45 protein-coding genes and 1 pseudogene (1 of these 46 running past the window's edge) are annotated in these 57,671 nt (G+C 40.7%); 35 read left to right on the plus strand and 11 right to left on the minus strand.

Annotated features, from left to right (window positions below):
- Nucleotides 1-477: 477 nt before the first annotated feature.
- The 9 genes and pseudogenes from ftsB (at nt 478) to rpoS (ending at nt 7,109) form a co-directional block, all read left to right on the plus strand.
- A complete protein-coding gene (gene ftsB, locus ESZ39_RS03335) occupies nt 478-783 on the plus strand; it encodes a cell division protein FtsB (protein WP_146878382.1) in 306 nt (101 codons plus the stop codon).
- On the plus strand, nt 783-1,511 hold the full coding sequence (gene ispD / locus ESZ39_RS03340) for a 2-C-methyl-D-erythritol 4-phosphate cytidylyltransferase (RefSeq protein WP_146878383.1): 729 nt from the start codon (nt 783-785) through the stop codon (nt 1,509-1,511). The genes ftsB and ispD overlap by 1 nt, the downstream gene beginning before the upstream one ends.
- Nucleotides 1,502-1,975 (plus strand): annotated as a pseudogene (ispF, locus tag ESZ39_RS17710) (2-C-methyl-D-erythritol 2,4-cyclodiphosphate synthase); the annotation flags it as partial. The gene ispD and the pseudogene ispF, both read left to right, overlap by 10 nt.
- A complete protein-coding gene (gene truD / locus ESZ39_RS03345) occupies nt 1,964-3,226 on the plus strand; it encodes a tRNA pseudouridine(13) synthase TruD (protein ID WP_146878450.1) in 1,263 nt (420 codons plus the stop codon). The pseudogene ispF and the gene truD, both read left to right, overlap by 12 nt.
- Nucleotide 3,227: 1 nt before the next feature.
- Nucleotides 3,228-3,980, plus strand: coding sequence for a 5'/3'-nucleotidase SurE (surE, locus tag ESZ39_RS03350; RefSeq protein ID WP_146878384.1), 753 nt, complete (start codon nt 3,228-3,230; stop codon nt 3,978-3,980).
- Entirely contained in the window at nt 3,977-4,654 is a 678-nt protein-coding gene (locus ESZ39_RS03355) for a protein-L-isoaspartate(D-aspartate) O-methyltransferase (protein ID WP_146878385.1), read from the plus strand. The genes surE and ESZ39_RS03355 overlap by 4 nt, the downstream gene beginning before the upstream one ends.
- A gap of 3 nt (nt 4,655-4,657) precedes the next feature.
- Complete coding sequence (locus ESZ39_RS03360; RefSeq protein ID WP_146878386.1) at nt 4,658-5,236, plus strand: YqaA family protein; 579 nt, start codon at nt 4,658-4,660, stop codon at nt 5,234-5,236.
- A 27-nt stretch (nt 5,237-5,263) separates the two neighbouring features.
- Entirely contained in the window at nt 5,264-6,097 is an 834-nt protein-coding gene (locus ESZ39_RS03365) for a peptidoglycan DD-metalloendopeptidase family protein (protein ID WP_146878387.1), read from the plus strand.
- Between the two features lie 85 nt (nt 6,098-6,182).
- The gene (gene rpoS / locus ESZ39_RS03370; protein ID WP_146878388.1) at nt 6,183-7,109 is read left to right on the plus strand and encodes an RNA polymerase sigma factor RpoS; all 927 of its coding nucleotides are present in this window, start codon (nt 6,183-6,185) and stop codon (nt 7,107-7,109) included.
- Nucleotides 7,110-8,295: 1,186 nt separating this feature from the next.
- Here rpoS and mutS read toward each other — a convergent pair.
- Nucleotides 8,296-10,863, minus strand: coding sequence for a DNA mismatch repair protein MutS (mutS, locus tag ESZ39_RS03375; protein WP_146878389.1), 2,568 nt, complete (start codon nt 10,861-10,863; stop codon nt 8,296-8,298).
- A gap of 343 nt (nt 10,864-11,206) precedes the next feature.
- On the opposite strand from mutS, the gene recA reads away from it, so the two are divergent.
- From recA to ESZ39_RS03400, 5 genes are all read left to right on the plus strand, one after another.
- Nucleotides 11,207-12,286 carry a recombinase RecA gene (gene recA, locus ESZ39_RS03380; RefSeq protein ID WP_146878390.1) on the plus strand — a complete coding sequence of 360 codons (1,080 nt, stop codon included), beginning with the start codon at nt 11,207-11,209 and terminating at the stop codon, nt 12,284-12,286.
- A gap of 689 nt (nt 12,287-12,975) precedes the next feature.
- Nucleotides 12,976-14,076 carry an XdhC family protein gene (locus ESZ39_RS03385; RefSeq protein ID WP_146878391.1) on the plus strand — a complete coding sequence of 367 codons (1,101 nt, stop codon included), beginning with the start codon at nt 12,976-12,978 and terminating at the stop codon, nt 14,074-14,076.
- Between the two features lie 117 nt (nt 14,077-14,193).
- Complete coding sequence (locus ESZ39_RS03390; protein WP_146878392.1) at nt 14,194-14,652, plus strand: GNAT family N-acetyltransferase; 459 nt, start codon at nt 14,194-14,196, stop codon at nt 14,650-14,652.
- Between the two features lie 518 nt (nt 14,653-15,170).
- A complete protein-coding gene (locus tag ESZ39_RS03395) occupies nt 15,171-15,860 on the plus strand; it encodes a pseudouridine synthase (protein ID WP_146878393.1) in 690 nt (229 codons plus the stop codon).
- Between the two features lie 378 nt (nt 15,861-16,238).
- Entirely contained in the window at nt 16,239-16,520 is a 282-nt protein-coding gene (locus tag ESZ39_RS03400; RefSeq protein ID WP_146878394.1) for a hypothetical protein, read from the plus strand.
- A 14-nt stretch (nt 16,521-16,534) separates the two neighbouring features.
- Here ESZ39_RS03400 and ESZ39_RS03405 read toward each other — a convergent pair whose 3' ends face one another.
- The 4 genes from ESZ39_RS03405 to mfd all read right to left on the minus strand — a co-directional run bounded on the left by ESZ39_RS03405 (nt 16,535) and on the right by mfd (nt 23,072).
- The gene (locus ESZ39_RS03405) at nt 16,535-17,269 is read right to left on the minus strand and encodes a substrate-binding periplasmic protein (RefSeq protein ID WP_146878395.1); all 735 of its coding nucleotides are present in this window, start codon (nt 17,267-17,269) and stop codon (nt 16,535-16,537) included.
- Between the two features lie 144 nt (nt 17,270-17,413).
- On the minus strand, nt 17,414-17,704 hold the full coding sequence (locus ESZ39_RS03410) for a DUF1244 domain-containing protein (protein ID WP_146878396.1): 291 nt from the start codon (nt 17,702-17,704) through the stop codon (nt 17,414-17,416).
- Nucleotides 17,705-17,757: 53 nt separating this feature from the next.
- Entirely contained in the window at nt 17,758-19,431 is a 1,674-nt protein-coding gene (locus tag ESZ39_RS03415; protein WP_146878397.1) for a CsiV family protein, read from the minus strand.
- Between the two features lie 131 nt (nt 19,432-19,562).
- Nucleotides 19,563-23,072 carry a transcription-repair coupling factor gene (gene mfd, locus ESZ39_RS03420; RefSeq protein WP_146878398.1) on the minus strand — a complete coding sequence of 1,170 codons (3,510 nt, stop codon included), beginning with the start codon at nt 23,070-23,072 and terminating at the stop codon, nt 19,563-19,565.
- A 359-nt stretch (nt 23,073-23,431) separates the two neighbouring features.
- Between mfd and ESZ39_RS03425 the strand changes: the two genes are divergently transcribed.
- The 3 genes from ESZ39_RS03425 to ESZ39_RS03435 all read left to right on the plus strand — a co-directional run bounded on the left by ESZ39_RS03425 (nt 23,432) and on the right by ESZ39_RS03435 (nt 25,773).
- Nucleotides 23,432-24,094, plus strand: a complete 663-nt coding sequence (locus ESZ39_RS03425; protein ID WP_146878399.1) for a DUF1456 family protein — start codon at nt 23,432-23,434, stop codon at nt 24,092-24,094.
- A gap of 79 nt (nt 24,095-24,173) precedes the next feature.
- Nucleotides 24,174-24,623, plus strand: coding sequence for a hypothetical protein (locus ESZ39_RS03430; protein ID WP_223270217.1), 450 nt, complete (start codon nt 24,174-24,176; stop codon nt 24,621-24,623).
- Nucleotides 24,624-24,786: 163 nt separating this feature from the next.
- Nucleotides 24,787-25,773, plus strand: a complete 987-nt coding sequence (locus ESZ39_RS03435; protein WP_146878400.1) for a YeiH family protein — start codon at nt 24,787-24,789, stop codon at nt 25,771-25,773.
- A 121-nt stretch (nt 25,774-25,894) separates the two neighbouring features.
- Here the strand turns inward: ESZ39_RS03435 and ESZ39_RS03440 are convergent, their stop codons facing one another.
- Complete coding sequence (locus ESZ39_RS03440) at nt 25,895-26,761, minus strand: PA4780 family RIO1-like protein kinase (protein WP_146878401.1); 867 nt, start codon at nt 26,759-26,761, stop codon at nt 25,895-25,897.
- Nucleotides 26,762-26,902: 141 nt separating this feature from the next.
- Between ESZ39_RS03440 and ESZ39_RS03445 the strand changes: the two genes are divergently transcribed.
- Nucleotides 26,903-27,838, plus strand: a complete 936-nt coding sequence (locus ESZ39_RS03445; protein ID WP_146878402.1) for a 2-hydroxyacid dehydrogenase — start codon at nt 26,903-26,905, stop codon at nt 27,836-27,838.
- Nucleotides 27,839-27,995: 157 nt separating this feature from the next.
- Here the strand turns inward: ESZ39_RS03445 and ESZ39_RS03450 are convergent, their stop codons facing one another.
- Together ESZ39_RS03450 and ESZ39_RS03455 are read right to left on the minus strand one after the other, a co-directional pair.
- Entirely contained in the window at nt 27,996-29,189 is a 1,194-nt protein-coding gene (locus ESZ39_RS03450) for a serine hydrolase domain-containing protein (protein WP_146878403.1), read from the minus strand.
- A 362-nt stretch (nt 29,190-29,551) separates the two neighbouring features.
- Nucleotides 29,552-30,367 carry a mechanosensitive ion channel family protein gene (locus ESZ39_RS03455; RefSeq protein ID WP_146878404.1) on the minus strand — a complete coding sequence of 272 codons (816 nt, stop codon included), beginning with the start codon at nt 30,365-30,367 and terminating at the stop codon, nt 29,552-29,554.
- A 304-nt stretch (nt 30,368-30,671) separates the two neighbouring features.
- On the opposite strand from ESZ39_RS03455, the gene ESZ39_RS03460 reads away from it, so the two are divergent.
- The 8 genes from ESZ39_RS03460 to ESZ39_RS03495 all read left to right on the plus strand — a co-directional run bounded on the left by ESZ39_RS03460 (nt 30,672) and on the right by ESZ39_RS03495 (nt 38,854).
- Nucleotides 30,672-31,388 (plus strand): SIMPL domain-containing protein, encoded by a 717-nt coding sequence (locus ESZ39_RS03460; RefSeq protein WP_146878405.1) that lies wholly within the window; start codon nt 30,672-30,674, stop codon nt 31,386-31,388.
- A 520-nt stretch (nt 31,389-31,908) separates the two neighbouring features.
- Nucleotides 31,909-32,253, plus strand: coding sequence for a hypothetical protein (locus ESZ39_RS03465; protein ID WP_146878406.1), 345 nt, complete (start codon nt 31,909-31,911; stop codon nt 32,251-32,253).
- A 315-nt stretch (nt 32,254-32,568) separates the two neighbouring features.
- Nucleotides 32,569-33,099 (plus strand): sigma-70 family RNA polymerase sigma factor, encoded by a 531-nt coding sequence (locus tag ESZ39_RS03470; protein ID WP_146878407.1) that lies wholly within the window; start codon nt 32,569-32,571, stop codon nt 33,097-33,099.
- Complete coding sequence (locus tag ESZ39_RS03475; RefSeq protein ID WP_146878408.1) at nt 33,096-33,794, plus strand: anti-sigma factor domain-containing protein; 699 nt, start codon at nt 33,096-33,098, stop codon at nt 33,792-33,794. The genes ESZ39_RS03470 and ESZ39_RS03475 overlap by 4 nt, the downstream gene beginning before the upstream one ends.
- A 598-nt stretch (nt 33,795-34,392) precedes the next feature.
- Entirely contained in the window at nt 34,393-35,991 is a 1,599-nt protein-coding gene (locus tag ESZ39_RS03480) for a DUF4331 domain-containing protein (protein ID WP_146878409.1), read from the plus strand.
- A gap of 11 nt (nt 35,992-36,002) precedes the next feature.
- Nucleotides 36,003-36,545 (plus strand): Ig-like domain-containing protein, encoded by a 543-nt coding sequence (locus ESZ39_RS03485; protein WP_146878410.1) that lies wholly within the window; start codon nt 36,003-36,005, stop codon nt 36,543-36,545.
- 36 nt (nt 36,546-36,581) lie between these two features.
- Nucleotides 36,582-37,676, plus strand: coding sequence for a tetratricopeptide repeat protein (locus ESZ39_RS03490; RefSeq protein WP_223270218.1), 1,095 nt, complete (start codon nt 36,582-36,584; stop codon nt 37,674-37,676).
- Between the two features lie 68 nt (nt 37,677-37,744).
- Nucleotides 37,745-38,854: a HupE/UreJ family protein gene (locus ESZ39_RS03495; RefSeq protein WP_146878453.1), complete on the plus strand. Its 1,110-nt coding sequence runs from the start codon at nt 37,745-37,747 to the stop codon at nt 38,852-38,854.
- A 370-nt stretch (nt 38,855-39,224) separates the two neighbouring features.
- Here the strand turns inward: ESZ39_RS03495 and fur are convergent, their stop codons facing one another.
- The gene (gene fur, locus ESZ39_RS03500; protein WP_146878411.1) at nt 39,225-39,668 is read right to left on the minus strand and encodes a ferric iron uptake transcriptional regulator; all 444 of its coding nucleotides are present in this window, start codon (nt 39,666-39,668) and stop codon (nt 39,225-39,227) included.
- 211 nt (nt 39,669-39,879) lie between these two features.
- Between fur and ESZ39_RS03505 the strand changes: the two genes are divergently transcribed.
- A complete protein-coding gene (locus ESZ39_RS03505; RefSeq protein ID WP_146878412.1) occupies nt 39,880-40,335 on the plus strand; it encodes a DUF4442 domain-containing protein in 456 nt (151 codons plus the stop codon).
- Nucleotides 40,336-40,864: 529 nt separating this feature from the next.
- On the opposite strand, the gene hflX is transcribed toward ESZ39_RS03505, so the two are convergent.
- Entirely contained in the window at nt 40,865-42,223 is a 1,359-nt protein-coding gene (hflX, locus tag ESZ39_RS03510; protein WP_146878413.1) for a GTPase HflX, read from the minus strand.
- A gap of 484 nt (nt 42,224-42,707) precedes the next feature.
- Nucleotides 42,708-42,842, minus strand: a complete 135-nt coding sequence (locus ESZ39_RS18350; protein ID WP_146878454.1) for a diguanylate cyclase domain-containing protein — start codon at nt 42,840-42,842, stop codon at nt 42,708-42,710.
- Between the two features lie 654 nt (nt 42,843-43,496).
- Between ESZ39_RS18350 and ESZ39_RS03520 the strand changes: the two genes are divergently transcribed.
- The 8 genes from ESZ39_RS03520 to ESZ39_RS03555 all read left to right on the plus strand — a co-directional run.
- Entirely contained in the window at nt 43,497-49,952 is a 6,456-nt protein-coding gene (locus ESZ39_RS03520; RefSeq protein ID WP_146878414.1) for a PAS domain S-box protein, read from the plus strand.
- 28 nt (nt 49,953-49,980) lie between these two features.
- On the plus strand, nt 49,981-50,811 hold the full coding sequence (locus ESZ39_RS03525; protein WP_223270219.1) for a CheR family methyltransferase: 831 nt from the start codon (nt 49,981-49,983) through the stop codon (nt 50,809-50,811).
- The gene (locus ESZ39_RS03530) at nt 50,808-51,449 is read left to right on the plus strand and encodes a chemotaxis protein CheB (RefSeq protein WP_146878415.1); all 642 of its coding nucleotides are present in this window, start codon (nt 50,808-50,810) and stop codon (nt 51,447-51,449) included. The genes ESZ39_RS03525 and ESZ39_RS03530 overlap by 4 nt, the downstream gene beginning before the upstream one ends.
- On the plus strand, nt 51,446-52,306 hold the full coding sequence (locus ESZ39_RS03535; RefSeq protein ID WP_146878416.1) for a PleD family two-component system response regulator: 861 nt from the start codon (nt 51,446-51,448) through the stop codon (nt 52,304-52,306). The genes ESZ39_RS03530 and ESZ39_RS03535 overlap by 4 nt, the downstream gene beginning before the upstream one ends.
- Complete coding sequence (locus ESZ39_RS03540; RefSeq protein WP_146878417.1) at nt 52,299-52,610, plus strand: circadian clock KaiB family protein; 312 nt, start codon at nt 52,299-52,301, stop codon at nt 52,608-52,610. The genes ESZ39_RS03535 and ESZ39_RS03540 overlap by 8 nt, the downstream gene beginning before the upstream one ends.
- Nucleotides 52,607-54,130 (plus strand): circadian clock protein KaiC, encoded by a 1,524-nt coding sequence (gene kaiC, locus ESZ39_RS03545; RefSeq protein ID WP_146878418.1) that lies wholly within the window; start codon nt 52,607-52,609, stop codon nt 54,128-54,130. Before ESZ39_RS03540 ends, kaiC begins: the two co-directional genes overlap by 4 nt.
- A gap of 122 nt (nt 54,131-54,252) precedes the next feature.
- Nucleotides 54,253-56,652 carry an EAL domain-containing protein gene (locus ESZ39_RS03550; RefSeq protein ID WP_146878419.1) on the plus strand — a complete coding sequence of 800 codons (2,400 nt, stop codon included), beginning with the start codon at nt 54,253-54,255 and terminating at the stop codon, nt 56,650-56,652.
- Nucleotides 56,653-57,172: 520 nt separating this feature from the next.
- On the plus strand, nt 57,173-57,671 hold the 5' portion of the coding sequence (locus ESZ39_RS03555; protein ID WP_146878420.1) for a sulfite exporter TauE/SafE family protein. Its footprint extends 275 nt past the window's final position; the window shows 499 of its 774 coding nt (coding positions 1-499); it begins with the start codon at nt 57,173-57,175; the stop codon falls past the right edge of the window.

Raw genomic sequence — 57,671 nt, forward strand, 5'->3', positions numbered from 1 at the left:
CGCAGGAAAAATAATTCAAGGTAAGGCGCTCGATTGAGCAATAGCTGGCTATTGGGATTGAGAGCAACACAGCCTTGAGCTATTTTAACTAGTACAAGTGAGCAATAACTTAATGGGATTGGTATTACTGAGAGTGCCGCTGAGAGTGCTACTGAGAGTGTTATTAACAGTGATATAGCGAGTAAAGCAGAGAGCGACGCTAACTTTCATAAAGTTAATTTACTTAGACCAACTAAAAAAGTAATGATCGCAGCATGCGCTGGGCATCGTTGGGAAAATAATCAAAAATTGCAGCCGATAATGCCTTCATTGTGAGAATTATTATTATCTTGCAGCATTAATTGGCGTAATTTCAAACAACCTAGGGTAAATTTGCCTGACAATTGATTTTAAATCTTGTTGGCTGTTTACAGCAGACGGTACGCATTTATAATAGCGTATCAATATTATATCTTCGAAACCGACTTTAAATACTTTATGCGGCTGATTACGGCAGTTTTACTACTTTTTCTGGTACTTTTGCAATACCGACTTTGGTTTGGTAAAAACAGTGTGCCTGATTATCTAGCATTAGAAGAAGAAGTGACTCGACAGTTAGTCAATAACAATAAGCTAAAGCAACGTAACAAATTACTTTATGCTGATACTGATGATTTAAAATCGGGCACCGAAGCGATTGAAGAACGTGCACGCCATGAATTAGGTATGATCAAACAGGGCGAGACATTTTTTCGCGTTATTCCTAATGATGACGATGCCAACAAGAAGGAACGATTGCGATAATGAGTAACTTATTAGGGCATTTTACTGTAGTAGTGCCCGCTGCAGGTGTCGGTAAACGCATGCGTTCGTCTTGTCCAAAACAATATTTAACTATTGAAAATATAACTATTTTAGAACATACCATTCAGCGTTTACTCAGCCATAAGGCAATTTCTCATGTCATTATTGTCTTAGGTGAAAATGATGAATACTTTCCTAGTACTAGCTTAGTTGATCATAAAAACATTACCTGTGTCACCGGCGGTAAAGAGCGTGTTGATTCGGTACTTGCCGGTTTAAAACATTTACATGCGAGCCAAGAACAATGGGTGTTGGTGCATGATGCAGCAAGACCTTGTGTTCGACATCAAGATTTAACCCGCTTAATTAATTACTGTCTTAAAAACGATCATGGTGGCTTATTAGCAAGCCCTGTTCGCGATACCATGAAGCATGCGAATACGGAGCAATTAGTAGCAACCACCTTAGATCGCAGTCAACTGTGGCATGCGCTGACCCCACAAATGTATAAAACGCTTGAACTAACCTCAGCTATTACCGCAGCATTAGCGAAAGAAATAAGTATTACCGATGAATCATCAGCGATGGAAGCATCGGGTTTTGCAAGCGGCTTAGTCAATGGCAGCAGTGACAATATAAAAATTACTCAGCCAGAAGATTTGTTTTTAGCTGAATTTATCCTTAACCAACAAAAAAATAATTTACAAGCAGAGGAAATATGCGAATAGGTCACGGTTTTGATGTTCATCAATTTGGTGGTGCAGGGCCATTAGTTTTAGCAGGTGTTGCTATTCCTTATGAGTTTGGCTTTATTGCTCATTCTGATGGTGATGTAGCTATTCATGCCTTATGTGATGCCATTTTAGGGGCATTATGCTTAGCCGATATTGGTAACCATTTCCCCGATACTGATGGTCAATACAAGAATATATCGAGCCGTATTTTATTGCGCCATGTGGTTGGCTTAATGCAAGAAAAAGGCTACGGCTTAGGCAATGCCGATATTACTGTATGTGCGCAAGCACCAAAAATAGCACCGCACCTTTTAGCGATGCGAAGATGTTTAGCACAAGATTTACAAGCGGATATTGAACAAGTCAATGTTAAAGCAACCACCACTGAAAAGTTAGGCTATGTGGGTCGCAAAGAAGGCATTAACGTACATGCCGTTGTACTATTAATGAAAACTGAGCCTAACAGTAACTTAAATATAGTTGCAGAGCCGATTAAGCAAGACCAAGTGAAAATACCAGAGCCGACTAATCAAGGTGAAGTGAAAGCACCAGAGTTAGCTGTTCAAAGTGTTCAGAAAGCACCTGAGCCAAGCCAATCTCCCTTGCCTGAATTATCCTATTTATATGGCAAGCCAAAATCGACCGGTTTGTTACGCCGACATAGGTCAGACTTTAAAGTTTTTGAACAATTACCTTTTCAACCTTGTGGTGAAGGTGAACACCTCTTTATTCACCTTCGAAAAATTGGTGCCAATACCGCCTTTGTTGCCAAGCAATTAGCGCAATATTTTTCGGTCAATGAATCCTTAGTTTCTTATGCTGGTTTAAAAGATCGCTTTGCCGTGACAGAGCAATGGTTTGGCGTGCATGTTCCTGGTAAGCAAAGCTATGACTTAAGTGACTTAAACATTGAAGGTGTTGAGGTTTTAACTTATAAACGCCATAACAAAAAACTGCGTATTGGCGGTTTAGACGGCAATCGTTTTGAAATTACCTTACGTGACGTGACAGAAATTGACGAGCTAATAAGACGTTGGCATGTAGTGACTAATTTTGGTGTGCCAAATTATTTTGGTGAACAGCGTTTTGGTATTAATGGCGGTAATATTGAAAAAGCCTTAGATTTATTCGCTGGTCAAAAAGTTAAAGACAAGAAAAAACGTGGTATGTATTTATCGGCTGCACGTTCATTTATTTTTAATCAACTTATTGGCCAACGTATCAAGCAACAAACATTTGACAGTCTAATGAATGGTGACGTCTTGATGTTAGCGGGAACACAGTCGGTATTTCTTCCTGATGTTATCGATGAAAGCCTACAAACACGACTACTTGAACATGATCTAGATATTACCGCATCTATGTGGGGTGCGGGCGAATTAATGACCACCGGTGATGCGCGTACTTTTGAGCAAAGTATTGCCGATGGCCAGCCAGCATTTTGCGAGGGTTTACCGCGCTTTGGTTTAAAGCAAGAACGTCGACGTATTCGCTTAACGATTAAAGACACTAATATTAGCGTAGATAACGATGTTGTCACCTTGTCATTTTTCTTGCCATCAGGCGCTTATGCCACCACCATTATGCGTGAATTAATCGACTATAAAGATATGACTGAGCGCGTTGATGTCAGTGCAGCTAGGCACACAACTGCTGCAACTAAAACCCAGACTAACGCAATAGATAACAATACGGAGTTAAAAAGCTAACATGAGAATATTACTGAGTAATGATGACGGTGTTCATGCTGATGGCATTAAAGTGCTTTTTGACGAATTAGCCAAAATATTTGATGTTACCGTAGTCGCGCCAGATAGAAATTGTAGCGGCGCAAGCAATTCGTTAACACTATTGAATCCACTCCGAGCGCAAGCACTAGAAAATGGCTTTATTGCTGTTAATGGTACACCCACTGATGCGGTGCATTTAGGTGCCGCTCAATTAATGCAGCCAAAACCTGATCTAGTAGTGGCAGGTATTAATCACGGGGCTAATTTAGGTGACGATACCATCTATTCTGGCACGGTAGCGGCGGCCACAGAAGGGCGCCATTTAGGTATGCCTGCAATCGCGGTGTCGCTAGTGTCTTCAGACCCTAAACATTTTCAAACCGCCGCTGTTGTTACTGCCAAGTTTATTGAGCGTTTGCAATTACACCCATTGCCAAGTGATCAAATTATTAATATCAATGTCCCCGATGTACCGCTAGAGCAATTGAAAGGTATTCAAGTAACACGTTTAGGTAACCGCCATAAAGCGGAAACTATGAAAAAAGTACAGGACCCTTGGCAACGTGATATTTATTGGTATGGCCCATTAGGAAAAGAACTTGATGCTGGCGTCGGTACTGATTTTCATGCCATCGCTAATGATTATGCATCAATTACCCCGTTAACCATAGATATGACTGCTTATAAAAGTCTGGCAAAAATGACCGAATGGATTAATGAACTTTCACTATGAGACCAACTAATATCAATCCCAGACTCGGCAGTAATATCGGTGGGAAGTCGAGTCGAAGTGGAGCATTATTGGCGCAAAAATTATTACTTGAAGGCATCAAAAACCAACAAGTGCTCCAGGCTATTGCCCGCTCACCTCGGCATATTTTTGTACCCGAGATTTTAGCACATAAAGCCTATGACAATACGGCGCTACCGATTGGCCAAGGGCAAACCATATCACAACCCTATATTGTGGCAAAAATGTCAGAACTTCTGCTGGCTGATGGTGTGCCAGACAGTATTCTTGAAATAGGTACGGGCTCAGGTTATCAAACCTCGATATTGGCGCAGTTATCACCCAAGGTATTTACTGTTGAACGTATTAAGTCGTTGCAATGGCAAGCTAAACGAAGATTGCGCACGATGGATTTGCATAATGTTGCCATGAAACATGGTGATGGTTGGCAAGGCTGGCACAATAAAGCCCCATTTCAAGCCATTATAGTTACCGCTGCACCTAACGAGGTGCCTGCGGCATTATTAGCCCAGCTAGCTGATGGTGGCCGCTTAATCATTCCGGTTGGTCAACAAAACCAAATTTTAAAATTAATTACCCGTCATGGTGATGAATATAAAGAGCAGCAAATTGAAGCTGTTCGTTTTGTTCCTCTTGTACCTGGCGCTTTAGGATAGTTTGTGAAAATATTTTCTGCATTATATCAATGGACACTTAAATGGGCTGAGCATAAGTTTGCCCCTAGAATCTTAGCGGTACTAACCTTTGCCGAGTCAGTGTTTTTCCCCATTCCACCAGATGTTTTATTAGCACCGATGGTACTGGCTCAGCGTGATAAAGCCTGGCGCTTTGCCACGATAACGACCATAGCTTCAGTGCTCGGCGGTATGGTCGGTTACGGCTTGGGTTATTTGATGTTTGAACCTTGGATCCAACCCTTAATTACTGAATTTGGTTATCAGGCGCGTTTTGATAAAGCCATGTTATGGTTTAGTGAGTGGGGTGTATGGGTAGTATTCATTGCTGGTTTTTCTCCGATCCCCTATAAGTTATTTACCGTGAGTGCTGGCTTTTTAAATATGGCTTTTTTACCGTTTTTATTCGCGTCAGCGATTGGTCGTGGCATGCGATTTTTCATGGTAGCAGGTGTTATTCGTTGGGGCGGAGCACCGATGGAACAAAAAATTAGACAATGGGTTGATGTCCTAGGTTGGTCGGTTGTTAGCGTTATTATTATTGCTTATATTGCGACACGATAAGGACGTTTTTTTGTTATGACAAAACGGATGCAAGGTGAATTATTCAGCGCTAATAACCTACTAGTGCTAATAATAATATTAGCACTAAACGGCTGTTCGAGTCGTAATAAACCTGCTCCTGTTGTAGATGTGCAAGGCTCTCTTCCTCTTAGTCAAAGACTCAAGAACAGCGTTAGTGGTAGCGAATACATAGTCAAAAAAGGTGAAACGTTATACTCAATAGCATGGCGTGCAGATATTGATATCCGTACCTTAGCAAATATCAACAATATTAAAGCGCCATACAATATTTATCCACAACAAAAATTAATGTTAACAAAAAGTAAATTTAATGCTAAGTTAAAGAATTATAAAAGCAAAGGCTTTAATACTTCAAAACAAAAAGTTATAAAAAAACCTATTGCACAGAAGAAAAAGCAGGAGTATGGTAAAAATGTAGCTGATCAAAAAAGCAGCAAAAAAGTTCAGCAACACACGGCCTTTTCACAAAAAATTAGCAAGTGGCAGTGGCCTGCGAAAGGAAGAGTTATTCATAAGTTTTCCAGCGCAAAGCAAGGAAATAAAGGAATCGACATTGCGGGGCGGCACGGTGATTCGGTAAAAGCAACTGCAAACGGTAAGGTAGTTTATGCCGGTGATGCGCTACAAGGATACGGCAAGTTAGTCATCGTTAAACATAACGAAGATTATCTCAGCGCTTATGCCCATAACGATCGCATTCTAGTCAAAGAACAGCAAGTTGTAAAAGCCGGTCAAGTGATTGCCAAAATGGGTGATACTGACGCTGAAAGAGTCATGCTTCATTTTGAAGTTCGCTTTCGCGGAAAATCAGTTAATCCTATGAAGTATTTGCCGAAATAATAATAAAAATTTACCAATAATAACTTGAGGTTAATGTGAATAATTAGTCAGTAGATTTAGCTAATGCTAAATAGGGAGATATAACATGGGCATAAAAAAAAATATAGAATGTTCTGATCTTGCAGTGAAAGAAAAGCCAAAAAGCACTGAGGCAGAAATGCCTGAAGAAAGCCCGTCTAATTTAGATGCAACACAAATATACCTAAGTGAAATAGGATTTTCACCGTTATTAACCGCTGAAGAAGAAGTCTATTTCTCTCGCCTTGCCTTAAAAGGTGATGAACGCTCTCGCAAACGTATGATAGAAAGTAACCTTCGTTTAGTGGTAAAAATTGCTCGCCGTTATAACAATCGTGGTTTACCTTTATTAGATTTAATTGAAGAAGGCAACCTAGGCCTAATACGCGCTGTTGAAAAATTCGATCCGGAACGTGGCTTTAGATTTTCCACCTATGCCACTTGGTGGATTCGACAAACCATTGAACGTGCCATCATGAACCAAACTCGCACTATTCGATTACCTATTCATGTGGTTAAAGAGCTTAATATTTATTTACGTACAGCCCGTGAGTTAGTGCAAAAGCTTGATCATGAGCCAACGGCTGAAGATATTGCTTTTGAACTGGATGTACCCGTAGAAAGTGTCAGTAAAATGTTGCGCTTGAACGAACGTATTGCTTCAGTTGATTCGCCATTTGGCGGTGAAGGTGAAAAAGTTTTATTAGATGTTATTCCGGATGAAAAAGGTGGTAGTCCGGAAACAAAATTACAAACCAATGATATTAAACATAACATTGTAGATTGGCTAAATGAACTTAATTCTAAGCAACGAGAAGTGCTGGCAAGAAGATTTGGCTTGTTAGGCTATGAAGCGGCGACATTAGAAGATGTAGGTGTCGAAATAGGCTTAACACGTGAACGTGTTCGTCAAATTCAAGTTGAAGCATTGAAGCGTCTGCGTGATATCTTAAGCCAGCAAGACTTATCGATTGAAGCACTATTTCAAGTATAGTGCGATAGGCTTACATTCAGTGAATAAACTAAAAACCAGTGATTGCTGGTTTTTTTAGCTCTACATTTTATGAGTAATACCAATTTGATTAATTAAGTGGTCACCTTTTTTATGAAGAAAAATGAAGAAATACAAGGCATAAAATTTAGTCAGTAGTTATTCTACTTATAAATTTTATAACGCTGTAGTTATTCATTTTAACCATTAAAAATGAGCAGGTAATTAATCAACTTGGTATTATTCACCTTATAAACTTTAAACGCTGTATTTTTTTATTTTAACCATTAAAAATGAGTAGATAATTAATCAATTTGGTATTATACCAATCCCATTAAGTTATTGCTCACTTGTACTAGTTAAAATAGCTCAATGCTGTGTTGCTCTCACTCCCAATAGCCAGCTATTGCTCAATCGAGCGCCTTACCTTGAATTATTTTTCCTGCGCACAACAAGATCACAAACTTAATTGAACTGGTATAATGTACCTGCCCAAGCCATTGCATCAGGAAGTCAGCTGTTTAGCGAGCGATTAATCTAATGGGAAAAAACATTTTCAGCAGTGATTTTTTGTAGGTCGGACTTCAGTCCGTCAACCGTTTAGCAAGCGATTAACCGAATGGGTAAACAAAAATTTGCCGCGGTGTATTATATTTTTGGAAAGAATCTTGCCGAAAACGGTTAAATTTCATTTAACTTGATGGCTTAAAGTCCAACCTTGAACTTATACCAATCCCATTAAGTTATTGCTCACTTGTACTAGTTAAAATAGCTCAAGGCTGTGTTGCTCTCACTCCCAATAGCCAGCTATTGCTCAATCGTGCGCCTTACCTTGAGTTATTTTTCCTGCGCACAACAAGATCACAAACTTAATGGAACTGGTATTATACCAATTACATTAAGTTATTGCTCACTTGTACTAGTTAAAATAACTCAAGGCTGTGTTGCTCTCACTCCCAATAGCCAGCTATTGCTCAATTGAGCGCCTTACCTTGAGTTATTTTTCCTGCGCACAACAAGATCACAAACTTAATGGAACTGGTATTACATATTGCCACGGGTGAAGTAGGTTGGGTAATCGCTTTTTTAGGCCATATTGATGTTGTTAGCGAACAGTGATTAAAGTCAACCTGTACTTTAATCACTGTTCGCTGCAAAGGTATGCTAATTTAAAATATCCTAACCTATTTTAAATTAATTCTTTTAATTTATATAACAAATCTAAGGCCATTTTAGGGCTTAAGTCATTTACCTCTATGGCGCTTAGCTCTTCAACAACAGGGTGTTGACTATCGATTAAAGACAGTTGTTCAAAAGCTTGCGGAACAGCACTCATCACCGAAGGTGCTTGCATATTTTCAAGCTCAGCTAAGCGCTGTTTTGCCCGCTGAATAACACTTTTGGGTACGCCAGCAAGTTGCGCTACCTGTAAACCAAAACTTTTACTTGCCGCCCCTTCTTGCACTGTGTGCATAAAGACAATGCTGTCACCATGTTCAACGGCGTCTAGATGGACATTGGCTAAAGTATCTATTTGTTCAGCTAGTAAGGTTAACTCAAAATAATGACTGGCAAAAAGTGTGAAAGCTTTGGTTTTTATCGCTAGCATTTCAGCACAGGCCCAAGCCAGTGATAAACCGTCATAGGTGCTAGTGCCACGACCAATTTCATCTAATAAGACTAAACTTTTATTAGTGGCATTATGCAAAATGTTAGCGGTTTCTGTCATTTCTACCATAAAAGTTGAACGGCCACTGGCTAAATCATCAGAAGCACCAATACGAGTAAAAATTCTATCTACCATGCCTATTTGGGCAGCACTTGCTGGTACATAACAGCCAATATGTGCCAGTAATACAATTAACGCTGTTTGGCGCATATAGGTAGATTTACCCCCCATGTTAGGGCCAGTAATAATCAACATTTCTCGGCTACTGTTTAGCACTACCGGATTAGCAATAAATGGCTCAGCGGTCATTTGTTCGACAACTGCATGACGCCCAGCGTCGATATTAATACCGCTGGCTTCTTGTAGCACAGGCTTGACATAATTTAAGCTTTCAGCGCGTTCAGCAAAAGTATTTAACACATCTATTTCAGCTAGCGATTGTGCGAGTAGTTGCAATTTTTCTAACTCAGGCAATATTTGATCAAACAACGCGTCATACAAGCGCTTTTCAAGGGCGAGAAACTTACTTTGTGCCGATAACACTTTTTCTTCATGTTGTTTTAATTCGTTAGTAATAAAGCGCTCGTTATTTTTTAAGGTTTGTCGGCGAATATAATCATCAGGCACATCAACGGCTGAAGTGCGACTCATCTCTATATAGAAACCATGAACTCTGTTATAACCAACTTTGAGTGATTGAATACCAGTACGCTCTTTTTCGCGTGCTTCTAGTTGCGCTAAAAACTCGGTTGCACCATCACTTAAATCTCGCAGCACATCTAATTCGTCGTTATAACCTGGAGCGATAACACCGCCGTCACGGATTAATACCGGTGGATTTTCAACAATAGCCCTTTCTAATAGTGCCTGTGTAGCCGGTATAGGCTGACATTGTTTAACCAATTCGGCTATGTGCAGTTGAGTGCAGCTAGCCATAAGCGTTTGTAAATCAGGTAAATGCATTAAAGCATTGCGTAAACGGGCAAAATCACGTGGCCGAGCTGATCGCAAGGCAACACGAGAAACAATACGTTCAATATCACCAAACTGCTTTAAGTTAGCGTTAAGTTCAAAGGGTAAGTCTTGCTGTAATATTTCTTCAATCGTATTTTGACGATTATTTAAGGTATTTAGTTCGCGCAGTGGAAAATGTAACCAACGCTTAAGTAATCTTGAACCCATGGGCGTAGCGGCTTTATCAAGAATTGCAGCTAGGGTATTTTCATTGCCACCTTGCAGATTTTGGGTGAGTTCCAAATTACGGCGAGTGGCGGCATCAAGAATAACAGCAGTTGACGAGCTCTCCCCAATAATGGCTCTAATATGTGGCAGTGCGGTACGCTGACTATCCTTAACATATTGAAATAAACAACCTGCCGCCGCGATACCTAAAGGTTTATCTTCAACACCGAAGCCTGATAATGACTGAGTACCAAATTGTTTATTGAGTAAAGTTTTACTAGTGTCTAAATCAAACTCCCAATCTGGGCGTCGACGCAAACCTTTGCGGCCGGCAATAATAGTAGTGGCAACTAATGATTCGGGATATAACAATTCTGCCGGTGATAAACGCTGTAACTCGGCTTGAACTTGTTCTTCAGTCTTAGGCTCAACCAGCACAAAACGGCCACTAGTCATATCTAAATAAGCGAGGCCAAAGCCTTGTAGTGTCTGATGAACGGCAACAATTAAATTGTCTTGTCGGTCACTAAGCAGTGCTTCATCACTCACTGTGCCAGGCGTAACCACACGCACAACCTTTCGCTCTACCGGACCTTTGCTAGTCGCTGGATCGCCAATTTGTTCACAAATTGCGACTGACTCGCCTAATTTGACTAACTTAGCTAAATAGCCTTCCACCGCATGATAAGGCACGCCAGCCATTGGGATAGCATTACCACCAGTTTTACCACGTGCGGTTAATGATATATCGAGCAAATCAGATGCTTTTTTAGCATCATCAAAAAATAGTTCGTAAAAATCCCCCATACGATAAAAAATTAAAATATTAGGAAATTCCGCTTTAATAGTCAGGTACTGACGCATCATCGGGGTGTGAGAAGAAAGGTCTTTGGTTATTGTTGTCATTGAACTGCCATAACTAAAATTGATGAAGGTATTAAGGGCGTAGATTATGCCATAAGGCAGGCGATCAAACCTTTCTATTTTTGAGAAAAGTCATGAGTAAGCTCATCATATAAAAACAGCTGTATAACATCTGAAAAGTACATTAGTAACTTTTTTACTTAAATTTTTATAAAGTTACTGATGTTAATAAAGTATATATTTTTCAATGGTTAATATCTATTGGTTATTTTATTTTTGCATGTAAATAAAATAAGTTAATAAAAACCTTGATACTGTACGACTATACAGTATACTTTGTGTCATCAAAACGAATTAAGCACCTAAACCTCTCGTGGAGTAATAAATGGACGATAACAAAGAAAAAGCATTATCAGCTGCCCTAAGCCAAATCGAACGTCAATTTGGTAAAGGTTCTATCATGAAGTTAGGTGACAATAACACCATGGACGTTGAAACAATTTCTACCGGTTCATTAGGATTAGATATTGCTTTAGGTGCTGGCGGCTTACCTCTAGGTCGTGTTGTTGAAATTTATGGTCCAGAGTCAAGTGGTAAAACAACGCTGACACTGGAAGTTATTGCTGAAGCACAGCGTAATGGTAAAATTTGTGCGTTTGTTGATGCTGAGCATGCACTTGACCCTGTTTATGCCGCAAAATTGGGTGTAGATATTAACGAATTATTGGTTTCTCAACCCGATACAGGTGAGCAAGCGCTTGAAATTTGTGACATGTTAACTCGTTCAGGTGCTATTGACCTTATTGTGGTCGACTCGGTGGCTGCGTTGACGCCAAAAGCTGAGATTGAAGGTGATATGGGTGATTCACACATGGGCTTACAAGCGCGTATGTTGTCGCAAGCCATGCGTAAATTAACCGGTAATTTGAAAAAATCAAACACCATGATTATTTTTATTAACCAAATTCGTATGAAAATTGGTGTCATGTTTGGCTCTCCAGAAACCACTACAGGTGGTAATGCCTTAAAGTTCTATGCTTCTGTGCGTTTAGATATACGCCGTATTGGCGCCGTTAAAAACGGTGATGAAATTATTGGTAACGAAACGCGTGTTAAAGTGGTCAAAAATAAAATAGCGCCGCCTTTCAAGCAAGCTGAATTTCAAATTTTATATGGTGAAGGTATTAATAGCTTAGGTGAGTTAGTTGACCTTGGTGTTAAAAATGAAATGGTAGAAAAAGCCGGCGCTTGGTATAGCTATAAAGGCGATAAAATTGGCCAAGGTAAAGCAAATGCGGCTAAATATTTGAAAGAAAATCCTAAAATAGCAAAAGAAATAGATACACGTTTACGTGAAGCGCTGTTATCAAAAAATACACTGCCTGAAACGGCGGAAACAAGTAAAGCGACTGAAACAACTAAAACAGCCAAAACAACTAAAGCTGCTGAAGCACTAGCTAAATAATTATTAGCGAGTTTTACTTTTAATGAAAAAGCCACTGCAAAGTGGCTTTTTTGTTAATTACAAAAAAGCGATATATGATCATACAATCGCCGTTCCTCGCCATTTGTTATACCAGTTCCATTAAGTTTGTGATCTTGTTGTGCGCAGGAAAAATAACTCAAGGTAAGGCGCTCGATTGAGCAATAGCTGGCTATTGGGATTGAGAGCAACACAGCCTTGAGCTATTTTAACTAGTACAAGTGAGTAATAACTTAATGGGATTGGTATTATATCAATTTCATTAATTAGGCGGTCTACTTTATATGCCGGAAAAACGACCAAGTATAAGCCATTTATTTTAATCACTCGTTGTTCAGGACAATAGGCGCCTGCATTGTCTAATAAGCTGCATCCATGCAGCGATAATTATTAAATAAATAACGCAGTCGTGGGTTGTTTTAACCAGGTGAAATGATCAGGTAATTAGTGCGATTGGTATTAATTGCGCTAGCACTACTCGAGTGACATATTTCAATCTAATAATATGGCTGCACGACATCAGCATCTCTATGTCAGTCGATGTTAAAATATACCATTTTGACAGATGCACTTATTAACAAGATACAAATTCGACGTTTTTTAAGTTTACCTAACTTGTTATAATAAATTAAAGACCCGTGCCCAGTTCTCAATAACTTTAAGGTTTACCATTGCTAAACAATCACTCCCATTACTCTCTGCTTGAACATTACTTAAATCATAGCGAAAAACTTGAGTGGGTAATTGCCACTATAGTGAATAAAGCAGGCTCAAGTTACCGCTCACCAGGCGCTATTATGCTAGTTAATAGTTTGGGACAATCTCTTGGTTTAGTCAGTGGCGGCTGTTTAGAAGCCAATATTGTTTTGCACGCGAAAAAAGTATTCGACAGCAAGCAAGCTCATTACGTTGTATACGATATGCTAGAAGAAGACGGTTATGCAGCAGAGCTAGGCGTAGGGTGCAAAGGTAAAATAGGCGTATTATTACAATATGTCACCACCGCACATCAAGCCTTATTTGCGCAACTTTTTAAGCGCATGGAAGAGGGGGAAGCAAGCTATTTACAACAAACATTTTTAACTGAGGATTCAACACAACAGGCGTTAAACAGCATCAGTTTGTTTGATCATGCTGGCCAGTTATTAATAACATCAGCTCAGGGGCAAGAAAGCGTTAAACATAATGCCCTAATGCAGATGGTAAAACAAGATACAGCGCACAGTAATATCACCATAGATCAAGACCAAGTGTCGATAACCAAAATATCTGCACCTACTAATTTATGGATTTTTGGTGGTGGTTCAGATGCTATTCCTTTAGTTTCAATGGCCGCGCAGATGGGCTGGCGAGTAACTCTTGTTGATCATCGCTCTAGCTATGCGCGCAGCAGCAACTTTAAGCAGGCCTCAGAAATTTTTAGAATTCATCCCAACGACTTTACTCAAATAAGGCAATTTCGCCAACTTGATGCCGCCGTGCTGATGACACATAATTTGAACTTGGACGCTGCTTGGTTAAGTTTGCTGCATGAAAATAACATTGCAAAATATATTGGTTTATTAGGCCCGACTGAACGCAGAGGTAATGTTGAAACACTAGCTAATATTGAAGACAGAGCGTGGTTAATGCGTCATGTTAATGGCCCTGTTGGCCTCGACATTGGGGGTGAGTTGCCCGAGTCAATTGCCTTGTCTATTTTAGCGCAATGTCACAGTGTTTTGCACCATCGCAGTGGTTTAGCCTTGTCAGGTAAATTTATCAATACTTAAGCTTATCAATACTTAAGCTTATTTTGTATCGGCCTTATATCAAGGTTTAATGGTTAATTTATTCAGGCTACGCTAGTACTGATAGGCAATTTCCCTGTCGCATGGCTTAAGGTGAATATGTACTTATCTCAACCATCGGATGAAAGCTTAACTGAATTGATGTCGTGGTTTTCGACCGAAGCAGCACTAAGTCTTTGGTCAGGAAATAATTTTATCTTGCCATTTGACTTGAATACTTTTAAGAGTGATTTGAAATTAGAGTATTTGCCGTTATTTGCCTTACTTTCTGCGCAAGTAGGGTTGTTAGGATTTGGACAATATTATCTCAGATTGAGTAAGTGCCGCCTTTGCAGGCCGGTGATTAACCCTAGCTTTCGTGATCAGGGTATTGCGGCGCATTTAATTCAGCAATTAACGGTTAGAGGAAGAGCTGATTTAAACACCAATTCATGCTCATTATTTGTTGTGGAAAATAATGCCAGTGCAATTAAAATCTATCAAAAAAGTGGATTTACTTTTGCATGCTACCCTGAAAAAATAACCTTGAAAGATTGCTTATATATGATTAGTGACTAGCTGTATTTGACATATAATACTAGTTCCATTAAGTTTGTGATCTTGTTGTGCGCAGGAAAAATAACTCAAGGTAAGGCGCTCGATTGAGCAATAGCTGGCTATTGGGATTGAGAGCAACACAGCCTTGAGCTATTTTAACTAGTACAAGTGAGCAATAACTTAATGGGATTGGTATAATATCAAGTTGATTAATTACCTGCTTATTTTTAATGGTTAAAATGAATAACTACTGACTAAATTTTATGCCTTGTATTTATCCATTTTTCCTCATGAAAAAGGTGATCATTTCATTAATAAAATTGGTATAAATAGCGCTAGGTAAAACTTAGTCAGTTTAATTGTTGGGTACTTAGTAACTCAATATGTAGGTGTTTTGTGCATCGTTTTATATTATCCAATCCAAGCTAATGATAATGAATTTTTTTGTAATACCGGTATACGCTAGCCTTGCTAAAAACGTTTAAATAGCGATAATAGCGGCGCCTTTATTCCATTACTTTTTAGCGACATTACTGACTATGCGTCTCGACAAATTTATTTGCAAAAGCACTGAACTTACCCGTACTGAAGCTAAGAAACTGCTCAAAATGAGCAAAGTAACGGTCAATGATCTGGTGACTAAAGACCCTGCGACACAAGTGCATGACAATAGTGATATTTGTATTGAAGGTGAAGCACTCACTGCCCGTAGCTTTCGCTATATTATTTTGCATAAACCCCTTGCTACCATTTGCTCTAATGTTGATGAAATTTATCCGTCGTTATTACATTTAATTGCTGTTGATAAAGCCTTTGATATGCACATTGCTGGCCGCTTAGACGCTGACACTACAGGGCTAGTGCTAATTACTGATGATGGTGGTTGGTCACATAATATTATTTCACCGAAGAAACAATGCGAAAAAGTTTATCGGGTGCGGTTACGTGACCCGCTAAAGACGACTACGGCTGAAAAGTTTACTCATGGCGTACAGTTGCAAGGTGAAGACGATTTAACTCGTCCTGCGAAGTTAGAGCAAGTTGCCGAAAAAGAAGTCTTGTTAACCATAACCGAAGGTAAATATCATCAAGTTAAGCGCATGTTTGCCGCGGTTGGTAATCAGGTTGTTGGTTTGCATCGCGAGCAAATAGGCCCAGTAAAACTGGCTGATTTAGCGTTAGGTGAGTGGCGTTATTTAAACACCGAAGAAGTCAGTGCTTTTCTATAAATGCTTAGCTTTAGTTAGCGCAGGTGATACCCATTCGCCATTCGAATAAATATTTCTTACCCTAGCGGATTAGCAAGAACAAGAATAACAATGGCACCCTTGCTTTTAATCGCAATAGCTAGCGATTACCCATCAATTACCCATCAAGCGACTTCCCATTACTGCTTTTTTCTGCCTATTTTAAAATAACTCTGTAGGCTAAATATTATAAATAACTTTTTAGTAACAGTGACTTCTACAATTTCACAATGGTTTTATTATTTTTAAAACTCAGAAATCATCTGTCGCCTGTTAAAAATGATTAAACTTTTAGCGCAAACTGCCGATTAATTAACCAAAGAGTTGTAAGCGCTATTTAAGAGAGGAGTGAGAACAGCGATGGATGTTTTAGTAGATTTATTGCCGGGCAGTTTTACCGCCAAAGTAGAACCCTCGGTAAAAGATAGTCGTCAGAAACAAGGATACCAGCAGACAAAAAACTTGCCTAATTTACCGACTGAGCAGGCTGAAGTTAAAACGAGCTCACAAACAATAGTTGAAACTGAGCGCCGCACTGGTGACGATCGTAGGGAGCAAGAAATGAACAGAGGGCGTTGGTTAGAATCTCGCGACCGAAACGATCGTAGGGCTAATGCGTCTGATATTAGTGTGAAAATTTAACTGCATAAAGTATATTACTCTGCAATGACGTCAGTCATTCGAAAGTTTGCATCAGGCACGCGGCTATATTTTGCTAATATTGTTTCAATTTCACCTGAAGCTTTTAAGCTATCAATGACAGTATTGATATTTTTTATGGTTTTTTTTCTCATGCTAGGAGAAAAAACACAATGTATATCATTGTTATTCATCTGTATAACTGAATCTTCCATTTTTTTAAAAAAGTAGGAGGCTTCAATTGATGCACTGACAAAACCAGAGACGCTGTTTTTACGGTATTGTTTATAGCTGTCGGCAGGAGTCATGCTAGTAACAAGCAAGATATTTTTATTGTTGATGTAGGTGGTTAGTTCTGGGTAAATATAACCTAATACTGTACCGATTCTTAAACTTTTATGTGCAGATAAATCACTTAAAGTAGTTATTCCTTGGCGATTAATCAAAATATCTGGATTGTTATAAATTACGCTACTCCATTGTAAAGCTTTTGACTTGTACCACTTAGGGTTGGCAGCACATTGCATATCGATAATGTTTTTTATCAGTGATTGCTGAATTCTTTTGCGCGGGATGGGTATCATTTCAAGCTTCATGTCTAACTGACTGGCAATGGCGTGAGTAATATCAAAGAGAATACCGCTAGTGGGACGGCCTTTATCATCAAAGAAGAGTTGTGGTGCTACATTCTGCCTGTAATAGGAGGTGTGAAGCATTTGCTGGCTAGCAAGTGGGAAGCTTAATATCAGCACTGCAGTTAGTATGAATAGAGAAAAGTATGATTTGATCAGTTTGAATACCTCACTAATTTTTATTGTCGTAAAAAGGGTCTAAACAACTAGCTCGATTAAAATAACAAGTGGAATAATTAATTAATTAATCCACTTAGGCTGAGTTTATTTTTTTGGGTTTAATTGGTTAAATTTTGCCAGCTGTTCATCTGTTGCCGGGAGTTGATGTTTTTCTTTCCACTCATTATAAGGCATGCCATAAACTTGTTCGCGTGCGGTATCAATATCAACGTCAACACCTAGTTTTTCAGCTTCAGCAACCGTCCATTTAGAAAAACAGTTACGACAAAAACCGGCAAGGTTCATTAATTCTATATTTTGTACGTCTTTGCGATCATCTAAATGTGCGAGTAAACGACGAAATACTGCCGCTTGAATTTCAATTTCTTTGTCCATAGTATCCTCAAAAGTGTTATTAGTAAAAATATCATGAAGCCATTAATCAGTCTCTAAAGACTTTCTTTAGGTTCAGTTTCAGGTTCAGGTTTTGTATAAGGTCTAATTTGCACTATCATGCCCATATACGGGTGGTCAAAATAATGTACTTCACCGCTGATAACACGTCGGTTTTGTTCAAAGCGAATAGCTTTCGCTTGTATTGGTTTCGACGTATTTTTGTCGGCATTTACCTTTAGGTTGCCACTAGCATTTACACTCGTTGCTAGCGTTGGCGCTAATTTTGCAGTCGCGAGTTCTGCTAAGCTCTTATCTAAAATATTAAAATCAGCAGTGATAAATAAATAATGTTTTAAATGAATATTGAAAAATCCCTCAATAAACCATTGTTGAATAGGCGCTATTGGCGGGTTTTTTACTGTCGTTGCTAAGGGCATTTTATGAGTAAGGTTTAGCGCTAAATTTTGTTGGTTAAGTGCTGCTAATAGTTCATCAGTATTTTCGTTTACTTGTGCTACTTGCGCGATAATCTGCTCAATATGCGCTTGTTTAGCTTGTTGTAATTGCTCAGCTTGGTTTTGCACTGGTAAAGATCTAACCGTACTTTCTTTACTAGCATCTTCAAGTAATTGAGCTTTTTGCTGATCTTTTTGCTCATTGAAACGGCTCAGTTGTTTTTGGTAAGCTGCAGAAAAACTTTCACCGGCATAAACTTTTACGGGCACAGATTGTTTTTCAGGTCGAGCAACTTGTCGCCAGCCCATATGCAACATAGGGCGAAAGTTTTTGCTATACCTTAAGTCTTGGATAATATCATTAAGCTGTAATGAGTCTTTACTAAGCAAATGAGTTTTGTTGTTGTCGACAGCTTCTTGGCCATTAATCAATAATGGCACTTTATCAACTGAAAAACCGTGGTAGTCAAAGTTAGGATTTTCGACTTGATAGTCAGCAAAGTATGCTTCATCAATTCGGCATAATAATATTGGCTTAGTCTTGGCTGTATATTGAAATTTAAGCTCTTGAAACTCTTGTTCGGCCGCTAGTACTAAACTTTGAATTTTTGCCTGTTCTTCATCAGACAACTCGGCTGGTAACACTAAGTTATTGCTGTCATTGTTGCCGATGCCATCACTATCACTATTAATAGTCGCGTTATTCATGACGGTCTTACTAATAACAGGGTTATTTATTTGAGCGCTACTCGCAACTTCATTGTTTAGCACAGGGCTATTTAGCCCTTTACTGTTGGTAAAAGTATTTGAGTTAGTTATGTCACTATCTGCTGAAGACCGGGTCATATTGTTGCTAGTATCAATGGCGTCGGTGTTATTTTTTCCTACATTTATAGATTGATTTAAAACCAAAAGTCCTGGCGTCAATTGTGATATTTGCGCTAATGATTTTTCATTGAAAAGCTCAGGTAATTGGGCTTTTTTTTGCGCAAAATCCCCGAGATTATTTGGTGCGTCACAACGGGGTAATCGCTGTTTTAACGTGCGAATATCAGGGTTTAAATAGCGGCTGAGTAAATCTTCTACGCGTTGATGTTTTGGTAATTCACTGCTCTCTGGAAAATTTTCTTTTAACTGGCTTTTATCACCTAATTGGCTAAAAAGAATAATTTCGACATCAAACCATCGGTCATTATTTTCTTGTGTCGCCGCATTTAACGTTAGCGGAAATGTTAAGACGGCAGAACATAAAAATAGTTGAGTTAATTTCATTCAGTATCCAGTTAATGGTTATTTTACCTAGTGATAATAGCAAAAGTTGATCAATACTTATATTGTCAATCAGTTATCTGTTAGATATAAAAGTTAACTATCTTGATTTTAAGTATTGATCATTATTGTGTCTAAGCGCGTAGGTGATTTGCTAATTCGTTTAGCATGGTAGCGATCATAATAAAGCGAGATTTTGCATCTTCAGTCACTTGTTTAAATTTCAATTTATTAGCACCTTCCATTTTATATATTTTCGGTTGTTGTTGAATTAAGCCGATAATAAACATGGGGTCTACTTTGGTCTCACTACTAAATTCAAATGCACCGCCAGCAGGCCCTGCATCAATGCGGGTAATCCCCATTTTTTGTGCTTTAAGTTTCAGCTTGGCGATATGTACTAAATTTTTTGCTGCTTGTGGTAATAAGCCAAAACGGTCTATCAGTTCAACTTGCACGTCATCGAGTGCTTGTTTATTTTTACAACTGGCAATACGTTTATATAAACTTAAGCGTAAACTTACATCGAAAATATAGTCATTAGGTAATAGTGCCGCTACGCGTAAATCGACCTCAGTTTGAGTTCTTGTTACTTGGTCGAGCGACAATTCTTTGCCTTCCTTTAGCGCGGCAACGGCGGCATCAAGCATTTCCATGTAGAGGGTATAACCGACTTGGCTCATCGAACCACTTTGATCTTCGCCTAATAATTCACCTGCGCCACGAATTTCTAGATCGTGACTCGCCAAGGTAAAGCCTGCACCTAAGTCTTCTAATGAGGCGATAGCTTCAAGGCGTTTTTTCGCATCTTTGGTCATACGTTTTTCATGTGGGGTTAATAAATAGGCGTAAGCTTGATGGTGTGAACGTCCGACACGACCACGTAATTGGTGCAGTTGTGCTAAACCTAAATGGTCAGCTCGGTCCATAATAATGGTGTTAGCCGTGGGTACATCGATGCCAGTTTCAATAATGGTGGTACAGACCAGCACATTATAACGTTGGTGATAAAAGTCGTTCATCACACGTTCAAGTTCACGCTCGCGCATTTGGCCATGAGCGGTAATAATTTTCGCTTCGGGTAATAATACTTGAATGTCTGCAGCGGTTTTATCAATGGTGTCGACATTGTTATGTAAGAAGTAGACTTGACCACCACGCAATACTTCACGCAAGATTGACTCGCGAATTAAGGCGTCATCACGTTCTCTGACAAAAGTTTTTACCGCTAATCTTTTTGCCGGTGGTGTTGCTATTATTGATAAGTCGCGCATGCCGCCCATGGCCATATTTAAGGTTCGTGGGATTGGGGTTGCGGTCAATGTTAAAATATCTACGTTGGCGCGCAGCTGTTTTATTTTTTCTTTTTGTTTAACACCAAACCTATGCTCTTCATCAACGACTAAAAGCCCTAGGTCTTTATATTTTATGCTGTTTTGTAAAAGCTTGTGGGTACCAATTAAAATATCTACTTGGCCAGATTCAACCTCTTTGACAATGGCGCTTTGTTCCTTTGCGGTTCTAAAACGCGATAAAACTTCGATGTTAATTGGCCAATTGGCAAAGCGATCACGGAAGTTTTCATGGTGTTGTTGAGCAAGTAGGGTGGTTGGTACTAATATCGCTACTTGTTTGCCGTCATTCACCGCGATAAATGCCGCGCGCATAGCCACTTCTGTTTTGCCAAAACCGACATCACCACAGACTAATCTGTCCATGGCTTTTGGCGACAACATGTCGCTAATTACTGCATTGATGGCTTGTGCTTGATCAAAGGTCTCTTCAAAACCAAAACTGTCAGTAAAAGCGCGATAATCATCTTTATTTTGTTTAAAGCTATAGCCATGATTACTCGCACGTTTGGCATATATATCTAACAGTTCAGCAGCTACGTCACGTACTTTTTCTGCTGCTTTTTGTTTAGCTTTACTCCAAGTGTCGTTACCTAGTTTATGTAACGGCGCATGGTCAGCATCAGCGCCTGAATAGCGACTAATTAAATGCAGCGAGGCAACAGGCACATATAATTTGGCTTCTTTTGCGTAACTGAGCATTAAAAATTCGGTGGTAATACCACCATTTTCAATGGTTTGGAGACCCATGTAGCGACCAATGCCGTGATCAATATGTACTACAGGTTGGCCAATACTTAGTTCGGCTAAATTTTTAAATATCGCGTCGTTCTGAATTTCTTGTTGTTTATTGCGACGGCGAGTTTGACGGACGCGATCGCCGAGTAATTCAGCTTCTGTTATTAAGGCAATAGCATTTTTTTTCGCGCTGCCTTTGGCTTGAAAAATAAAACCGGCACTTAAGGCGTTAACTGTAATACCTATTAGTGCCTCGCTGTTAACAAAATCTTCAATACTTTCAAAGATACTTGGCTTGGTTTGATTACGCTCTAGTAGCTCTAAAACACTTTCACGTCGACCTTGGCTTTCTGCAACAAATAATAGTTTATTTGGTGTTTCTTTGCTGGTAACAAAGTTATTGAGTAATTCAAATGGCTGCTTTAACTTATGATCTATAGTCAGATCTGGCAGTGTGTGCACGTCAAACTGCACTTGTGATGTTTTTAACTCGTCTTCGCTGACTTCAGGTTTTAAATTGATTCGATCGAAAGGTTTTAAAGCACTGTAGAGCTCTTCACTATTGAGAAATAAATGGCTTGGTGGCAATAGTGGTCGAGTGGGATCGTAGCGCCTATCTTCATAGCGATAGTCAATGTCGGTCCAGTAATGGGCCAAGGCTTTATCAATATCACCACTGATAATGACTAAGGTATTATCAGCAAGGTAGTCACATAAAGTATTGGTTTGCTGAAAAAATAAAGGCAAATAATATTCTATGCCCGCTGGCATAATGCCATTACTGACCTGATGGTAAATAGATGCTTTGTCAATGGTGCTGGTAAATTGTTCGCGGTATTGGCTGCGAAATAAGTTAGTACCGTCAGTATCGGTTGGAAATTCATGCGCGGGCAATAAATTTATACCCTCTATTTTGTCGCTAGAACGTTGGTTTTCTGGATCAAATAAGCGAATTTCGTCAATTTCATCATCAAAAAAATCTAAACGAAATGGCGTCTTACTGCCCATAGGAAAGATATCAAGAATGGCACCACGGGCAGAAAACTCACCATGCTCCATGACTTGTTCAACACAGCGATATCCGCTGGCTTCTAAGCTTTGTCTTAATTGATGTAAATCTTTTTTATCGCCTTTTTGGATAATTAAACTATTAGCTTCAATGTATTGTTTTGGTGCTAAACGTTGCATTAAAGTTGAAATAGGCACAATAACAATGCCTTTATCCATACGCGATAATTGATACAAGGTCGCTAAACGCTGGGAAATAATATCTTGGTGCGGCGAAAAGGTATCGTAAGGCAAGGTTTCCCAATCAGGGAATAAGCAAATAGGTAATTGGGCTTGTTGATTTAAGCTGGCGAGTTCTTGCTCTAAGCGCAATGCCGATGGCGTATCATGAGTAAGTAGTAATATGGGCTGTTGCGTTGATAACGCGCCGTGAAAAATAGCGACAGTAGCACTACTGCCGGGTAGATTTTGCCAAACTTTTTTATCGGCACTTTTACCCCAGCTCTTAGCTAATACCGGATTGAAGAGATTAACATTTTTGCTCATAACTGCTCGTAATTTAATTGCGTTAAAAATAATACATCGTGAAGCACTTTATTGAACCGCGGCCTTGGTATTTTAAGCTTTAGTATTTGCACCAGTGAATGCAGTTTATATCAAAATTGAAGCTATCTTAACATGAGTTTTACCTGATCTTTAACCGCTAAATTTAAAGCCTTTACGCTTCAACATTATTCAATTAACAAATAGCGCATGCAGGTAAAGATCTGCTTATTTAAAGCGTGTATAATAGCTCGCAATTAAATAACCTATAGTTTCGCTAGTAGCAAATAGGCTAATGTCAGCCTGCTTACGCCTAAAAGTAAAACTAACCAGCGACACTCGTTGGATTTTTGGAGAAGTTTGTGACTAACAACGATGTTTTACGTCGCCTGAGATATACCTTTAATTTTAACGATCAGAAGGTTATTGCTATTTTCTCTGCCGGTGATTTAACCGTGACGCGAGATCAAATCAGTAACTGGTTAAAGCAAGAAGAAGACCCCGCTTATGTCAATTGCCCTGATACTACCTTTGCTGCATTTTTAAATGGCTTTATTAATGAGCGCCGCGGTAAAAAAGAAGGTGAGCCAGCCAAGGTTGAAAAGCGTTTAAACAATAATATTATTCTCACTAAATTGAAAATTGCTTTTAATTTAAAAGCAGAAGATATTATCGAGATGTTGGAATCAGCAAATTTTCGTTTAAATAAGCCTGAGCTAAGTGCCTTTTCTCGCAAGCCAGAGCATAAAAATTATCGTGAATGTAAAGATCAGGTATTACGCAACTTTTTACAGGGCGTTGATAAGAAGTTTCATGTGCAACGTCGCGCAAAAGAACAAGTAAAAAGCCCGGTAGTTGAAGAGGTTAAAGATAAGTTAGAAGAAGTTCTAGCGGATAAAAATTATAATTCGGCTAATACTAACGCCAGTAAAATTTATGTTAACCCAAATAAAACTAAAGTTGAACGCAAACCCGGTGAACGTAAAGTGCTAAAACTTAAACCAAAAGATATTTGGGGCGAATAGCAGCGCTTAAAAAATTGATATATGTGCTATAAATAACTTAAGGCTTTTAGCAGTTTTAAATGATCATTAGGTATATATTATGGCAAACGGTAATCCAAACTCAGAAATTACTTCCATACCTCGCTGGTTTTATACCGGTGCTATAATGGCACTGGTGTGGAATTTACTTGGAGTTATGGCCTTTATTAGGCAGGTAGTAATAACACCAGAAATGCTGGCCAAATTACCACTAGCGGAGCAAGACCTCTATACTACAGTGCCATTATGGGTAACCATAGCCTTTGCTGTTGCTGTTTTTTCTGGTGCCTTAGCTAGCCTAGCCTTGATAATGAAAAAAAGCATTTGCTATCAATTGTTCGTTATTTCATTTATCGGCGTTTTGCTGCAAATGTTCCATACACTTTGTTTTAGTAATGCTTACGATGTCAACGGCCCTAGTGCCACAATAATGCCGATTATGGCGATCGTTATTGCTTTGGGATTAGTGCGTTTTGCCGCTAAAGGTAATAATAATAATTGGTTTAGTTAGTGGTTATTATGCTTGGGGTTTAAGCGCTATAACCTTCATATTTGAAGCTTGAATTTGCAGGCTTCTTTAATGCTTAGCATAAGAAAAACCAATGAAATTAGTACCACGAGTGGTATAATTTAGCCCCTCTTTTTTAGCAACAAAATCTTACGGTTAAACTAAAGTGTTGATAAATTTACAAGCTAAATTATTAGGTATTGGCTTATGTTCATTGGTTGGTGTCATCGCCACAATAGTTGCCACGCGTTATCAAGCGCCCATTATACTCTTTGCGTTATTAATGGGTTTAAGCCTACATTCATTTTACAGCAATATAAATATTCAACCCGGTGTTAACTTTTGCTCACGAGAGCTATTGCGTTTGTGTGTTGGTTTATTGGGTGTGCGTATTGCTTTTGCTGATATTGTCTCACTTGGCATTACTCCACCCTTAATTGTGGTGGTGAGCATGGCTTTGACCATAGTTTTCGGGGTGTTGTTTGCGCGTGTTTTAGGCTTGTCAAAAATTTTTGGCGTATTGTCTGGTGGTGCGGTAGCGGTTTGTGGTGTTTCAGCGGCAGCCGCGATTTCAACAGTGTTGCCAAACGATAAATCTCAAGAAAAGTACTTTGCTTTTACCGTCATAGGTATTACCACCTTTAGCACCTTAGCAATGATATTTTATCCTATTGTTGCCAGTTACTTAGGTTTATCAGACGAGTTAGCCGGGGTTTTTATTGGTGGTGCTATTCATGATGTTGCCCAAGTGGTTGGTGCCGGTTATACCATATCGCCTGAGGCGGGCGATGTAGCAACTTATATTAAGCTGCTCAGAGTAGCGTTGTTAATGCCAATAGTCATGATGGTATTCTTTGCCTTTAAAGAACAAAATAGCAAAATGTCGGGGGGTGTTAGTGCTTTTATTCCAGGCTTTTTGATTATGTTTTTTGTGCTGGCATTTTTAAAAAATGTCGGGGTGTTGCCTATTTGGCTGATTGAGTTTATTCGGAGTCTGTCGAGTCACTTATTAGTGATTGCTATTGCGGCCATCGGCGTTAAAACTTCATTAAAACAAGTGCTTTCTGTTGGTTGGCGACCCGTGTTGTTAATGGGCTGTGAAACAGTATTTTTGGCGAGTTTGATTATTGCGGGTATCATGTTTTTTTATTAGCCGTATTACTTGCAGCAAGGTGATTTAACTTAAGCTTACTTAGTTCAGTTTAGTTTAGCTTAATGATGCCCAACAACGAGGTTGGGCATCATCAAAAAATAGCTGCTATTTATCAGTAATGTTAATAGTCACTGTCATCAGCATTAGCGTCACTAATACGCTCTATTCTAGCTTCTTCTTCTTCAAATGCGGCTTTAATTTCTTCTAATACCGTATCAACGTCTGCGCTGGCTGTGTCTTCTTTGAATAAACCGGTCAGCTCTAATTCTGCTGTTAGTTCGCCACTTTCAAATAGTGCCCACATTTCTTGGCCATACTTGCTTTGTTTTAGCGCGGGGCTAAATTGAGCATAATAGTTAGTCATATTGGCAACATCACGCATTAGCATGGCTTTGGCATTATTATTAGCTGATGCATCTACCGCTTGTGGTAGATCAATAATAACCGGACCATAATCATCAACTAAAACATTAAATTCTGATAAGTCACCATGAATAATGCCTGCACAGAGCATTAACTGGACATAATGCATAACCAGCGTGTGATCTTCTTGTGCTTGTTCCGCTGACATTACCACGTCGTTTAGGCGTGGGGCTACATCACCAGCATCATCGGTGACAAGTTCCATTAATAATACACCGTCGAAACAACCAAAGGGTTGCGGCACACGAACGCCAGCTGCTGCCAATTGATAAAGTGCGTCAACTTCAGCGTTTTGCCAAGCAGACTCTTGTTGGTCACGACCGTATTTTGAACCTTTTTCCATCGCTCGGGCACGACGGCTATTTCTACTTTTTCGACCTTCTTGGTATTGCGCTGCTTTTTTAAAGCTACGCTTAATGGCTTCTTTGTAAACTTTAGCGCAACGAACTTCATCGCCGCATCGAACCATATAAACGGTGGCTTCTTTTCCACTCATTAATTGGCTTATTACTTCGTCTATTAAGCCATCATTTACAAGTGGCTGTATGCGTTTAGGTACTTTCATAGCGCCGTTATACCTTAGTTGGGCGTTGGATGCCAGAGCAAAATTATAACTTTTATTTATCAAAAGTTTAAAACATTGTCTGGTTTAGGTATTATGTTGAGGTAATATAATAAAATCTCTTCAATATAAACGCAAAACCCTATGATCCCATTTATTAGCCAATTACCTGCAGATGAAGAAAATATCTGGATAGCCGCACTTAATCAGGCGCTGCCTGATGAAAACATTATTGCGGTTACTGAGCTTAAACCGGCAGACAAAAAACACTGTCTGCTCGCCATTGTTGCCAACCCTAATACTGAATTACTGGCTGAATTTGAAAATTTAACTTGGCTACATAGTATTTGGGCTGGTGTTGAGAATTTGATGATGTCATTGGCTGATTCGCCGATTGACGTTGTGCGTTTAATTGACCCAACACTAAGCAGAGCCATGTCTGAGGCGGTGTTAGCCTGGAGTTTATATCTTCATCGAGACATGCCACGTTATGCTAAACAGCAGCATAATAAGCACTGGCAGCAGCATCAACTGGTGCCAGCAAGCGAACGGCGTATTGGTATTCTTGGCTTAGGCGAATTAGGCCAAGTTAGCGCAAGGCAATTACAACAAAATGGTTTTAAGGTTATGGGTTGGAGCCGCACGGCGAAAAAAATACCTAACATTGGCACCTACAGCGGCAATAGTGGTTTGGCAGAAATGGTCGCGCAAAGTGATATTTTAGTGTGTTTATTGCCATTAACACCAACAACACGCGGCATGGTGAATAAAAAATTATTAGCACAATTACCTCAAGGCAGTGCCGTGATTAATTTTGCCCGTGGTGGCATCATTAATACCGATGAACTGTTAAATGCGCTGAACAGTAAACACCTAAGCCATGCCGTGCTTGATGTTTTTGACCATGAGCCACTAAGCATTGATAGCGGGCTTTGGCAGCACCCTGATATTACTATTTTGCCTCATATCTCTGCGCCAACAAACCTTAACAGCGCTTGTGACATTGTCGCTAAAAATATTATAAGTTTTCGCGCAACTGGTCAGATACCCAAATCGGTCAGTAAAGTTAATGGTTATTAATCTAAGCAGCAACACAGGTTTTTGTTGCCAACAAAAGTATCTCTGTCGTTATTGATTAAACTTTTAATAGCAAAAGGTAATAACTACAGTCTGGGCGCTATCAATAACGGTAGTTGTAAACAGCAAAGGGCAATTACTCTTATTTCTGAGTAAGAAGTTAAAATTTGTTTTTATTCTTATTAATAAGTAATTGATGCGCTTGCGACCAAAATTTGCTCGATATCTTGTTAATCACATTCGATTCTGCATTAATTAAAACCGCAAAGCCGATATCTAACTCGGGCGAGTAACCAATATCTGCACGAAAGCCAGCAACCCAGCCAGAATGATAAATAATAGGATGACCGTCAAATTGATAAATGCGCCAACCGTAACCGTAGTGGGCATCAGTTAAATGCTCACGCCAATATCGGCGGCGCAAATCTTTTTTTGTTTTAATACGTGGCGTGGTGAGTTCAGTGAGCAGTGCCGGTGAAAGTGTCTCAGGGTTATGCCCTAAATTGGCAATCAACCATTTTGCTAAGTCAGCAATACTGGCGTTAATACCTGCGGCTGGAGCAACTTTATAATAGTCAGGCTCAACATCTACTGTACGCCAAATATAGCGTTTGATATTTCTACCGGCTCTATTCTTTTTGCCAGTTTTTATGCGCTTTCTTAAAATGTGCGGTTTAGCGGTGTTTTGCTGTTGTAAAAATACATCAATACCCACTGAAGCGTTGGTCATTTTTAAGGGGGTGAAAATTCTTTCTTGTAGCAAAGTAGCGTAGCTTTTAGCGCTAACCGCTTCAATGGCCGGTTGCAAAAATCCGTAGGCAATATTTTGATAACCGTAACATTTTGCTGGCTGACAAATCGGTGAAATACGATTAAAGCGGCTAATTATTTTTTCCATACTCCAATTTTCATGCAGTAAATTATCGTAGGAATTTGGCATCAAGCCACTTGAATGGCTGAGCAGATGCTTTAATTGAATATTATCTGCGGCGCCTTCGGTGGCTAAAGCAAAGTCAGGCACATAATTAGTGATTGGGTCTGATAAATTTAGCTGCTGCTCTTGTGCCAACATCGTGGTAATAGTGGCGGCAAAAGGCTTAGATACCGAGGCTAGGCGAAACACCGTGTTATTATCAACCTTTTGGCTTTTCGCCTTATCGATATAGCCAAAGCTTTGCATGGCAAACACTTGATTATTTTTAACAATGGCATATGCCGCGCCCGGGATGCTAAATCTTTTTAATTCACTGGCAATATTAGCTGATAATTTTTTATTTAAGCTACTTAGATCAGTAGCATAGGAGGTTAACGTTAAAGAAAAAGTAAAGAAAAATGTGAGAAATCGAAAAAACATGCAGGCAACCTATTTTAAAAAACAGGTGATTCTAACCAGTTAATGTACAAATAAGAAGTAATATTAATTTGTTGTAAAATTTATATTAGCTCTTAAATTATACCCTTAAGTAGATTAGGTATAAATATTTTGCTTACAGTCAATGATTTATCTAGGCTTGAAAAAAGCTAATGGTAACTGGCGAGCATAGGTTATACCAATTTGATTAATTAAGTGTTCATCTTTTGCCAAGCTTATATAAACGCTAATAATAACCTTATTAAATCGCATTTTAGCATTGTGATGGCAGAAAGTTTAATGCAATAAGCCCTTAACTTCAGGCTATTATTCTGAGTTCAGGGCTTATTTTAAAAACACAGTGATTATTTATGACTTTTTGCACTAAACCAAAAGTTCATGAAGTCAGCGGTGAGTTTATTTTCAATTTCCATTGCGCGCTCGGTTGGACAAAAAATAGTGAAAATAATCTGGGTATCACCAAGTTCTGAAGTGGCGACTTCAATATGAGGATCTGGCCCTGCAATTTTGATGTCAAATCGACTTTCTATGACTTGGTTATATCTTACGGCAACATCATTAAAGTCGGCACAATAGCCGTTAGCTTTTACTTTTAGCGTATCAATAAACTCAAATGGATTGACGCTACCATCTCGGGTAATAGTAAAGTGATGAACGGCGTAACGTTTAAGGAAATTTAAGTTTTTAATTGCCGATGTCACCAATTGATTATTTGGCATATATAGTGTTTTACCGGTAAATTGATAATTGCTGATATTAACTTCTAATAGCGTTAAGTTGATCCAATCAATAGAGTTTACTTCACCACAGTAATTGCCCACTTGTATCCAATCACCAATACGAAAGGGACGATTTGATACCACATAAATAAAACCAATAAGGCATTGAATAAACTCGCGTGTCACAAGTACTATCGCCACAACAAATGCAGCAATGGAAAAGGCAAACTTTTGAATCTCGACCGACCAAATATTGAATACCACACAAATAAGTGCAAAATTAAAAAGATTATTCAGTAAGTTAACGCTTAAACGTTTATCTAGTTTTTTCTTTTTCGCACGGTGTTTAATTAAGCGAGTAATAACTAACTTTACCGTAATAATAGCGATAGCTAATACTGCGGTGACTATGGATTTATTTTCTAAAAGAGATTCGATCATGTTTTGCTCAGTAAGTAACTACAATAACTACAATAAGGATGTACGTTGGTATTAAAAAGTGCACGGTAGATGATTTCACCCGACAAATCGAGTGAAATATGACTTTAATGATTGATTATTTATTTGCCATAATAAAATCATATGTTTTTTGTCTAGCTAGTACTCTGCGAATGTTCAGCTAAGGTTCATTTATACTGTCATAAAATAGTATGTTGTTACAATAAACCACTAAGAATCTAGAAACTTAGTCACCGAACTTGTGTTTTACCATGCCAGTATAAATGGCTTTTTAATAGGATGTTTAATGAAATTATTTACTTGTGTTGTGCTGCTTATTTTTTCTACCTTAGCCTTTTCGAATACCAGTTTGCCTGGTAACAGGCACATTGCCGTGACCGGCAGCGCTGAGTTGATGGCAATGCCAGATATTGCGGTTGTGCATTTAAATGTTGAAAGTGAGCAAAAAACCAGTTTGGCTGCTAAAAAAGAAGTTGATGAACGCGTAAACAACTTACTCGACGGATTAACTGACTTTGACGTTGATGAAGATAATGTTTCGGCGTCAAATATTTCGACGGAAGTGCGTTACGCTTATAACCGCGGTAAGCAAGATAAAATTGAAGGTTATGTTGCGCGTCGAAGCTTAACAGTGACATTAAAAAATATAGATAAGTTGAATGCCTTTATGGACTTTGCCTTAAAGGCAAAAATTAATGCTATTCGCAATATCGAATTAAAATCTTCTAACGAAAAACAACTACAGCAAGAGGTTAATGCGCTTGCGGTTAGCCATGCTAAAGCTAAAGGTAAATCACTGGCAGAGGCTTTTGGCGTAAATTTAGGGGCAATTTACAGTATCAATGCTAATTCAACTCACATTGAGCAGAGGTATGGCGCTAATAACGAAGGTTATAAAATGAGCACTCGTATGGCAGGTAGCTCGGCAAAACCGGGGCGCTATTTACAAGAAAATATTGTTTTTTCTGCTGCAATCAGTGTGGTCTTTGATCTTGAGCTGTAAACTATCTTCTGTTAATTTTAAATGCTTACTTGATGGAGTAAACAGCCACTTAAATTTCTAGAATAAATAATAAAAGTAAAATTAAAGCTCAAAATCAAGACGCTAAAAGAGTAATTTCAGCTTAGTAGCATGGCTTATAAAACCAAAGTATAGAATGCTACTTTAGGTCCAGAACTTGGTATAAATAATTATTTTAAATGATAAAGCTAGTGGTTTGAGTCTGCGTGTAAAAACGTTAAACTGTCAGGACAACCGCACTATTGTACGACTGCTTGGTAAATCAGATTAATGAGACATGAAAGTTAAATTAAATTTAACTAAAGCTACATATAATACCAAGTTGATTAATTACCTGCTCATTTTTAATGGTTAAAATGAATAACTACAGCGTTATAAAATTTATAAGGTGAATAACTACTGACTAAATTTTATGCCTTGTATTCATCCATTTTTCCTCATGAAAAAGGTGATCACTTAATTAATCAAATTGGTATAAAACGATGTTAAAGAGGCATAAAGCATGACAGTTAAAAAATTGGCGCAGCGTTTGTTTTTTATCAAACCGTTATTAAATTTTGCCTTTGTTGCCGGCCTGGTTTTTATTGCAATTTTATTGCTTAATGGCTCTATTGCTGAGCAAAATAGTTATGGTATACCGAGTTTGTTATTAGCCACATGGAGCCTGTTATTAAGTGCGATATTAGGGTTATTAGTTAATACGCCAAACACTGACGATATACCCAAAGGTTGGTTTGCCCAGATGAAAAATCGCTTGGCAAAAAGTGTTTTTACCTTGGCCGCAATTGTTTTTATTTTGATAAGCTTAGCGCTGCTTTATGCAACGATAAAACTGTTGACCTTGTGAAGTTAACCTTCTATTTACCGCAGTACAGCTAGCTGCCACAGACCCTGTTAAAGATATCAACTGATGATGAAATTAGTATAATAACTCACTCTCTTCAATAATTATTGTTGGAGAGTGCTGATAAATCTTGTCAAAAATTTAGGCAGGTAACAGCTCTTTTTAGGGCATTTTTTGTTTTTCAAAGAAGAATTTTTGAGTTGTTTTAAAAATAATTTATCGGTTGATACTAGCTGGAGTTGTAGGTAAATCATTATCATTTAGGATACTATCTGCCCTTATCAGTAAATTATTCCTTCATAAAAAGAGTAATAAATCATGGAACATGAACAGCACCTAGCCTTACTTGGCGCTATAGCTCAAGGCGATAAAAAGGCGTTTTCAGCGCTTTACCAAACCACCAGTAAACAGCTTTATGCGGTTAGTTTGAAAATGTTAGCCCGCAAAGAATTAGCCGAAGAAGCGTTGCAAGAAGCTTATGTGCGTATTTGGCATAACGCATCAGAATACCGAGTGGGTAAGGGCACAGTGTTGACTTGGATGATTAGCATAGTACGTTATCGGGCGTTAGATATTTTGCGCTATAACAAAATTAGAAAAGAAGATGAATTAATCGAGAAAGACAGCTTTGATCTTGATACGCCCGAGCAAATAAATGATGCAGAACAATTGTTACTAGATAAATGCTTACAAAAGCTCGATCTGCAGCAACGCCAGGCTATTTATTTGGCCTACTTCAATGGCTGCTCCCATCAGGAGGTGGTTAAACACCTAAATAACCCTCTGGGCACGGTTAAAAGCTGGATAAGACGTGGTCTTACAAGCTTGCAAAGTTGTTTAACCTCATGAATTATTTATCTGAAAACCTCAAAAATGCTTTGGCTGCAGAATATGTATTAGGCACTTTGCGCGGACCTGCCCGTCAGCGCTTTCAAAAATTAATGATGCAACATTCGCCGATCAGCGAGGCAACCCATACTTGGGAGCAGCACCTAAATGGCTTAGGAGAAAAAATTCCGCCAGTGACACCTGATGTGTCAGTTTGGCCGCGCATCGAACAGCAGCTAGGGTTTGTTACCGAGCCAGCAAAAAATAATCTGGTATCAATAACTAAGGCCAAGCCAAGAATTTGGCAAAGCATCGCGGGTTTAGCGTCAGCGGCTGCCTTGGTGCTAGCGGTGTTATTAGTCAATGTTGCACCCATATCAGCGCCGGATGCTCAACAACTCGCTTTGGTGAATAATGAACAAACTGAATTGTTATGGGCACTAGAAATTGGCACAGAAACTATTGATATTCAAGCGACTAAAACCTTAGCGGCGCAAACCAATGCTGATTATCAATTATGGATAGTGCCAGCAGATGGTAGAGCGCCTATCTCTTTAGGCTTATTACCTAAAACAGGTAAGTTGACCTTAAGTAAACCTCAGTTGTTTGATGAAATTGAAATTGCTGCTTTGGCGGTGAGTTTAGAGCCTCTAGGTGGCTCGCCTAATGGCTCACCCACTACCGTGCTATATACCTCTAAACTGGTTACGCTTTAGTTTATTAGTGAGCTCTAATGAGCTGTATCCTTACGACATGATCTGTCCTAAATAAGATGAAAAGCGAAACGTAAGTTTCGCTTTTTTTTACTCTTTTTTTTACAGCCTGAAATAAATTTACACATTAGCGGTCTGTTATTAATGTGTTGGATAAATCGTCAATCATTAAAAAATATTGAGCGGGATTACGGCATAAGTTTAACCAGCTAGTACAAGCTGCGTAAGCTGCATAAGTTGAAAGCTAACCTAGTTGACAAAAGCACAAATGCATATAGTGTCATTGTGAGCTAGCCTTAACTCAGTTTGTGTTAGCTAATTAAGTTTTATAAGTTGAATGAAAAAACAATCAATAAAAAAGCACAAATGTACAACAGCATAGAGGTGTTGCGGTAAATAAGAGCGGTATATAAGTTATGACACGTTTTAATATGGCAGATAAATATGACTTATTAGTGTGTTTAAACTGATTAATCGCTTGGAAAATAATTAATTTAAAAAAAGATTACTTTCTTTGCATCCAATGCTTAATCTCAATCGTTTAACTATATGAACTCTAAAAAAAGTACCATTAAGAATCATAAAATTAAAAGGAAACGTCATGAAAAAATATAAATTAACACTTATTGCCTCGGTAATTATGAGTGCGACCTTGTCTCAAGCTGTTACAGCATCAAGTCATCGTGAAGCACCTAATGTCACGCGTATGCCAACAATAGATTCAACAGATTTTTATTCATTCAATAGTTACGAAGCAGGGCGTGGCGATTACGTCACCCTAATTGCGAATTACATCCCTTTACAAGATGCTTACGGTGGACCTAACTATTTCGCGATGGACCCTGCCGCGTCTTATGACATCCATATCGACAGCGACGGCGATGCCGTTGAAGATATCACTTTTAGTTTTAATTTCAGTCAGATGCTAGGTAACGACAATGCTGGTATTGCCTTGATGGTAGGCCCAGAAGGTGAACAAAAATCAGTTGGTGTACCACTGAAAAATATAGGTAAGATCACTGCAGATAATCAAGCTGCAGCTAATTTTTCTGAAAAGTACACAGTTAAAATGACTTCAGGCCCTATGCGCACCGGCACTACTGCCGATGTTACTAATATGGACACTGGTGGCACAAGTTTTCGTAAGCCACTAGATTATATTGGTACTAAATCATTTGGCAGCGCTGCAGAGTATAAAACTTATGCTGATAGCTTTGTTTACTCAGCAGCCATCCCAGGATGTGACGTGCCAGCGAAAGTCTTTGTTGGTCAGCGTAAAGACGCATTTACTGTCAACTTGGGTAAGGTTTTTGACTTAGTCAACTTTGTTCCTGTTGAAGGTGACAGTGTTCGTGGTAATGGCGATGGAGAAGGCTTTCCAGACGGTATTACTCAGTCATCGATGAATGATGATTTAGCTGATAAAAACGTCACCAGTATTGCTATCGAAGTACCAACAGCTTGTTTAATTGGCGAAGGTAATGGCGTAATTGGTAGTTGGACTAGCGCAAGTTTGCCACAAGCAAGAATTTTGAATCCGAATGCTAGTTTCGATAACGCCGAAGTTAATGGCGGTGCAATGACTCAGGTTTCACGTTTGGGTTCACCGCTAGTAAATGAGTTGGTGATAGGTTTAGCAGATAAAGATAAGTTCTCTAGTTCACATCCAAGTAATGATGGCCAGTTTATCGATTATGTCACACATCCAACATTACCTGAATTACTGAATATTCTGTTTAAAGATGCGGTAAACACTAGACTTGGCACTGATTTAGAAACGCTAGCACCAACCAACTTCCCGCGAACTGATTTAATTGCGGCATTTTTGACTGGCTTTGAAAATGTTAACCAGCAATCAATTGTTACAGGTTCTGAAATGTTGCGCTTAAATACTGGTATTCCGGCTAAGCCAGCTAGCGAGCAATCTGCATTTGGCGTAGCTGGAAATGATTTAGCTGGCTTTCCAAATGGTCGTCGCCCAGGTGATGATGTAGTAGATATTGCACTTCGTGTAGTGATGGGTGCCTTGTGTCATGACATTCCAGTGAATGGCGAGCCGACAAACTTAGGCTTCTGTATGCCAGAAGATGCTAGTGTTGGTAATGCACCGTTTACCGATGGCGCACCTAGCGATGCATCTATGACAGGTACTAGCTTTCCATATTTGGCTATGCCGTTACCAGGTTCTAAATCTGAATAAGGAGCATTTTAATGCAATATAATAAACGAAACACAGCTTCGGCTATTATCGCAGTACCGAAACTTAAGGTGATAGCGTTGAGTTTAGCGACCACTCTGGTACTTGCAGGCTGTAATGATGGTTATAAAGAGCCAAGCGCACCAGCCAATGTGGCACCTACTACGATAACGGTAGATTTGATTACTCAAACAGAAACGCCGATTACCGATATGTTAAGTGCAACTGACGCAGATGGCGACGCTTTAAGCTTTAGTCTTGATCAACAGGCAACGTTAGGTGTGGTTACTGTTAGCGGCAATGGTGGTTTTACTTACCAACCTAATAACGAAGTAACGGGTAGTGATAGTTTTACTTTTTCAGTTACTGACGGCGTAAACGCTGCGGTTACTGGTACGGTCAACATTACTATTGAAGCGCTAACAGTATCTTTTAATAGCACCAGTCGTGCAGCTTTTAATCAACAACCAAATGATGAACCTTTGGCCGTAAATGGTCGTGCGTTTATGCAAGATGTTGAAGATCCAACAGCATATGACGATTTGCTGCCGCAGTAAAATCGAGCTTGACTGCGCCAAGGAAGGCGCCTTTTTATGGATAATAATATGCCAATACTAATTCACTTGCGACGTTACATCAGCTACTTGTTAGTATTGGTTTTTATAACCACCGCTACCCCCTTATATTCAGCAAGCTATGTCCCCCAATCAGACCAAAGTATCGTTGCCAGTTGGACGGTGCCGAAACCCGCAGAACAACCTAAAGTATTTATCGCGCAACTTATCAGTGACGCGAGTAAACCAGGTTTAGCCAGTCGCTATTATGGCCGTGCTAGCGCATTACTTAAGCCCTTACTGTTAGCAGCACCTAATGATTTAGAGTTACAATTTTATTCAGCAACAGTATTGCAGCACTATCATGAGTTTGAGCAGGCACAAAAACTGCTTTCTGAAATACTTCAGCTTCAGCCTGATCATGTCGCCGCTTGGCTAATGAAAGCCAATATTCATATGGTTCAAGGTGATTTAGTTGCGGCTAAACGAGCCTGTTTACAAGTGTTGGGGCAGGGCAGTCTTTTGCTAAGCACAGCCTGTGTACTTGAAGTTAATGCTGAACAAGGACAAGTTGCCCAGAGCTATCAGCAACTACAACGCGTAGTTAATATGGCGGGTGATATTCCACGTGAACAGCATGTATGGCTTAAACAAATTTTGGCTGATCTTGCCCAACGCCAGCAGTTACCAGAGCAAGCAATTCAGCATTTGTCAGGTTTTCCTTTAGCACAAGCGCCGGTGAGTTATTTGGCGCTATGGGCTGATATTCATTTGGCGCAACAACAAGCTAACCTTGTATTAGATAAGTTAGGGCCGATTGTCATGGCCAGTGACAGTTTTGATGATGCATTATTATTGCGTTTAGCCTTGGCAGAGCAAGCCATTAACTCAGTTAGTAAATCAGCTGAAAAAGTGTGGCAGCAGCGATTAACTCAGCGTATTGAAATACGCTTAAAGCGCAATGATACAGCCCATGCCGCTGATATTGCCCGTTATTACTTAGACATCGCCCCCGAACCGCTTAAAGCTTTGCACTGGGCAAAAATAAATTGGCAACAAGCTAAATTAGGCCCAGATAAACGTTTACTCGAACGCGCACTGGCAATACAAAATTCTTCTAAAAGTACGACGTAGGCATCAGCTATAAACATTAGCGCCATAAACATTATCTCCATTAAGCAATAACAGTAGTGAGAAAAGATATGCAACAGTGGTTAAAAATAGGCTTAATCGGACTGTCGTTATTATGGGCGAATACCGTGGCAGCGCATCAATTGAGTACTAGTTATATTATTGCTGAAATTGACGATACGGGTCGCATTAATGGCGAATGGCAATTGAGCTTAGCTGATTTAGAACTAGCGGTGGGTTTAGACCTCAATGCTAATGGTCAGTTAACGTGGGGAGAAGTCAAAAGTCGCCAAACTGAGATCGCTAGTTACTTAGCAGAAAATTTATTACTTAACCGTGACAAGCTTACATGTAACCTGCGTTTTGACCTTGTAGAGCGTTTGCAAGATCATGCTAACGAGGCTTTTGCTGTGACTGACTTCTCAGGGCAATGTGCTATTAGTGGGTCATTAAATGTAAAATACAGTGCGATATTTGCCTTAGATAGTAGCCATGAAATGGTGCTAAACATTGGTGATGGCAGCAATATGCACAGTTTTGTCTTGGATGATAACACCAGAGAAATAGCGATAGATTTACGTGAGGGGAGTTGGCTGACCACCTTTAAGCAGTTTGTGTATCAAGGCATTATCCATATTTGGATCGGCATTGATCATATTCTGTTCTTGTTAGCACTACTGTTGCCGGCGGTATTACAACGTAAAAACAAGCAGTGGCAAGCAATTTCCAGTGTTAACGTTATTTTAACCAATACCGTGTGGATTATCAGCGCATTTACTTTGGCCCATTCGCTGACATTAACTGCAACAGCTTTAGGCTGGTTAAGCCCAAGTAGTCGTTGGGTGGAACTAGGCATTGCCTTATCGGTTTTATTCGCTGCATTAAATAATATTTGGCCTCTAGTACTACGTTTAGCTTGGCTAACCTTTGCTTTTGGCTTGTTACACGGTATGGGCTTTGCTGGCGTATTAGGCGAATTAGGTTTACCTGCTGATCAACAATTGCTGAGTATATTAGCTTTTAATCTTGGTGTGGAAATTGGCCAGTTAGCTATATTAGCTATCCTACTACCGGTATTAATTTTACTGCGCAAGAGCAAATTCTATAGCAAAGGCGTGATGCCGCTAGGTTCTTTATTCATTGCATTGATGGCGGTGCAATGGAGTATTGAGCGTTGGTAAGTTAGGCTTGATTACAGCTATAGAGGTGTTATACCAATTACATTAAGTTTGTGATCTTGTTGCGCGCAGGAAAAATAACTCAAGGTAAGGCGCTCGATTGAGCAATAGCTGGCTATTGGGATTGAGAGCAACACAGCCTTGAGCTATTTTAACTAGTACAAGTGAGTAATAACTTAATGGGATTGGTATTTTAACTAGTACAAGTGAGCAATAACTTAATGGGATTGGTATTAGCTTGATGCTAGTTTAAGTGTCACTAAGTGAGCAATAAATTAAGTTACTATTTTATATATAGGCCGTTGTTCTTAAAAATAAAAAGCCCTAGTTAAGTTAATAACTAGGGCTTTTTATTGGTTATTTTTTCTGTGCTTTAAGACTGCGCTTTACGAAATTTCTCGCAGGCTACTTCGTCTTCACATTCACCGTACAAGTATAAACTGTGATTGGTCAGTTTTACTTTATGCAACTTAGCAACATCCTCTTGACGCTGCTCGATTACATCGTCTTCAAATTCAATCACTTTACCGCAATTTAAACACACTAAATGATCATGGTGTTTTTTATGACTTAGCTCAAATACTGATTTCCCGCCTTCAAAATGATGACGAGTGACAATACCGGCATCATCAAATTGATTTAATACGCGATATACTGTCGCCAAACCAATTTCTTCATTTTGCTCAAGCAAAAGTTTGTATACGTCTTCAGCACTGATGTGCTGGTTATTGGGATTTTGTAAAATGGCCAAAATTTTAATGCGTGGCAGAGTAATTTTTAGTCCAGCTCTTTTTAATTCTTCATTTTGTTCAGGCATTAATTTTAGTCTCTACATCTGCTTTAAATATATAGAAAATTATAGGGGGTTATGAGCTTGGTTGAAAGGGCTAGTTGTAAATGATTATCAAATTTGTTGGTTTTATTAGCTTAAAACGTCATAATGCTCTGCTGGTCTGATGAGTATGATATTCTAAACCTTATGGGTTATATGAGTACTCACGTTTTTATACTGCCTTTGAGGAAATTATATGTTTAAAAAAGCTTGGCAAATGAAATTATTATTAAATATTTGGCCGCCATTTTTATTTACTGGCATTCGCGTTGTTGATGTTTCTGAAGATTTTCGTAAAGCCAAAGTGCGTTTAAAGTTAAACATATTCAACCAAAATGCGGTTGGTGTACATTTTGGTGGTTCGTTATATGCAATGACAGATCCCTTTTGCATGTTATTGGTGATGGCGCGATTAGGAAAAGATTATATCGTTTGGGATAAGTCAGCAGACATCGACTATATTAAACCCGGCAAGGGCACAGTAACCGCAGAATTTATCATCACCGATGCTTTAATTGCAGATATTTTGACCCAGACCGCGCAAGGCGAGAAATATCTACCTGAAATTCCGGTTTACGTTAAAGACGCGCAAGGCGAAATTGTCGCTAAGCTGAATAGAAAGTTATATATTCGCAGAAAAAAATCAGCATAATAGTTGTAATAAAGTGACTAATACCAATCAAACTAACTAAGTGATCTTTTTAAATGGTCTAAATATCCAATAACATCGTTGCTTTCAATCCCAATAGCCAGCTATTGCTCAATCAAGCGCCTTGTTCTTGAAAATTTACCCTCATTAAAATTTGCACCATTAATTAATTTGATTGGTATAATATCAATTTGATTATTTAAGTGCTCACCTTTTTCATCAGGAAAAATAGATAAATACAAGGCATAAAATTTAGTCAGTAGTTATTCACCTTATAGATTTTATAACGCTGTAGTTATTCATTTTAACCTTTAAAAATGAGCAGGTAATTAATCAACTTGGTATAATAATAGGGCTAAAACCTTAATCATCCAGGCTAAAAGTTAGCTAAGCCATGGTGTGAGCTTTATTTTGCTTATTAGATAAAAAATGGGAACACATGGATTAATGTGTTCCCGTTAGAGTAGTTAATTACTGTGCAGTTGATGCACTATACTTGATGACTGATGACTGATGACTGATGACTGATGACTTATGAGTCACCAGTTGATAAGTCTAACATGCTCTTTTTTAACCTTTCTAAATCAATCGCGTTTGAACGTACCGTAAGCTTAATATGACTGTATTCATATTCCTCTTTAACCACACTCATATTTGAACGAATTTCACCAATAATACCCTTAGCGGTATACGGGATAATAATTTCGTCTTCAATCATCTCATCCTGTGCAACGCCAACAATATATTTATGCAATTTACTGACATCAGCTGGATTACGTGTTGAAGTCATCATAGCATCAGGAAATTCTTCCATCAGCGCCTGTTGTTGCTCAGTGCTCAGTTGATCTGATTTGTTTAGTACCAACAATTTTTTACTGTCCGCAACACCGACTTCTGCCAATACTTCGTGCACGACATCGAGTTGCGCACGAAACGAAGGATCGGCAGCATCAACTACATATAACAATAATGATGCATCATGGGCTTCTGCTAAAGTGGAATGAAATGAGGCGACTAAGTCGTGCGGTAATTTTTTAATAAAACCGACGGTATCTGACACTAATATTCGCGGTTGAGTGATAGGGAATAAAGCACGAACCGTAGTATCAAGCGTGGCAAAAAGTTTATTTTCACCTTCGACATCACTACCGGTAATCGCTCGCATCATTGATGATTTGCCCGCGTTGGTATAGCCCACCAAAGCGACACAAAAAAGCTCAGAACGTTGGCTACGTCGGCCTTTCATTTCGTCTTGAACACTGACTAACTCGCGCTTGAGTTCAGCAAGTTGGTCACGTACTGCACGACGGTTTAACTCTAATGTAGTTTCGCCAGCGCCTTTACCCATTTGACGCTCTTTATCGCCAGTTGATGTTTCACGAAGGCGCGGTGCGACATAATTAAGCCGAGCAATTTCAACTTGTAATTTTGCTGTTTTGGTCCGAGCATGGCGACTAAATATTTCAATAATAATGCCAGTACGGTCAAACACCTCTACGCCTAATTGATTCTCGACATTACGTAGCTGAGATGGACTTAAATCACAATCAAATACCACCACATCAGCACAGGCAAACGGTAGGTTATCCGATGGGACATCTACAGGGTTAAGGGTAAATTCGGTTTCATCCTCTTCTTCTTCTAAGCCTTCAACTACGCCCTTGTTACCGGTGAGCTGCGCTATTTCAGCCAGTTTTCCTAAACCGAGTACATTCACTTTTTGGGTTGAATTCAGCTTTTGCGATTGCGTGCCGACCACTTTAAAGCCTAAGGTAGTGACTAAACGGGCCAGTTCTGCAAGTGACTCGGTTGCTTCATCACCTTTAAACTGTGGTGTGCAAATAGAAATAAGTAACGCGTTAGTCAGTGATGCTTTTGCTGTTAGTTGCATAATTATTTATGTTAGTGCACCGGAAGTGCAAACCTAATTTTATATCTAAAGTTATGTCATCCTACGCTGTTATAGGTAAGCTTTATAGAGCAATTGCAGACTAAATTTTTGTTAGTGAAAAATTGTTGATATATTGAGGTATCAAGTAACTCATTAAAAAATATTTAGGCCATCATGCCATAAGGCGAAGGGAAGCAAGAGTTTTATGATGGGTTCTTTTTAGCCGGTTTTACCTTATGAAGACGAGTACGAAGCCATTATCAGGCCAACAACCGGTTGATCAGTCGTTAATGCTATTATAAATCATATAGTTATAGGTTTTGGTTGTTGAGGTTTTTAGTTGATTTTGAGCTGATTGCAAGCAAAGTGAGCTATTTTATGATCGAATAAAACGCTTTATGCTTAGCAGTGTTTTTATTAAAAATAATTAAGCAATAAAGTCTGTTACTTTCTTTTTGCTCATTTATATGCAGGTATCGAGCGATTAACCTTTTAAACTTTGCTTTGGTGAAAATATTTCAACTCGATTTCGACCTTTATCTTTTGCCTTATAAAGTGCTTGATCAGCATTATTAGTCAGTTGTTCGATGTTTAATTCATTATTATTGTAATAATGAATTAAACTATTCCACCACTTTTATGTTTACCATCTTAAGAATAGCTAACAACTAGATCTCACTTTCCTCCGAAAATTACCGACCTGTCAACAAATCTTTGGTCAATCTTATTTCGCTAGCACATGCTCAGAAGTCATCAAGAAAGGCCAATATCTCGAATATAAAAATCACTTTAACCCGATCATATATACTTTTGACCATATTTTTTAAGTGGTCGTTCAGTACCTATTAGCTTCTGTGGTCAAGGACTTTTTTTTGTATAAGTATGATAGTTTTATGATGAATAATAAAACAGGTATTTGAAAAACATCACTTAAATAAGCACAGTAAAGTATTAGTCACAATTAATGGTGACTTTTAATTAGATAAAAATTTTATTGCTATATGAAATATCTTATTACATTATGGAACAATATATTACATTATGTAATGTGTTGTTATATAAATGCAAAGTGATTTTAAATCAATTCTTTACCAGTCTGTCGAATGACTCATGGAAATTTTATGAACCTAATACTATTAGAATCACCTAGCAGCAGTAAAACGTTTGAGCTTCAAGCTAGTGGTTTTGGCAGCTTAATGTTGACGGCAGAATTCGAAATATATTCCCCATCGCTTATGCCCACTTTTTATGGAGTAATTATGGTTATTTCATCATGAGCAAGGTAAAGTCATCTGCTGCAAATTTTCGGTCACAAATAAACAATAATGCCTACACACGTAGTTTGATTGAAGCTAGCCTCGACCCACTGGTTATGATTAGCCCAGACGGCAAGATCACTGACGTCAACGAAGCCACTATCAAAGTTACTGGTGTGGGGCGCGATGATCTCATTGGTACTGATTTTTCCAGTTACTTTACTGAATCCGAGCAGGCGCGCGAAGGTTACCAGCAGGTGTTTGCTAAAGGTTTTGTTACTGATTACCCACTGACCATCCGCCACCAAGATGGCTATCTGGTCGATGTACTCTACAACGCCTCAGTGTATAAAGATGTCAATGGTGAGGTGCTAGGTGTGTTTGCTGCTGCTCGCGATGTCACTGAATCAAGACGCGTCGCACACGATTTTGAAGAAACCAAAAATCTGCTTGACAATATTCTGCAGAGTTCTAGTAAATATTCTATTATTGGAAAGGATCTTAATCATCATGTCCTATCGTGGAACGAAGGCGCAGTGCGTAACTATGGCTACAGCGCTGACGAAGTCCTCGGTAAGAACTCAGAAATTCTTCACGTTCAAGAAGACATTGAATCAGGTGTTGTTAAAAAACTGCTGAAAACTGCTTACGACAAAGGTATGGCTGAAGGTGAGTTTTTACGTATTCGCAAAGATGGTAGCCAATTTGTTGCAAATGTCGTCGTCACACGGCGCAATGATATCGCAGGTAAGCCGGTTGGCTATCTGCTGATGAGTAATGATATTACAGAGAAAAAGCTTGCCGAAGAGCATGCCCGTGCTTCATCTCAGTACGCCCGTAGCCTAATCGAGGCTAGCCTCGACCCCTTAGTCACCATTAGCCCCAACGGCAAGATCACCGATGTCAACGAAGCGACCGCTAAAGTCACCGGCGTAGCGCGCGATGATCTCATTGGCACCGATTTTTCTAATTACTTTACCCAGCCCGACCAGGCCCAGGAAGGTTACTTACAAGTGTTCGCCCAAGGCTTCGTGACTGATTACCCGCTGACCATCCGCAATAAGGATGGCCGTCTGGTCGATGTGCTCTACAACGCCTCGGTGTATAAAGATATCAATGGTGAGGTGCTTGGTGTTTTTGCCGCTGCCCGCGATGTTACTGAGCAGAAGCAAACATCTCAATACGCCCGCAGTCTAATCGAGGCAAGTCTCGACCCTTTAGTCACCATTAGCCCAGAAGGCAAAATTACCGACGTGAACGAAGCGACCGCCAAAGTTACCGGCGTAGCGCGCGATGAGCTCATTGGCACCGATTTTTCCAATTACTTTACTGAGCCCGATCAGGCCCGTGAAGGTTATCAGCAAGTGTTCGCCAAGGGCTTTGTTACTGATTACCCGCTAACTATTCGCCACAAAGACAGTCGTCTCATCGACGTACTCTACAACGCCTCGGTCTATAAAGATGTTAATGGCGAGGTGCTAGGTGTGTTTGCCTCCGCGCGTGATGTTACCGAGCAGAAGCAAACCTCTCAATACGCCCGTAGTCTAATCGAGGCAAGTCTCGACCCCTTGGTCACCATTAGCCCAGCAGGTAAAATTACCGACGTTAACGAAGCGACCGCGAAAGTTACTGGCGTAGAGCGTGATGAGCTCATTGGCACCGATTTTTCCAATTACTTTACCCAGCCTGATCAGGCCCGTGAAGGTTACCAGCAAGTGTTCGCCAACGGCTTTGTTACTGATTATCCACTGACTATTCGCCACAAAGACAACAGACTTATTGACGTACTCTATAACGCCTCGGTCTATAAAGATGTTAATGGCGAGGTGCTAGGTGTCTTTGCCTCTGCGCGTGATGTTACCGAGCAGAAGCAAACCTCTCAATACGCCCGTAGTCTGATCGAGGCTAGCCTCGATCCCTTGGTCACCATTAGCCCCGCAGGTAAAATCACCGACGTCAATGAAGCCACTGCCAAAGTTACCGGTGTGGAGCGCGATGATCTCATTGGTACCGACTTTTCCAATTACTTCACTGAACCCGACCAGGCTCGTGAAGGTTACTTACAAGTGTTCGCTAAAGGCTTTGTTACCGATTACCCACTAACTATTCGCCACCAAGATGGCCGCCTGGTCGATGTGCTCTACAACGCCTCAGTTTATAAAGATGTCAATGGCGAAGTGCTCGGTGTCTTTGCCTCCGCACGCGATGTCACCGAGCAGAAGCATGCTTCACAATATGCTCGTAGTTTAATTGAAGCTAGCCTAGATCCCTTAGTTACCATTAGCCCCGAAGGCAAGATTACCGATGTCAACGAAGCCACCGCTAAGGTCACCGGCCTAGAACGTGATGATCTCATTGGCACTGATTTTTCCAATTACTTTACACAGCCTGATCAGGCACGCGAAGGTTACCAGCAGGTGTTTGCTAAAGGCTTCGTTACCGACTATCCACTGACTATTCGTCATCAAGATGGCCATTTGGTTGATGTGCTTTATAACGCCTCAGTCTATAAAGATGCTAATGGCAAGGTGCTAGGCGTTTTCGCCTCCGCGCGCGATGTCACCGAGCAGAAGCAAACCTCTCAATACGCTCGTAGTCTGATCGAGGCTAGCCTCGATCCTTTAGTCACGATTAGCCCCGAAGGTAAAATCACTGACGTCAACGAAGCAACGGCTAAGGTTACCGGCCTAGAGCGTGATGACCTAATCGGTACCGATTTCTCCAATTATTTTACCGAACAGGACCAGGCCCGAGAAGGTTACCAGAAGGTCTTTGCCCAAGGCTTTGTTACCGACTACCCGTTGACTATTCATCATAAAGATGGTCGTTTGATTGATGTGCTTTATAACGCTTCGGTCTATAAAGATGTTAATGGCGAGGTGCTTGGTGTGTTCGCCTCTGCGCGTGATGTCACTGAGCAAAAACAGGCTTCACAATACGCCCGCAGCCTAATCGAGGCTAGCCTTGACCCCTTGGTCACCATTAGCCCAGAAGGTAAAATCACTGACGTCAATGAAGCGACTGCCAAGGTTACCGGCCTAGAACGCGATGACCTTATTGGTACTGATTTTTCTAATTACTTTACCCAGCCTGACCAAGCCCAGAAAGGCTACCAACAGGTATTCGCCCAAGGCTTTGTTACCGATTATCCGCTGACTATTCGCCACAAAGAGGGTCGTCTAGTTGACGTGCTATACAACGCCTCAGTGTATAAAGATGTTAATGGTAAGGTGCTGGGGGTGTTCGCCTCTGCGCGTGATGTCACCGAGCAAAAGCAAACCTCTCAATACGCCCGTAGTTTAATCGAGGCAAGTTTAGATCCCTTGGTCACCATCAGCCCAGAAGGCAAGATCACTGACGTTAACGAAGCCACCGCCAAAGTTACCGGCGTGGAGCGTGATGATCTTATCGGTACCGATTTCTCTAATTACTTTACCCAGCCCGAACAGGCCCGTGAAGGTTATCAGCAGGTTTTTGCCAAAGGCTTTGTTACCGATTACTCACTCACTATTCGCCACAAAGATGGCCATCTGGTCGAGGTACTTTATAACGCCTCGGTTTATAAAGATGCCAATGGCAACGTGCTCGGCGTATTCGCTGCTGCGCGTGACGTTACCGAACAAAAGCAAGCTGAGGCCGAAATTGTCGAGCAATCGAAAATTCTCGAACGCCAAAACTGGATTGGCGAAGGTCAGCGCATGCTGAGTGAGCGTATGCAGGGTGAACAAAATGTTGGCAAACTGTCGAATGATATCATTACCTGTCTTGCCGAACGGATCGGTGCACAAGTCGGTGCGCTGTTTCTGCTTAAGGACAATTCGCTGAAATTGAGTGGACGATTTGCTTATCGCAGTCACCCTGGCGTGCCAGATAATTTTTCCCTCGGCGAAGGTCTGGTAGGCCAAGCAGCGGCGGGAGGCAAAGCTATGGTGATGAACGATATACCCGATGATTATCTGTTGGTTGGTTCGTCTTTGGGTCAGATTGTGCCTAAAAGTGTCTTGGCAATGCCGATATTCTTTGAAGACCAAGTAGAGAGTGTCATTGAACTGGCTTCGATGGTGCCCTTGTCAGATCTGCATAAAGAATTTCTCAACAGTACCGCACTGGGCATAGGTATTGCACTGCAGACCGCCCGTTCTAGACAACGACAAAAGGAATTGCTACTGGAAACACAGCGCCAGTCGGATGAACTGCAACAACAACAAAGAGAACTGAAAGTCGCCAACGAAGAACTCGTCGAGCAATCACGACTGGTCAGATTATCTGAAGAAAAACTCAAGAGCCAGCAAGAGGAGCTACAGGTCACCAATGAAGAGTTGGAAGAGAAAAACGAACTATTGCAGCGCCAAAAGCAAGAGGTTGAGCGCGCCCGTAAAGGTGTAGAAGACAAAGCAACAGAGCTGGCTTTGGCCAGTAAGTACAAATCTGAATTCCTTGCCAATATGTCACATGAACTGCGTACGCCACTCAACAGCCTGCTGCTGCTAGCGCAGGGATTAGAGCGAAATAAAGAAGGAAACCTGACCGAAGAGCAAGTGCAATCTGCCCAGATAATCCATGGCAGCGGTGGTGATCTATTAACCTTGATCAACGATATCCTTGACCTGTCAAAGATAGAGGCTGGCAAGATGAGCTTGTCTCCTAGTACGGTTCGCGTGGAAGAACTCGCGTCAAGAGTCCGCTCTTCTTTCGAACATATGGCTATCGACAAAGGCCTGAGCCTAGCACTGATAATAGAAAAGCATACTCCGGTGGAGATTTTCAGCGATCGTACACGCGTCGAACAGGTGATCCGTAACCTGATGTCGAATGCCCTCAAGTTCACTGAACGCGGTAGTGTGGAGATTAGTTTTGGTCAACCTTCAGCCGACACCGATCTATCAAGCAGCGGCCTTGATCCTGAACGTTGTATTGCCATCGCGGTGAAAGACACCGGTATTGGCATCGAGCTCAAGCAACAGATGGTTATTTTTCAAGCCTTCCAGCAAGCTGACGGGTCTACCGCTAGGCAATATGGCGGCACAGGCTTAGGCTTGTCTATTTCGCGTGAACTGGCCAAACTGCTCGGTGGTGAAATTCAACTGGCAAGTGAACTAGGTCAAGGTTCTATATTTACGCTCTATTTACCTTTAGCCGTGGAGGCAACGCAAGACGATCCAAATACTGACATCAAAGAGATTGAAATCCAGCGTACTGAAATTGAGAGTGTCGCAAGTAACATCAAACGTCAGAAAATTCGACACAGCAAAGCTCAGCCAACCAGTTTGGTTGCTAACAAAGACCAGCATATTCACGGCTCAGAAAAAGTTATGCTTATTATTGAGGACGACCCAATATTTGCGAAAATTCTTTATCAAAAATGCCAAGATCAAGGCTTCAGAACGCTAGTAGCACTAACTGGTGAATCTGGCTTGGAAATAGCAAGTTCACATCAGCCAAACGCCATTATTCTCGACATTAAGCTGCCCGGTATTGATGGCTGGAGTGTGCTGGAAAATTTGAAAGGTGACATTAATACTCGTCATATCCCCGTGCACATTGTTTCAGCCGAGGAAGCCGAAATGAAATCACGTGTCAAAGGTGCGATCGGCTATGCCGCTAAGCCGCTTAAACAGGACGATGTTGACTTACTATTTAGTAAATTAAACAAAATTTATACCAACACCAGAAAGCGCGTGTTAGTGGTTGAAGACGACGCAGATGTATTGCAACAAACTATTGCACTAATCGCCTGTGACGACATTGACGTAGATGCGACCAGCACCGGCGCTGAAACTCTGCAAGCCTTGCGTAACCAGCATTATGATTGCATGGTACTAGATTTCAAACTGCCAGATATGGATGGTGATGCCATAGTAAAAATACTGGCAGCAGAGGGCATAAAGCTACCTCCGATCATAGTGTCGACGGCTCGCGACTTAACAAGTGCTGAAGAAGAAACGCTACGCCTGCACGCGCATAGCATCATTGTAAAAGACGTTCGATCTCATGAACGCTTACTTGATGAGGTGTCACTGTTTCTGCATCGGGTGGTGGACGACATGCCAGTGGCTAAACGCAAAATAATCCAGCGCCTAAATGATACTGACGAACTGTTGCGCGACAAAAAAATACTCATCGTCGATGACGATATGCGTACCACCTTTGCGATGTCACGTTTACTCAGTGAACGCGGCATGAAGCCGATTAAGGCTGAGAACGGCAAACGGGCTCTGCAATTGTTGGCGGAACAACCTGACGTCGAACTGGTGCTGATGGACATTATGATGCCTGTGATGGATGGCTACACCACCATGGCGCGAATTCGCAGTCAGGAGCAATTTCTCAAACTACCCATTATCGCGCTTACCGCTAAGGCCATGCCCGAGGATCGAAAAAAATGCATAGTGGCCGGTGCCAGCGATTATTTACCAAAACCTGTGGATGCTGAAAAGTTGATGTCGATGATGCGTGTATGGTTGTATCGATGAATACTATTAATCTTAAGCGAGCTATATAGTGCAAAGCATCGACGCAGAAATAATGACTGTTGATACTATGTTGGAAGACATTTATCAACACTACGGTTACGACTTTCGTGGTTATGCGCGCGCGTCAATAGAGCGGCGCATTAAGTTATTTTTAGCCGATTCAGACTACCCATCTGTTTTAAAAGTGATGCCAAAATTGCTCAATGATGGTGAATTCTTTGCCAAATTTGTTAGCTATTTATCGGTCTCAGTGACCGAATTTTTTCGCGATCCCGAGGTCTACCGGGTCGTTAGAGAACAAGTAGTGCCGCTGTTGAAAACCTGGTCACATATTAAAATCTGGCATGCTGGTTGTGCCACCGGCGAGGAAGTTTATTCGCTGGCTATCGTTCTAAAAGAAGAGGGACTATACGATCGCACGACCATTTATGCCACCGACATCAGTGAAGACGCCATTACGAAGGCGCAGCAGGGCATTTATAACATGGCAACAATGCGCGACGACACCTTAAAATACCAGCGCACAGGTGGTAAAACCTCGTTTTCAGACTATTACCATGCACGCTATGATGCCGTTGCTATGAGTGCTGCGCTAAAAGAGCGCATGGTTTTTTCGACTCACAATCTGGCTTCTGATAGTAGCTTTGGCGAAATACACCTGATTTTTTGTCGTAATGTAATGATCTATTTCAACCAAGAATTAAAAAACCGAGCCCTAGGCCTGTTTACTGAAAGCTTAGTGCATGGTGGTTTCCTTTGTCTTGGCAGCAAAGAAGATATTCGTTTTTCCAATGTTTCTCATCGCTACCAAGTGCTTGCTGACAAAGAAAAAATTTATCGAAAACTGGGTGTTTTATGAGTTACCGTGCCATCGTCATTGGTGGTTCATCAGGCAGTTATACTGCGCTTAGCAGTGTACTGGGCATGTTGCCAGCAGATTTTTCGTTACCGATTATTATTGTGCTGCACCTACATCCCACCGACAGCGAAGGTTTCGCTGAGCATCTGGGCCATGAAACTCCGCTGACAGTCATCGAGCCCTGCGACAAGCAAATGACCCAGCCCGGCTGCGTCTACACAGTGCCGGCTAACTATCACATGTTGCTTGAGCGCGATGGCAGCATAGCATTATCAGTAGACAAAAAAGTAAATTGGTCACGCCCTTCCATCGACGTTTTGTTTGAAAGTGCTGCGTGCGCGTGGCAAGCACAGCTTATTGCTGTGCTGCTTTCAGGCGCTAATTGCGATGGTATGCAAGGTATGCTTGCTGTTCAGCAAGCGGGTGGCTACAACATTGCTCAGGACCCAACCAGCACTAAAAACCCGGTGATGCCACAAGCGGCAATTACGGCTGGCGCAATAGACGAGGTACTGAGCACACAAAATATTGCTAAGCGATTGATCGACTTAGCTGCACTGGAGCATTGCGCGCCAAAGCCGCGGTCACTCGCCAGCACCCGCTTATTAAAGTTACTGCCAAAGGACTCACGCAGATGAAAAACACACAAAAAATTCTTATCGTTGACGATCGCAAAGAAAACCTAATAGCCTTGCGTCTGGTACTAAGCGATCTCAACCTCGACGTTGAGATCATCGAGGCGAGTAATGGCAACGACGCTCTTGCGGCCACCTTACAGCATCGCTTTAGCCTCGCGATATTAGACATCATGATGCCGGGCATGGATGGTTACGAACTGGCCAGCTATCTGCGCGGCGACGAAAAAACAAAATTAACGCCTATTATTTTTGTCTCCGCCGCACACACCGACGAACAAGACGTGTTCAAAGGTTATGAAGTCGGGGGTATTGATTACATTGTTAAGCCCATTGTGCCGCAAATATTGCTCGGTAAAGTGAAGTTGTTTCTCGAGATGGACCGTTACCGTGAGGCATTAGCCGAGAAATTAAGTGAAGAGCTAGAACGGCGTTATACTCTGGCCAATGTACCAGAAGTGTCTTCAGTTCTCATCGACACCGAATCGTTGTCAACCTCCAACAAGGAAAAATTTCAGGCCTTGGTTCAGCGCTATAGTCAGGCATTGATGCAAGCGGTTGAGAACTTGATCCTAAAAGTAGGCCACCCAGTGGCAGAGCAGCTTCGCGCGATCGCACAGGAGTTAGGTAAGCTGTTTGCCACCTCCCGAGACGTCGCAGAATTGCATTCCCTTGCACTGGCAAGAACAACCAAACAAGTGCCACCGCTAAAGGCTAAAGCGATTATCGAAGAAGGTCGATTTGTCGTACTCGAGGTAATGGGCAACCTATCTACTTATTATCGCCAGCGTGGTCCACAAACAGAGCCTAACTGCCATGAGAGCACAGAAAAAACAAACCTAAGGAAGGCACATGATTAAGTATAAATTGACCTTGTATGTGACCGGAAAAACCGCCCGTTCAGCTGCCGCCATTAACAATATTACCCAAATCTGCGAGCAAGAGCTCCAAGGTGATTATGATATTACTGTGGTTGATGTTATCGAACATCCTGAAATTGCCGAGGAGCAGAAAATTATGGCGACTCCTACGCTGGTGAAAACAAAACCCGAACCTTCGCGTCGGGTTATTGGTGATATCAATGCGACAAAACCTGTTCTACTTAATCTTGATATCGTCTCTGAGCATAATTCAGCACCCGATATAGAGGAAGTTTCCTTATGAAACCAGCAACGAAACAGTTGACAAACACACTCGGAAAAGTTGTAACTGGCATTAGTGGCTTAGACTACATCGCTTTTGGTGGTTTGCCCAAAGACCGTACTACACTCGTGGTAGGTACCTCGGGTAGCTCAAAAACCTTACTTGCCATCCAGTTTTTAGTTGAAGGTATTCGCAAGGGTGAGCACGGGGTGTTTGTTACTTTTGAAGAATCGCCAGAAGACATTATGCGCAACGTCAGTGGTTTTGGTTGGGACCTCGAACAGTACGTAAACGAAGGCAAGCTTGCTTTCGTTGATGCGAGTCCTCAACTCGATCATCGCGATATCGAAATTGGCAGTTATGACCTCGGCGCCCTAGTGGCGCGGCTCAATTACGCGGTTAAAAAAGTGCAGGCGCAACGCCTGTCAGTCGATTCATTAGGCAGTATTTTTGGACAATTAACCGCCACCGAAATTGTGCGCCGAGAACTGCATCAAATATTCATGAAACTGAAAACCTTAAGTGTCACCTCGATGGTGACAGCTGAACGCACCGAAGAGTACGGCGCCTTAGCGCGTTATGGCGTAGAAGAATTTGCCGCTGACAATGTTATTATTTTGCGCAATGTGCTCGATTCGGAAAGACGTCGTCGCACACTCGAAATTCTGAAATTCCGTGGAAGCGATCATTGCAAAGGCGAATATCCATTTTCCATCACGGTAGAAGACGGCATTATTGTGATCCCGCTAGGCGAAACCCGACTAGAGCAAAAATCATCCAAGCAGCGAGCTTCTTCTGGCAACGACGTGCTTAACGAAATGTCGGGCGGCGGCTATTTTCGAGACTCCATTGTGCTGCTCTCTGGCGCTACCGGTTGTGGCAAAACCTTGCTTGCCAGCACGTTCGTTGTAGCTGAGCAAGGTCCAGAGGAGCGCACACTGTTTTTCGCTTATGAAGAGAGCCGCGAGCAGTTGACACGCAATGCCGACGGCTGGGGTATCGATTTTAAAAAGCTGGAACAAAGCGGCCAGTTAAAAATTATTTGTAATTACCCTGAATTTCTATCGCTTGAAGATCATCTGTTGCTGATAAAAAAATCTATCGCAGAGTTTAAACCCACACGCATTGCCGTTGACAGTCTGTCGGCATTAGAGCGCGTAGCCTCGGGTAAATCGTTTCGGGAGTTCGTCATCGGCCTCACTTCATTTATCAAAAATGAGCAGATATTGGGGATGTTCACTGTCGCAACGCCTGATTTGCTAGGCAGCGCATCGGTCACCGACGAACACATTTCCACCATTACAGATACCATCATTATGCTGCGTTATGTCGAAATGTTTGGTGAAGTACACCGTGGTATCATGGTGCTGAAAATGCGTGGTTCAATGCACGACAAGGGCATTCGGCAATATCAAGTTGACAGTCAAGGTATGCACATTGGTGGCCAGTTTCATGGCATCAGCGGCATTTTGTCTGGTAATCCAGTGCATGTACCGCAAAACGACTACGATCGTATCGGCACTTTGTTCCAAGAAGAATAAGAAAAATAAATAAGCCATATTCAATGCGTAAAGCACCTACCGGTGTTATTACAACGGGATATGCCTAATAGCATAATAAGTTAGTGGCGAAAAAGCCAATCAATAGCGAAGGAAGTACACGGATGACCGCGAGACAAAAAGTTCTTATCGTCGACGACCGCAAAGAAAACCTGATAGCTCTACGTCAGGTACTGAGCGACATTGACGTTGAGGTTATCGAAGCGACCAGTGGTAACGACGCTCTTACGGCTACGCTAGAGCATAAGTTTTGTCTCGCCATTTTGGACGTTAACATGCCAAAAATGGATGGTTACGAGCTAGCTAAATACTTGCGTGGCGATGACAACACTCGGCAAATCCCTATTATTTTCGCTTCGGCCGAGTATACCGAGGAAGCACAGATATTTAAGGGTTATGAAGTTGGCGGCATCGACTACATCATCAAACCTATAGTGCCAGCCGTGCTGTTGGGGAAAATCCGTATCTTCCTTGAACTGGCTCGCAGCCATGATAAAGCAATAAAAAATGAGCAACAGTTACGCTTTGTTAGCGATCATGTTCCGGTGATGATTGCCCAGTTCGATAACGATAAGCGCTTTTTATTTGTTAACAAACCCTATGCTTTAATGGTTGGTTACAGGGTTGATGAGATTATTGGCCAGTATGCCAGTGATATAATGTCTGAGGCGGTATTTTTGGAGATGGAAGCCTACATGGATGCCACTCTGGCTGGTGAATTTAACGACTTTGACTTAACACTAGCGGTACTGCCTAAAGGCATAGACACGGTTAATGTCCGTGTCTCGCCAAATATTAATGCTTCAGGGCAAGTAACTGGCTTGCTCACCGCCATCTCTGACATTACCAAGCGCAAAAAAGTCGAGCAGTCGCTACTTAAATCGACCAAAGGCTTTAAAGAGATTGTTGCTAAAAGTGACGATGCGATCCTTGTGCTCGACGAAGGCAACCATGTTGTTTATGTTAATCCATCTGCTGAGGAGATATTTCAACGTAAATCAGAAAGTTTTATTAATCATTATTTTGGTGGCCCTATAATCGATGGTCAATATACTGAAATCGATATTTTTCGCAAGGGCAAAGAGTCTGGCATCGGTGAATTACATTCGGTTGAATGCATGTGGATGGGAGGCCCAGGCAACCTAGTTACTGTGCGCGACATTACCGAGCGTAAGGAAGCAGAGTTGGGCTTAATGCATCTAGCCCACACGGACCAACTGACTGGGCTCGCTAATCGGACGGCACTCTATGATAGCTTTATGCGTGAGGTTGCGACGGCAAAACGCACTGGTAAATATATTGCAGTAATGATGTTAGATTTGGATAAGTTTAAGCTGATCAACGATACCTACGGTCACGAGGCCGGTGATCGCCTACTGATGGAATGTGCACAACGTATTAAAGACAGCTTAAGGGAAACTGATATTGCTGCCCGCCTTGGCGGCGATGAATTTGTGGTGATGGCAACCAACCTAGACACCGCGGATTCAGCGGCAGCGGTGGCAGAAAAAATCACTAAACGAATGCAGGATCCGTTTGTTATAGTCAATAATAACTGTTCAATTACTCTGAGTTGTGGCGTGGCTATTTACCCGAAAGATGGGGCGAATATGGAGGAGCTGTTAGCGAACGCTGATGCAGCGCTGATGCGAGGCAAGGCGGCAGGTCGCAATCAGTATCAGTTTTACGACGACGCCATACATCAGCTCACTATTCAGGCGCGTGAGCTGGATAATGAACTCAAAATTGCCATTAAAGAAAAGCAATTTGTGCTCTATTTTCAACCACAATTCGATAACAAAGTTATCGTCAGTGCAGAAGCCCTGATACGCTGGAATCACCCCAGCAAAGGCCTACTCTATCCAGACAGTTTTCTATCTGCACTAATGAAAATGGATTTTAAGGAAGTTGAGTTATGGACAATAAGCAAAGGTCTGCAGATGCTGAAGGCTTGGCAGGACAAGCACAAGAAAAAATTTCATGTCTCCGTCAATCTGTCAGCACCCACCTTGCAGGATCCTAATCTGCCGGCCTATGTTGATGCCCAGGTTAAAGCTGTTGGTCTTAATCACGAGAATCTAGAGCTTGAAATCACCGAAGGTATGCTAGTAGAAAATGCCACGCAGACCTCAAAAAATCTAACCTTGCTGAGTGAAATGGGCGTAAGTATCGCGCTAGACGATTTTGGTGTCGGCTATTCCTCAATGGTATATCTGCTGAAATATCCACAAATAAGTACACTTAAAATCGACTGTAAATTTGTCTGGGAGATGGAGAAAAATGCTAGGAACCTAGCTATCTTGAAATCTATTATCGACCTTGGCCATGCCTTAAATATGCGTATTGTCGCTGAAGGCGTTGAAACTCCAAGACAGTTCGAGCTTTTGAATCACTATGGTTGTGAAAATTTTCAAGGTTATCTGGTTTCTCCTGCCATTGCGGCAGAAAATTGGCAAGAACAAGCGCAGGGATGGCACGATACTATAGCCACATTGACGAAGTAATAATAATGTTGAAAGCGCGCTAAGGCGAAGGCTATATTATTGATATAGTGTTCGCTCTAAGAGGTAAAAAATAAAAACTTCCCAGTGTCGTCATTCAAAAGTTTGACTAATTAAATTCAAGCTGATCGGGTGCATATAAGCATGTTGTACCAAGCTTACTAATTATTTGACTATTTCAGCCCGGTTAAAACAACCCATTACAGCGTTATTTATTTACTCATTATCGCTGGGTTGATGCAGCTTATAAAGTAGACCACCTAATTAATCAAATTGGTATTATACCAATTTGATTAATTAGGTGGTCTACTTTTTCATGAGGAAAAATGGACAAATACAAGGCATAAAATTTAGTAAGTAGTTATTCTACTTATAAATTTTATAACGCAGTAGTTATTCATTTTAACCATTAAAAATGAGCAGGTAATTAATCAACTTGGTATTACTTGTCAGTATCTACTGGACTTAAGGGAAATATGCTACCGTTTAACCTATTTCGATGTTTAGAGGCTTATTATTGATCATGTCATTTGAACTCTTATTTTTGTTCCTTGCCGGTTTTTTTGGTGGTGTTGTTAACTCAATAGCTGGTGGTGGAAGTTTTATTACTTTTCCCGCGCTTATCTTTGTCGGTATTCCTCCTATTATGGCTAATGCGACCAATACTTTTGCGTCATGCGCTGGTTATATGAGTGGTACTTATGCTTTTAGAAAAGAGCTTGCTGAGCATAAAGATGATTTACTGGTCATCATCATTATTAGTTTAATGGGTGGTGTTTTTGGTGCTTGGCTATTGCTGCAAACATCGGAAGTGGTATTTCAAGTCGCTATTCCTTGGTTATTGTTATTTGCTACCCTGCTGTTTATTTTTGGTGGCCAGATTAATGCGGAATTTAAAAAAATAGCTACTAAGCACCAACACGCATCTGCCATTGGTGGGGTTTTATTGTTGATACTATTGTTAGCAGTATCTATTTATGGGGGCTTTTTCAATGCGGGGTTGGGCATCATTGTACTGAGTT

The organism is Colwellia sp. C1TZA3, from assembly GCF_007954265.1.
Taxonomy (GTDB): Bacteria; Pseudomonadota; Gammaproteobacteria; order Enterobacterales; family Alteromonadaceae; genus Cognaticolwellia.

Coding starts and splice junctions, on each gene's coding strand:
- ftsB (WP_146878382.1), top strand. CDS start 478: ATGCGGCTGATTACGGCAGTTTTACTACTTTTTCTGGTACTTTTGCAA.
- ispD (WP_146878383.1), top strand. CDS start 783: ATGAGTAACTTATTAGGGCATTTTACTGTAGTAGTGCCCGCTGCAGGT.
- truD (WP_146878450.1), top strand. CDS start 1,964: ATGAAAACTGAGCCTAACAGTAACTTAAATATAGTTGCAGAGCCGATT.
- surE (WP_146878384.1), top strand. CDS start 3,228: ATGAGAATATTACTGAGTAATGATGACGGTGTTCATGCTGATGGCATT.
- ESZ39_RS03355 (WP_146878385.1), top strand. CDS start 3,977: ATGAGACCAACTAATATCAATCCCAGACTCGGCAGTAATATCGGTGGG.
- ESZ39_RS03365 (WP_146878387.1), top strand. CDS start 5,264: ATGCAAGGTGAATTATTCAGCGCTAATAACCTACTAGTGCTAATAATA.
- rpoS (WP_146878388.1), top strand. CDS start 6,183: ATGGGCATAAAAAAAAATATAGAATGTTCTGATCTTGCAGTGAAAGAA.
- mutS (WP_146878389.1), bottom strand. CDS start 10,863: ATGACAACAATAACCAAAGACCTTTCTTCTCACACCCCGATGATGCGT.
- recA (WP_146878390.1), top strand. CDS start 11,207: ATGGACGATAACAAAGAAAAAGCATTATCAGCTGCCCTAAGCCAAATC.
- ESZ39_RS03390 (WP_146878392.1), top strand. CDS start 14,194: ATGTACTTATCTCAACCATCGGATGAAAGCTTAACTGAATTGATGTCG.
- ESZ39_RS03395 (WP_146878393.1), top strand. CDS start 15,171: ATGCGTCTCGACAAATTTATTTGCAAAAGCACTGAACTTACCCGTACT.
- ESZ39_RS03400 (WP_146878394.1), top strand. CDS start 16,239: ATGGATGTTTTAGTAGATTTATTGCCGGGCAGTTTTACCGCCAAAGTA.
- ESZ39_RS03410 (WP_146878396.1), bottom strand. CDS start 17,704: ATGGACAAAGAAATTGAAATTCAAGCGGCAGTATTTCGTCGTTTACTC.
- ESZ39_RS03415 (WP_146878397.1), bottom strand. CDS start 19,431: ATGAAATTAACTCAACTATTTTTATGTTCTGCCGTCTTAACATTTCCG.
- mfd (WP_146878398.1), bottom strand. CDS start 23,072: ATGAGCAAAAATGTTAATCTCTTCAATCCGGTATTAGCTAAGAGCTGG.
- ESZ39_RS03430 (WP_223270217.1), top strand. CDS start 24,174: ATGGCAAACGGTAATCCAAACTCAGAAATTACTTCCATACCTCGCTGG.
- ESZ39_RS03440 (WP_146878401.1), bottom strand. CDS start 26,761: ATGAAAGTACCTAAACGCATACAGCCACTTGTAAATGATGGCTTAATA.
- ESZ39_RS03445 (WP_146878402.1), top strand. CDS start 26,903: ATGATCCCATTTATTAGCCAATTACCTGCAGATGAAGAAAATATCTGG.
- ESZ39_RS03450 (WP_146878403.1), bottom strand. CDS start 29,189: ATGTTTTTTCGATTTCTCACATTTTTCTTTACTTTTTCTTTAACGTTA.
- ESZ39_RS03455 (WP_146878404.1), bottom strand. CDS start 30,367: ATGATCGAATCTCTTTTAGAAAATAAATCCATAGTCACCGCAGTATTA.
- ESZ39_RS03460 (WP_146878405.1), top strand. CDS start 30,672: ATGAAATTATTTACTTGTGTTGTGCTGCTTATTTTTTCTACCTTAGCC.
- ESZ39_RS03465 (WP_146878406.1), top strand. CDS start 31,909: ATGACAGTTAAAAAATTGGCGCAGCGTTTGTTTTTTATCAAACCGTTA.
- ESZ39_RS03470 (WP_146878407.1), top strand. CDS start 32,569: ATGGAACATGAACAGCACCTAGCCTTACTTGGCGCTATAGCTCAAGGC.
- ESZ39_RS03475 (WP_146878408.1), top strand. CDS start 33,096: ATGAATTATTTATCTGAAAACCTCAAAAATGCTTTGGCTGCAGAATAT.
- ESZ39_RS03480 (WP_146878409.1), top strand. CDS start 34,393: ATGAAAAAATATAAATTAACACTTATTGCCTCGGTAATTATGAGTGCG.
- ESZ39_RS03485 (WP_146878410.1), top strand. CDS start 36,003: ATGCAATATAATAAACGAAACACAGCTTCGGCTATTATCGCAGTACCG.
- ESZ39_RS03490 (WP_223270218.1), top strand. CDS start 36,582: ATGGATAATAATATGCCAATACTAATTCACTTGCGACGTTACATCAGC.
- ESZ39_RS03495 (WP_146878453.1), top strand. CDS start 37,745: ATGCAACAGTGGTTAAAAATAGGCTTAATCGGACTGTCGTTATTATGG.
- fur (WP_146878411.1), bottom strand. CDS start 39,668: ATGCCTGAACAAAATGAAGAATTAAAAAGAGCTGGACTAAAAATTACT.
- ESZ39_RS03505 (WP_146878412.1), top strand. CDS start 39,880: ATGTTTAAAAAAGCTTGGCAAATGAAATTATTATTAAATATTTGGCCG.
- hflX (WP_146878413.1), bottom strand. CDS start 42,223: ATGCAACTAACAGCAAAAGCATCACTGACTAACGCGTTACTTATTTCT.
- ESZ39_RS03520 (WP_146878414.1), top strand. CDS start 43,497: ATGAGCAAGGTAAAGTCATCTGCTGCAAATTTTCGGTCACAAATAAAC.
- ESZ39_RS03530 (WP_146878415.1), top strand. CDS start 50,808: ATGAGTTACCGTGCCATCGTCATTGGTGGTTCATCAGGCAGTTATACT.
- ESZ39_RS03535 (WP_146878416.1), top strand. CDS start 51,446: ATGAAAAACACACAAAAAATTCTTATCGTTGACGATCGCAAAGAAAAC.
- ESZ39_RS03540 (WP_146878417.1), top strand. CDS start 52,299: ATGATTAAGTATAAATTGACCTTGTATGTGACCGGAAAAACCGCCCGT.
- kaiC (WP_146878418.1), top strand. CDS start 52,607: ATGAAACCAGCAACGAAACAGTTGACAAACACACTCGGAAAAGTTGTA.
- ESZ39_RS03550 (WP_146878419.1), top strand. CDS start 54,253: ATGACCGCGAGACAAAAAGTTCTTATCGTCGACGACCGCAAAGAAAAC.